The organism is Butyribacter sp., assembly GCF_056818865.1.
On sequence record NZ_DBLYGC010000013.1, the window covers coordinates 1 to 57,671 of the forward strand.

Below are 57,671 nucleotides of genomic sequence, written 5' to 3' on the forward strand. Positions count from 1 at the left end.
AGTTGTCAACTTTTCAGCTTAGAATTTGTGCTTTTCACAAATTCATCCCTATTTTCAGTTAAGATTGCAAACAAGCTTAGCGAGTTTCGCAATTACCTAGTATGTTGATAATGTGTCATCCATTGCATATATCAACATATCCCACCTTATATAAAGACTTTTTATAAAGCTAATACAACGTAAATTAAATCTTTGGTACATTGTACTAATCTCTTATGATATTTTAACATAGACACATTTTTGACACAATATATTTGAAAGAAATGTAAGTAATTCTTAAATATTTGTACCGGCAATATTTTCTATCTGCCAGTCTATAGGTTCTATTCCGTTCTTTTTAAGGAAATCATTTGTCTGACTGAAATGCCTGCATCCGAAAAATCCTCTGTATGCTGAAAGCGGACTCGGATGTGGTGCTTTCAATATAAGATGTTTCGGATTGGTTAACATTGGTATCTTGCTCTGTGCAGGTCTGCCCCACAACAAATATACTATCGGTCTGTCCTGCTCATTTACCGCATTTATCACGGCATCCGTAAAATGCTCCCATCCCTTATTCTGATGCGAATTTGCCTGATGCGCCCTCACGGTAAGAACTGTGTTTAACATAAGCACTCCCTGATCAGCCCACTTTTTAAGATAACCGTTATTTGGTATATAACATCCCAAATCATCATGAAGTTCTTTATAAATATTCTGAAGTGAAGGCGGTATTTCTTTTTGACTTGGTGGCACAGAAAAACTAAGTCCATGCGCCTGATTTACATTGTGGTAAGGATCCTGCCCGAGTACAACAACTTTAACTTTTGACAGCGGTGTAAAATGAAATGCGTTAAAAATTTCATCAGCCGGCGGATAAACAACGACTCTGCTGTATTCCGCCTTAACAAAATCAAATAAATCTTTATAATACGGTTTGGCAAACTCCGGTCTTAATGCCGGAAGCCAGTCATTATCAATCATTCCCATAATAATCCTCCACTAAAGTCTCACACTTATTCCTTCATCTCTGAGATATTGCTTAACTTCATTTATCTCCAGTTCTTTATAATGAAAAAGAGAAGCGGCAAGAACTGCATCTGCATTTCCCTCTGTAAATGCATCTTTGAAATGCTCAAGTTTACCTGCACCACCCGATGCAATGACAGGTATATTTACATTGTCAGAAACTGTTCTTGTCAGCTCTATATCATACCCGTCTTTTGTTCCGTCACAATCCATACTTGTAAGTAAAATCTCCCCGGCTCCGAGTTCATATGCTTTCATAGCCCATTCTACCGCATCTATTCCCATATCAACTCTTCCACCATTTTTGTAAATATTCCAGCCTTTTTTGTCTTCTCTTCTCTTAGCATCAATAGCAACAACAACGCACTGACTTCCAAATTTCATCGCAGCTTCTGATATAAGTTCCGGATTTAATATAGCAGCAGAATTTACGGCAACCTTATCTGCACCCTCTCTCAAAACAGCCTTAAAATCATCTACTGTTCTTATTCCGCCACCGACAGTAAATGGTATAAATACTGTTTCTGCAACTCTTCTAACCATATCTATTTTTGTTGCCCTTGCATCGGAAGATGCGGTTATGTCAAGAAATACTAATTCGTCCGCACCCGCTTTTCCATATGCAGCACCGACTGTAACAGGGTCTCCTGCGTCTTTCAGGTCAACAAAATTTACACCCTTTACTACTCTTCCGTTATTCACATCCAAACATGGAATTATTCTCTTTGTAAACATGTATCTACCAAGCCTTTCTTTTTCTGATTCTATTTGCACAATTCTCTGGATATAATGAACAAATACCTCACCGACAGTATTTTCACACTATAACTCACAAAAATTCTTTAATATCCGCAGGCCGACATCACCGCTTTTTTCTGGATGAAACTGACACGCAAATATATTGTCATGTTCAACAGATGCATGGACATGAGTTATATATTCAGTAGTTGCTGCTACATCATTTTCGTTTTCTGCCTGAAGATAATATGAATGCACAAAATATACATATGAATTATTAGAAACTCCCTTAAAAAGCCTGCTTCCTTCTTTTACATCAATAGAATTCCATCCCATATGCGGAATTTTAAAACCTTCTTTTTCCGGAAATTTTACTATCTTTCCCGGAAGAAGTCCAAGTCCTTTTACCCCCGGTCCCTCTTCACTGCTTTCAAACATAAGCTGAAGTCCAAGACATATTCCTAAAAATGGTTTATTTTCTTTAACAAGCTTATGTATAACATCTACAAGTTCAAACTTGTGAAGTTTTTCCATAGCATCACCAAAAGCACCGACTCCCGGCAAAATAATTTTATCTGCTTTAAGCAGTTTCTCTTTATCTCTGGTCACAATACATTCCTCACCCAGATACTGCAAAGCCTTCTCAACACTCTTAAGATTTCCTGCATCATAGTCTATAATAGCTATCATTGTTGTATATCACCTCTGTTGTCTTTTTTGTAAGTTTACCACATACAAGGCATATTGTCGATATGACAATATCTAAAAATCACCGATAGATGTCCATCCATCGGTGATTCTGCTATTTACTTATTTATTTGCTATTTCATTAACTTTTTTTGTATAATCACCGCCACTTAAACTAAGTATGTCGTATGCCTGTGATTTTGATAAATAAAATTCCTCTGACAATATATCAAGTATCTCCTGATATACACTTTCGAGTTTGTCTTCTATCTCGAGGTCATATGCTGTTTTCTTATTGGCGTCATATTTTTTCAGTCCCATAAGAAGTGCATCCAAAGCCTCCGGATACTTTTTAACATTTTCATAATTCTGATATGCGTCAATCGAATGCTGAACTTTCATAACAGTTACTATTTTCTGATACTGTTCAGGGTCTTTTTTCTTCATATTCGTTCCGACAGCATATTCATATGCCTGTGAATACTTACTCATATCAAAATAATTTTTGGCTTTTTTCTTATCAAGACTGCCACTAAAACTGTTTGTCAAAATAACTGTTCCCAAAAGCAGTACCATTCCTAATAAAACAACAATAGTAACTCCTGCTTTGTTGAGTTTTCCGACTACCTCCTGAGCTGCTGCAGCTTCCTCTTCTTCTTTTTTAGCAAGTTTTTCAGCTTTCTTTGCTGCCTTTTCCTCAGCTTTTTTAGCTTTCTTCGCTGCTTTTTCCTCGGCTTTCTCAGCCTTTAACTTTGCTTTTTCCTCTTTTTTCTGTGCCTTTTCAGCCGCCTTTTCCTCTTTTAGCTTTTCGGCTTCTTCAAGCTTTGCTTCCTCTTCTTCTTTAGCCTGTCTTTCAGCCTCAGCAATCTCATCCGTGACTACATTTCCAAATACTTTCTTAAAAAATCCCGGCTTCTCTGCTTCGCTGTCATCGCTATCTTCTGTCGGAAGAATATTTGCTATATCTTCCTCCCCTGACTCACCAATCGGTATGTCAGGTATATCGTTTATATCCGGTACTGCATCAGCAGAAGCATTATCAAGGCTAATAATATCCTCTGAACTCGAATCATCACTGAGCATTCCCAATAAATCTTCAATATCATCTGCCTGTTTGCTCTCTGTCTCTTCTGATGTATCTGTTATATCTCCTTCTGCCGCATCAATTGAACCGTTTGTGTCTAAATTATCCAACAAACCGCCAAGCATATCATCAATGTCTGCCGAATCTGCATCTTCACTATCTGCCCCGTCTTCGGATAATGACATCACATCCTCTTCAGGTTCTTCTCCTCCCTCGGGTATTGACATCACATCCTCTTCAGGTTCTTCTCCTCCCTCGGGTATTGACATCACATCCTCTTCAGGCTCTTCTCCTCCTTCGGGTATTGACATCACATCCTCTTCAGGCTCTTCTCCTCCTTCGGGTATTGACATCACATCCTCTTCAGGCTCTTCTCCTCCCTCGGGTATTGACATTATATTCTCTCCAGATTCTTTCTCTCCCTCAGATATTTCATCACTTTCATGCAATGACATTGCATCTTCCTCAGATATAGCAGTTTCATTGGATGTATCTTCTTCCGGCTCTAACTGTGGGAATGTAGTTTGTATATCTTTTCCATCTGAAAGTTCCGATGCAACACCGTCTTCCTCTGTTATTCCAACATCTGGAAGAGGTATATCTATTGTCATATCAACATTATCATTATTTCCAGCTTCGTTAAGTTCAGAATCATCCATCTTTATAGATGCAGCAACTTCCGGAAGTGCAGACAAATCATCCATACCATCAAGTTCATCTAACTGTGGCAATCCCTCAAGGCTTGCAAGATCATCATACTCTACAAAATCATCAAGTCCATCATAAACGTCATTGTCTGAATTTTCCTCTTGTAAACCATCCTTTTCAATATTGTCTTCTTCTCTCAATCCACTTTTCTCCTTGTCCACATTAAACTATTCAGCCTGCACATTTCCAACAAGCTTATCAATTTCAGAAACCAACTGACCGATTTCCGGCTTTGAAAGCTGTGCATCTGCTCCGAGCTGTTTTCCCTTAATCTTCATTTCCTCATTTACAAGAGATGAGAATATAATTACCGGTAAATGATTCATATCAGGATCATCTTTGACAAGTTTTGTGAGATGGTGTCCATCCATCTGAGGCATCTCAATATCGGTTATAATACATGCAACTTTTGAATCTAAATCTCCGCTTGCATTATACTCCTGAAGTTTTTCCCAACATTCCTGTCCATTTGCAGTTGTTGTAATGTTCGTATATCCTGCCTGCTCAAGACAATTTACAATCATCTTACTGAGCAATGCTGAATCTTCCGCTATCAAAATCGGAGTTTCATTTCTTGTTCTGTGAGTCATTCGCTCAACATCAGATATTTTAAGTCCTGTCTCAGGATTGATGTCTGAAACAATCTTTTCAAAATCAAGTATAATTATGAGTTTCCCATCAATCCTTACAATTCCTGTCGCCATCCCCTCTCCGGCTGTGTTTATTGTAGAATCAGGTTTTACAATATCTGACCATGACACTCTATGTATGCCCAATACCCCATTTACATGAAATGCAGTATTTAATTTATTGAAATTTGTCACTATGTACATATCACCAGCTGGTGTCTCCGGTTTAGGAAGATGTAAGCATTCTGCCAAATCTATAATAGAAATAATTTCATCTCTAGGCATAAATATCCCCTCTATACGCGAATCTGCATTCGGTATGGGAGTAGGTTTCTGAAATGAAATAATTTCTCTTATTTTCGCTACATTTATTCCATAATAATTGTCTGCAACACGAAATTCCAATATTTCCAATTCATTTGTTCCACTCTCTAATAAGATTCCTGTTTCCATATCCGTACCTCCACTGTATGTCTGGTCATTCCAAACTTTGTATATGATTATTTTATTTGAAGCTGAGCCACCATATCTTTATTTGTGACTTCAAGCACCACATTGTTCAACTTGATCTTTGCCGGGATTTCAAATACCACAATTGCATTCAGGCTTTTTTTAGCCGATATTTTCTTCTTGATAAAATGTATGTCCTCATCCGCGATAGTCAGAAGCGGTGAATCCATCTGTTTTCCATCTACAGATAACACATACTTGCTGTGATTCTTGGTCATATCAAGTTTCCTGGCTGAGCTTGTATTATTCTTAAATTTCAGCTTTGCGACAAAAAGTTTTTTACCCGCTTTAGAAGAAATATTTGAATCTTTCGTACTTATATTTGAATTAAATTTGTACCCGTCAAACTTAACCTTAAATCCCGGCACCTGTAACACATCACTCATCGAAACATATGTCTGCTTTGGCTCTTCTATTGTCTGTGCTGCATCAGATGGTGTTTTACTATTCTGAATTTCAGCCGGCGTAACTGATACCTTTGGTGTTGGTGCCACTGTCGGCTGTACACTCGGCTGTGGTGTTGCAGTCTCAGTTTCACTGTTTAATTTTATCGAATTTGAATAGCTTTTGTCATGCATAAGCAGATTGTCCGCAATATATTCTGCCATAGCATTATTTTGGTCTTCGGATAATGTCGGTACACTCGCACATCCTGTCAAACCAATAACTGTGACCGCTGCCACAATGAAAATCCTTTTTCTCATACTAACCCTCCGTGCTTTACTACACTTTTAATACAGGTATATATTTGCTGATTTAACCCATTTTTCGTCTTTTTATATAATATCACATATATTGCAATATCGTCAATGAATAAAGTAACCGCAATATTTAATTTATCTAATTTTCGGTATCAAGTTCAAACCAAAATTCAACACCGTCATCATGATTTATAACGCCGAATTTCTGATTCATTGAGTCCATTATAGCCTTAACTATTGATAATCCTATTCCGCTGCCGCCATACTCTCTTGTTCTTGCTTTATCAACTTTATAGAATTTTATCCATATCTTATCGAGTTCATCCTCAGGTATACACTTTCCTGTGTTAAATACGCTGACTCTCACAACATCGTCATGTTTTACCATACTCACGTTTATTTTTTTCTCTCCGTCAACATGATTTATTGCGTTGCTTATATAGTTTGTTACAACTTCCTCAATCATGTATTCGTCAGCCCAGACATACAAAGGCTCATAATCTTCCATCGTTATCACAGCCTCTTTTTGCCCGGCTAATAACAGTGCTGAATTTATAACTGATTTCAAAACCTGAACAATATCAAAATGTTCAAAAGAAACCTGATTATTTCCAAATTCAATCTGATTCAGAGTAAGCAGTTTCTTTACCATCTTATTCATTTTGTTTGCTTCGTCTATTATTACCTCACAGTAAAATTCCCTGCTCTCGACATCATCATTAATATTATCCTGCAACCCCTCAGCATATCCCTGTATGAGTGCAATAGGCGTTTTTAGTTCATGTGACACATTCGAGAGAAACTCTTTTCTCATCTCATCTATCTGAATTTTATTCTCGATATCCTTTTTTAACTCATTATTTGCGGCTTTCAGTTCTGATATTTTTTCTTCCAGATTTTCTGACAATGTATTTATACTACTTCCCAATGCGCCAATCTCATCATCACTCTTTACCGGATAACGCACCTCAAAATCAAAATCTGCCATTTTCTGAGCAATTCCCGTAAGCTGTCTTATCGGTTTTGTGAAATTGTTTCCTATGAATACCATTATCACAACACCAAACACGATTACTCCGATACCGACATAGAGCAAAAATGAATTGAAAATACCTATATTTTCCGTCATGCTTTGATAATTCGTGCTCACATAAATAAACGCACCTGAATCAAGTTTTCCGAACAATTCAATATAATATGAACCTATTCTCTCATCCAAAACCTTATAAACACTATAATTATCCGTAAGCATCATAAGGTGACGTTTTTTATCTTTGACCGCAAAACTTTGTGTATCTTCTATTCCTATGACATAATCTTTAGTCTTGTCAATCACATCTTCTTTCTGAAATTGTGTTATTACATTTTCGCTCGGATAATCATATTGATAATACACTTTTCCAAAAAAATTATTCAATCTAAAAACATACACATTTGATGTATTATTTTCGGATAATATTTCGAGATCCAATGTAGAATCATCAGACAATGTCGCACTCTCACCTGATTTATAATCACTGTCACTGTTTATGATAGAGTTTGCATTATCATAGCATCCCTCCAGCATCGACACTTTGCTGTGCTGATAATATGCAGGCAAAAATATCCTGTTCATAAACCAGATTGCCGCAAGCGTAAATCCAAGCATTCCTATCATTATTAATATAAGTTTGGTACGAATCGACTTTATCCCGAACATTTTTTCGTTATTTTTCATATTATCAAACCTCAAATTTGTATCCCATTCCCCATATTGTCTTTATATATTCACCTTTTTTCCCCAGTTTGCTGCGAAGTTTCTTTACATGGGTATCGATGGTTCTTGCATCACCAAAGTAATCATAATTCCATACATTATTTAAAATTCTCTCTCTCGACAACGCAACGCCCTGATTTGTGACAAAATATGTAAGAAGCTCAAACTCCTTAAAACTAAGCTCAATAGGCTCTCCATCAATCTTAACCTCATGTGCCGACTGATTTATATATATTCCACCGACTTCAATATCTCCGTCGTCAAGCTGATTTGTACGCCTTAGTATCGCTTCTACTCTGGCCACCAGTATCTTTGGACTAAATGGCTTTGAAATGTATTCATCCACGCCGAGTTCAAATCCAAGCAGCTCGTCTTTTTCATCACTCTTTGCAGTCAACATAATAATAGGAACCTGAGAGTATTTTCTTATCTCTCTTACTACCTCCCAGCCATCCATTTTAGGCATCATGACATCAAGTATAATCAAAGCGACATCTTTATTTTCATAAAATTGGTCAACTGCTTCCTCACCGTCTCCGGCCTCCAGCACATCAAACTTGCTCTTAATCAAAAAATCCTTTACAAGTTTTCGCATTCTCGCTTCATCATCAACCACCAAGATTTTTAATTTTTCCATAATCGACCCCCACTTTTATTATCATTTATTGTTTTCAGCATCTTTTTGTTTGTCCTTTAGTTCTTTCTCTTCCTTTTCAAGAGCCTTCTGCCTGTCATCAAGCGTCTGTTCCCATTTTTCATACTTGTCTATCAATTCATTTTCCATATTAGATTTGTAATCCGTAAAATATGTAAATACCGAATACTTTGATTTTACTGTTATTATGACAAGTGCAGCTAACAATACAATTAAAAATGCAATAGCCATATTTTTTATTTTTTTCCCGGTTATGGCCTCTTCATATGCTTTCTTATACCTCTCCGCATTTCGTGCTGCCTCATCCTTACTCATTGCAGGTACTTTCTGTACCACGGCGTTTTTTGATGTCACCGGTACATACGCAAGATTTTTTTCCATAACGGTTCCTGACGAAATAAGTTTCTTTCTCATATTATTGACAAATTCAAGACCTACGACTGTCTGAAAGGACTTCTTATCTATAGCCTTATTATAAACTTTCAAAACCGCTTTCATATCAGACATATTTGTATTAGCTACAATATATCCTATAGTTTCCTTTTCCTTCATTGCACGCTCAAATTCTTTTTTTGATGAAAATTTAAATCCATCCAAAACCATTTCTTTTTCGTTTACCATATTTTACCCCGACTTAAATATCATTTGAAATAATTTGAAACTTTTTACCATGTATAACGATTTCTTATATAATCGTTATACATGCTGTCTTTATTTACTTTTATCTTTTAGTTCTATACTTTTGAATAATCATACTTTAAATTATCCGCGAGCCATTTTTTTACTACATTTAAAGTAGTTTCGTTTATAATTGCCTCTTTGTTTTCCTTCTCATAATCGCTTTTAGTCGCATATTTTTCAGAATTATACTCGTATTCCTCATCAAGTACGCTCTTATAATCCTCATCGCTGTACTTAATATTTTCAAGCTTTGCGATTGCCATTGCCGCAAGGTTTTCTTTTACGGTATCCTTTGCAAGCTCCTTTAAATCGTATTTCTTAAAATCTTCAAGATTATTATATCCATACTGTTTCAAAACTTCATCAATACTGTAACCGTAAATTTCAGCCATATCATAATATCCCTGAAGATTTTCTTTTTCCGCAAGTGCCATCATATCCGAAGGGTATTTGATTACATTACATATCTCCATAACATCAGACCATGCATAATCTCCCCTGTCATTTTTATTTTCTTTTAACAGTTTTTCTTTGATATATTTTTTATATTCACTGACTGTTTTATATTTTCCGGAGGATATCTGATTTACAAATTTGTTGTTAAACTTTGGCACAATTTTCTTTCCACATATATAATCAACCGTAATCTCAAAATCAACATTATGCCCGTCCACTCTCTCATCATCATAAGTTCCTTTTGGCACTTTACAGGTAAATTTCACTTTTTTGCCTGTCTTTGCGCCCAACAATGCTTTCTCAAAGTCCTCAAGCCAGTCACCTGAACCTACATCTATATAGTCTTCGCCACATGTGACATCTATTTTCTTTCCTTTAATGGAGCCTGCATATTTTGCATAAACTTTGTCACCATCTTTGACTTTTCCCTGCTTCTTCTCATACTTTGTATTGTCCTCAAGCATTGAATCTATCTCTGATTTTATATCATCCTCTGACACACCTACATTTACGGTAATATTTTTATAATCGCCAATTTCTATATACTTTAAGGCATCAAAATCTTTGCTGTATGAACTTACCTGCTCAGACGATTTTTCTTCTTTCTTATTCTGATTAAGAAAATATCCGGCAGCAATTCCCGATACCAGTCCTACTATAAGAACACAAATAATTGCTGTTACAAACACAGTTTTACTCATGCCCTTGCTGTTATTTTTGTTTTTCATGCTAATCTCCAATTTCTGCATTGCTTTTTATTCTTCTCACAGCTTTACACTGTTTGAACAAATTATATCACAACTGCTTCTGTTTATTAAGTAATAATTTTAATTCTTCCAAATCTAATATACCTTTAACTTCATTTACAATATATTCGGCACCGGCCTCTTCTAGCTCGCCCTCTTTTGCAAAGCCATAATATACTCCAAGAGCCTTAATACCGCAGGCGTGCGCTCCTATTACATCGTGTCTTCTGTCCCCTGTCATAAGTACACTCTGCTTTTCTTCCCCGATTATATTTAATCTTTTCAAAACCTCTTCTATAACCGCCTGCTTCGTATTTCTGTTTTCTTCAACGCTGCTGCCGACAATTTCATCAAAATATTTTGCGAGTTCAAAATGTTCTAAAATTCTTTTTGCCGTTTCCTCCGGTTTGGAAGTTGCAACCGCCAAAACATATGGCTCATTTTCAAAAAGTCCTGTCACATTATATCTCTCCCTGAATTTTGTCGTCGCCCTTTCAGCCTCTTCTCTGTTCATTCCTAAAATTGTCATAAAACCGTCAGTAAGAGGCGGACCTATAAATTCAAACAAGTCGTCATCATTCTCAATAGTAACTCCAGCTGCATCCATTGCATACTTCACACAATTTATAATTCCCTTACTGGAATCTGTCAATGTTCCATCAAGGTCAAATAATATATATTTAAACATAATAATCCTCCTGCTGATTTTTTAACAGTGCAAAAGCCACACTTTGCCCTTTTTTTACTATGTTACAAGCATTTTCCTATATCATAGCATTCCTAATACCTAATATCGTAAAAAATAAAAAGAGCCCGGGAAGGCTCTTTTTATCGGATAACATACGTTATCCAGCGTATAATAGGGTGGGAGTAGAAAGTTTTCACTTTCTGAGATAAAAGTATAATGATAATATATGTCTAAAATATGTCAATTTTGTTAACATGTCGTTCATATTTTATTTTTTCTTAAATTATTTTTATATTTGATTAAAAATTGTCTATAAAAATGATTATTTATTTCTACACTTTTTCTACATTTTAATTTTATAGGTATTTTTCTACATTTTATAGGTAGAAAAAAAATTTATCTACAACTGATTTTAAAAATATTTTCATATATTATCACATATCTGATAATTTTTATATGATATATGACAATTTTTAATTGATTTTTGTAAAAAATTGTGCAATACTGTTTTAGGAATGTTTTACAATTTTTGTGTATATTAAACATATATATTTGGGATATATTTATATGAAAGATATACATATTGAATTGATTTTAAAAATGGGCATTTCAACAATAAAACATATTATTCAGGAGGTTTTTTAAAATGGCGTTAAAAAATCAATATCTTATTGACTTACTTGAAACAGTTAAAAAAAGAAATGCAGGGGAACCTGAATTTATTCAGGCAGTTATGGAAGTATTTACTTCTCTTGAGCCTGTTGTTGAAAAAAGACCTGACTTAGTAGAAGCAGGTGTATTTGAAAGAATCGTTGAGCCTGAAAGACAGATTATCTTCCGTGTACCTTGGGTAGATGATAACGGTAAAGTACAGGTAAACAGAGGTTTCCGTATCCAGTTTAACTCTGCTATCGGACCTTACAAGGGAGGTCTTAGACTTCACCCATCTGTATACAGCGGTATCATCAAATTCTTAGGTTTTGAGCAGATTTTCAAAAACTCACTTACTACACTTCCTATGGGCGGCGGTAAAGGTGGTTCTGATTTCGACCCTAAGGGTAAGAGCGACGGAGAAGTTATGCGTTTCTGCCAGAGCTTCATGACAGAACTTTGCAAACATATCGGACCTGACTGTGACGTTCCTGCAGGTGATATAGGAACAGGTGCAAGAGAAATCGGATATATGTTCGGACAGTATAAGAGAATCCGCAATGAATGGTCTGGTGTTCTTACAGGAAAAGGACTTACATATGGTGGTTCATTAGCACGTACAGAAGCTACAGGATTTGGTCTCTGCTACTTTACAGACGAAATGCTTAAAGCTAACGGAAAGAGCTTCAAAGACCAGACAGTTGTTATTTCAGGTTCAGGTAATGTTGCTATTTATGCTACAAAGAAAGCTACTGAGCTTGGTGCTAAGGTTGTTGCTTTATCTGATTCAAACGGATATATCTATGATCCTGACGGAATTGACCTTGATGTTGTTAAGCAGATTAAGGAAGTTGAAAGAGGACGTATCAAAGAATATGTTGACAGAACTTCTCATTCAAATGCTACATACACAGAGGGATGCAAGGGAATTTGGAGCATCAAGTGTGATATCGCTCTTCCATGTGCAACTCAGAACGAAATCGATGGTGAAAGTGCTGCACTCTTAGCTAAAAACGGATGCTACGCTGTATCTGAGGGAGCTAACATGCCTTCTACACCGGAAGCTATTGATGTTTACTTCGCAAACAACATGCTTTATGGTCCAGCTAAGGCTGCAAATGCCGGTGGTGTTGCAACATCAGGTCTTGAGATGAGCCAGAACTCTGAAAGACTTTCATGGACATTTGAAGAGGTTGACGGAAAACTTCACAACATCATGAAAGAAATCTTCAAGTCATGTGACGAAGCTTCTAAAGAATTTGGTATGCCTGGAAACTACATGGCAGGTGCTAATATCGCCGGATTCCTTAAAGTTGCTGAAGCAATGAAGGCTCAGGGATGCTGCTAATTTTTAGCTGATTTCTTATAATAAATTATATGAATTTAAAAGTAGTTTTAAACTATAAAAATTTATATAAAAAGGATGTCATATTTTGTATGGCATCCTTTTTTATATTCTATCTTTAATTACAATATTCCTTTCAATAGCTATAGAGTTTTTTATTTTAACTATTATTCTATTTCCTGTCCTCTCTTATATGATTTAAATAGTGCATCTTGTCTTTCTCATACTGTCTTTTAGTTTCATTGTCTCTGGTAAGTCTCGATTTTGCAAATTTTCTCCGCTGTGCCTCTTCATCTTTAAATATGTTCATAATTCCATTGCTGGTATTCTCAATACACTTTTGACAATACCTACCCACCGGAAAAAGTGCACCACATCTTTCACATCTTTTTACATCTTTAAATTCTTTAGGCATTTCAAGTCTTCCATCTTCTAATAACGCATCTATAATTTCCAAACTAATGCCTGTATTATTTGCTATTTCTACCGCCGGTGCCGGTCCATTTTCTTCAAGATATTTCTTTATAAGACCGAAATAATCGTAATATATTTTATGACATCTGGGACATGTATATTTTCCTGCTCCTTTAAAATATAATCTTTCAAAACAATCCGGGCACTCAGTTGGTATATTTTTCTCTATCTGTTCTAATATATTCTGTCTGTCAAACCCCATATCTCTTATCCTCCATTCCCCTGCTTCTCTATTCTTGATTTATTTATAAGGAATTTTTCATCAAGCAGTCTCTTTTTTATATATTCGACAGTATCATCAATAAATTTTATTATGCTCTTATAATCTAAAAATCTGCTTTCTTCAATCACATGTTCTTTCTCAAAGAAATGATTTAATATCCACATACGGCTTTTATCAAGGTCTATGCTGGTTATCATATCTTTTATATAATATCCGCTTGTCTCTTCCAATATATCCTTTGCCTCCAAAAGTTCAGGCATTTCTCTTACAAGTTTAAAATCAACCAAATCCGTATCCCTGTTAAAATAAACAAAAGTCTCTCTGTCATGGTCAGTCAGACCTATAACAGATATATTCTCAAAATATTTTGGTCGTTCATACAAAACAAACCGTTTGTCTGTCATCATATGAGTTATATATCCAAGATAAAGTCCTCTCACATACTTTTCATCTTCTAAATGTTTCTCCCAAAATTCTTTGAGCCTTTCTTCAAATATTTCAATAGTTCCATCTTTTCCAAAGTCACCATCAGGTATTCCATCCCTGAAATGTGTATGCAGTTTCATACTTCTTTCATAATTTTTATGGTTCATTATCCCATCAGGACAAATATTACCAACAACAAACATTTTTCTATTTAAATCCGTACCCTCTTCCTCTTCAATTGATGTTTTTATCAAATATCCATTCTTTTCAATAAAATCTGCCAGCCGTACAGCTATAACAAGGTGTATCATTGTCCCTGCCATTTTTCCCCTCTTTTCTTTTTTTATTCTCTCCTTATCCATTATCTTCATTAAAAAATTAATATAATGAAATTTCAAACTATCGAAAACTTATTTCATGCGCTCAATCAGCATATTCCCATTTCGGCTAAGCCATTGCCTGTAAACTTTATAATCAGGCATGACTTTCTCTACTTCTGCCCAAAACATTTTTGAATGATTCATCTGCTTTAAGTGGCAAAGTTCATGAATAACTACATAATCCCTTACTTTGTCCGGTGTCAGCATTAACAGACAGTTAAAGTTCAAATTTCCTTTGCTGCTGCAGCTGCCCCACCTGGTTTTTTGATTTTTAATAGTAATTTTTCCAAACGTAACTCCCATAATACCAGCATAATATTTTACTCTGTCAGGTATAACCCTTTTTGCCTCGTCTTTCATTTTTCTAATGTCATCATCTGTGAACTGTTTTTCTTTTACTCTACGGGTTTCCTCATATCTGATTTGCATATATGCAAGATGCTTCGCAATCCAATCCTGCTTTTGCTCAACGAACTTCATTATTTCTCTGTTAGACGCTCTTTTAGGTGCTCTTACTATAACCCTTAAGTCCTGTCTTACTTCAATGGCAATTGTTTTTCTGTTACTTTTAATTATCTCTATTTCAATTTTCTCTTTGTTTTCCATAATATTATTATATTATATGTATGTTATGTTATCAACTTCTATATGTACGTTGTTATATATACATCAGCATCAAAACCATAAACACTTTTGGTACATTTTTAAACAAAAAAAGTACCGAATTCCTTTATTTAAGGCTTTCCGGTACTTTTATGACTAAGCTGAAAATGGGACTCGAACCCACGACCCCTTCATTACGAGTGAAGTGCTCTACCAACTGAGCTATTTCAGCACTGCCTTATTATTTTACCCTATTTCTAATTAACGGTCAAGATATTTTAACTAAATATTTTTATTTGCATTTTATATTTCAAAATTATTTTTCATTATCTCTGTATAATTTACATTATCGTCTTATCAATCTTAGTTATTTTGTCAATCTCGGATTTTGTCAGTTCTCTGTATTCGCCTGTTTTCAAATTCTCGTCCAATACAAGACTTCCCATGCTTACTCTCTTAAGATATGTCACCGATTTTCCGAGTTTTTTCATCATTCTTTTAACCTGATGAAATTTGCCCTCATGTATTGTTAAAAAACAAGATGACACACCATTTTGCTCATCTGTGTTTATATTCGACATCTTTGCCGGAAGTGTCAGTTTTTCTTCTCCAATATCCAAACCTTCCTGTACAAGTTTTGCATCATTCTCATCAAGTATTCCCTGTACTTCAACATAATATTTCTTTTCAACATGTTTTTTGGGTGATAACAATTTATGCGCAAGTTCCCCGTTATTTGTGATTAACAAAAGTCCCTCTGTATCTATGTCAAGTCTGCCAACCGGAAATAAATCTTTTTTATTAGAAGATTTTATTATATCAATAACGGTTTTATGTTCTCTGTCATTTGTTGCTGATATGCAACCCTTCGGTTTGTTTAACATATAATATTCATATTTATTATAACAAATTTCACTGCCATCCACCATGACCTGTGATGCATTTTCATCAATCTTTGTTTCAGGCTTCACCACTTCTTTTCCATCTACATAAACTCTGCCGGATTTAATTATTTTTTTTACTGAACTTCTCGACCCTACAGACATTTCTGTAAGATATTTATCCAATCTCATCATTTTTATCCCCTTGTTTACTTTAAACGCCGTACTAAATATGATGCAAGAGTCAAAATTCCTCTTGAACTCAACTTCATAAAAAAATCTAATATCACGGCAAAATTTATCTAAAATGAGCTGAACCGTTTAAATATAAAATTATATCTAATAGTTCAGCTCTGACTATATGTTATAAATAAACTTAATTTTATAATCTGTCATATAATTCTGCATATTTGAGTGCTGACTGTCCCCATGAGAAATCTTTTGCCATTCCTCTGTCAATTATCTTGTTCCACTCACGCTTACGATTGAAATATACATCTTTTGCATAACGAATAGTATTCAGCATTTCATGTGCGTTATAATTGCAGAACGAAAATCCTGTTCCCTTGCTCTCATATTCATTGTATGGTTCTACGGTATCTTTAAGTCCTCCTGTTTCTCTTACAATAGGAACTGTTCCGTATCTGAGACTCATCAACTGGCTAAGTCCACATGGCTCAAAAAGCGATGGCATAAGAAATGCATCACATGCCGCATAAATCTTATGAGAACGTTCATTTGAATAATAAATATTGGCAGATACTCTGTCATGATACTTCCACTCATAATGTCTGAATAAATGCTCATATTTTTCTTCACCTGTACCAAGTACAACAAGCTGTGTATCTTCGGCACATATCTCTTCAATGACGTAGTCAACTAAATCAAGACCTTTCTGGTCAGTAAGTCTTGAAACAATACCTATCATAAATTTTTTATCGTTTTCCTCAAGCCCAAGCTCTTTCTGAAGTGCTCTTTTATTTTTAATTTTTTCTCTTCTGAATGTCTTTGCCGAGTAATTTTTATAGATAAGAGGATCCGTCTCAGGATTGTACTCATCATAATCTAATCCGTTTACTATTCCAAAAAGGGAATTGTCCCTTGCACGCATAAGACCGTCAAGTTTTTCTCCATAAAATGGCATCTTAATCTCTTCGGCATATGAATCACTAACTGTAGTAACTAAATCAGCATAAACTATACCACCCTTAAGGTAATTCGCATCACCATAAGCCTCAAGCTTATCTGAGGTAAAAAATGATGAGTTTATACCTGTAATATCTTTTACTTTCTGTAAATCCCACACACCTTGGAATTTAAGATTATGTATAGTCATGATTGTCTTAATATTTGTGTAGAATGGATTCTCCTGAAACATATCATGAAGATACACTGGAATAAGTCCCGTCTGCCAATCATGACAATGAATTACATCCGGGTGATAATCAAGACTCGGAAGTGATGACAATGCTGCTTTACAGAAAAATGCAAATTTCTCTATATCCTCATGTATATAACCATATGGCTTTGGTCCTGCAAAGTAAAACTCATTATCCACGAAATAAAAGGTTACACCTTCATACTGCATCTCCATGATACCTACATACTGTTTACGCCAAGCCAAATCTATATAAAAATGAGTTTTGTAAACCATCTTATTTTTCCATTCATCAGGAATACATGCATACTTTGGTATCATAACCCTTACATCATATTTCTTCTTGTCAAAACACTTTGGCAGTGACCCTACTACATCCGCTAATCCTCCTGTTTTAATAAAAGGAACACACTCTGATGCTACAAATAAAATATTTTTCAATAAAACCAACCTCCTTCGCCAATGTTTATATACATTATACCCTAATTTGCCGGCTCTGAAAAGTATTTTTCTGTCAAACTATCATTTTCCTATTCATTTTATATTCAAGTCTTATCTTATCAGATATAAGTGCAACAAATTCCGAATTGGTTGGTTTTCCTTTCCCTGAACTTACAGTATATCCAAAAAGTTCTTCTATTGTATCTACCTTGCCTCTGCTCCATGCAACCTCAATAGCATGTCTTATAGCCCTCTCAACTCTGCTCGATGTCGTTTTATGATTTTTTGCTATGGTAGGATATAATCTTTTCGTAATCGCTCCAAGCATCTCGTCATCATTAACCGACATGATTATCGCATCTCTAAGATACTGATATCCTTTTATATGTGCAGGCACTCCTATTTCGTGTATTATATCTGTTACATCTGCTTCAAGATTATATGATTTTTTCAGCATTTTGTTTCCGTTCTCATATATTGTATTTATTACATGATTTTCAGCATTTTCTTCATTGACTGCTGTTCTTATTCTTGAAAGTACCATCTGTGTGTCAAAAGGCTTGAGAATGTAATATGCCGCACCAAGCATAAATGCATTTTCTGTAACACTCTCCTGACTGACAGCCGAAATAACTATTATCTTTGGAACTGAAGTTATCTTTTTCTTCTCTTTCAACCTCTCCATAACACCCAAACCGTCAATTCTCGGCATTATAAGGTCAAGCAAGACCACATCAGGATTGTAGACTTCTATTTTTTTCAATGCCTCCTCGCCATCGTTAGCTGTTGCTACTACATCCATATCCGTTTCTTTTGTGATTGCATCCTTTAGTAAATTTACAATTCTTCCGTTGTCGTCAACTACTAAAACTTTGATGTTGTCCATGTTTACCTCCAAATTCGACTTTCTGTTTTACTACTTCTTGATAATATTACCTTACTCATCATATTTCAACGGTAAACACTCTCTACATTTCGACTTATAATACCCTGTTACATCATCGTTCACTATGTTTCTCTACTATTTTCTACTTTTTGACAACACCGTTCTACTTTATTATAAAAATCAATTTGCTATTTTAACATCTTTTCAATAAATATTGCATAGCCTTTAGTCGGTTCATCTACAAAAACATGCGTAACTGCCCCTACTATTCTGCCATCCTGTACTATAGGCGAACCACTCATTCCCTGGACAATCCCCCCTGTCTTTTTCAGAAGTTTCTTATCAGTAACTTTAATAACCATATCTTTATTTTCTTTTGCATTTTGAATTATATTGCAGATTTCAATTTCATATTTTTTAACATCATCGTCCAATTGACACAATATATATGCTTTGCCTTTCTTTATATCCTGCTTAAGTGCGACAGGAACAGCATATTTATTGTCACAGTTTACTGCCTCACTTTTTAGGATTTCGCCCTTGATTCCTGAATCATTGTTTGAAATAATACTGCCTATGCGACACCTGTCAGATAATTCCACACTGCCTGATATCTGCCCCGGTACACCCCTCTTGCTCGGTATAACCTTATTTACTGCAGCCTCATACAAACCTCCTGCTGATATGTCAACAAGCAGTCCTGTATCTGCATCAGCTATACCATGTCCAAGTGCGGCATAAGTATTATCAGGTGATATATATGTTATGGTTCCTATTCCTTCTGTATCCTCCCGAAGCCATGTACCTATTTTCACTTTTCCATCCTCATTCTCTATAGCTTTAACCTTTACATCTATCTTTTCTTTTCCCCTGCGGATTTTCATCTTGATATTTCCACTTCCAAGTGTCTGTAAAATTTTTTCGATATCATCGATTGAAGATACTTCTTCGCCTGCAACATTATAAATGTAGTCTCCAGCCTGAAGAATATTTTTAGACGGACTGTAACTGTTCCCTCCCTTTCCCACAACCGATGATGTTCCAAGAACCATAACACCTTTTGCATTGACATAAATTCCCGCTGCTCTCCCTGACGGAATAAGTTTTTGCTTTTTTACAACATTAAATTTTATATTTCTGTAATGAAAAATCCCAAACAATTTAAGTTCAGCCTTGCAGCTTCCTGTACTTTCTCCTGCAACCACCTTTACTTTTCCACCATGTTGAGAATTATTGAAAACTTTTATAGTATCACTTGCGACATCATTGCACTGAACCGGAAGACTAAAATCAAATGATTCCTCTGTATTTTCAATAATATTTATATTTGCAGGTATTTTTCTGTCAAGATACCATACATAATATAAGATTGAAACTACAATATCTAATAACAGTAAACCTATAAGTATAAACTGATAATATTTTTTTCTCTGCATAATCATATCCCCCGGAAAAGCATTTATTTTTATAAATGTACACATGCACATTTTCTTTTCTGATAAATATAATCTGCAAATACTTCAAAAGTATTCATAATACTTTATGCTGTCAGCCTTTTTATCGACTCCTCTTTTTCTTTTCCTGCTAACTGTTTCATCTCTCTTGCACTTTCCATGACTGCTTCTGTTATCCTTGCACCTCCTAATATTCTCGCAAGTTCGTCAACAGACTCATCATCAGACAATCTTCTTATAACCGTACTTGTGTGATTGTCAGTATTGTTTTTTTCTATAAGATAATGACAATCTGCCATTGCTGCAATCTGCGCAAGATGTGATATACATATAACCTGATGTGACTTACCTATAAATGCCATTTTTTCGGCAACTTTTTGTGCTGTCCTGCCGCTTATACCTACATCAATCTCATCAAAAATAAGTGTGCTTATAGAGTCATGCTCAGCTAATACAGCTTTTATGGCAAGCATAATTCGTGAAAGTTCACCGCCTGATGCTGCACTCCCTAAAGGCTTTAAATCTTCTCCCGGATTTGTCGATAACATAAATTCAATATCATCTTTTCCGTTTATATCAAATTCACTAAGTTCCGTAACAGCTATCTCAAATTTAACCTGTAAAAAATTCAAATCTATAAGTGCATCGGTAATTTTCTTTTCAAGTTCCTTAGAACAGATTTTTCTGATTTTTGATATCTGTTTTGCAAGTTCTGATAATTTTTCTTTGTATAAATTTATTTTTTTCTCTAAATTTGCCTTATATTCCCCATATGCCTCATATTTTTCTAATTTTTTCGTAAGATTTTTGGCATAACTTTCAACCTGTTCCGTAGTAGCTCCATATTTTGCCTTAATTCCTCTTACAAGGTCAAGTCTCTGTTCCACATTTTCAAATTCTTCACCCGTATTCTCAATATCCGAAGCATATGCCTGTAAATCTCTGTTAAAATCCATAATAAGTTCATCTATTTCTGATATTTGGCTGGCAAGATTTTTTAAACCGTCGTCGTACTCACTAATCTTACCTAATATACGTGAACTTCTTCCAAGCATCTGAGACACATTTTCCACTCCTGTATCCGAACTTCCCATCATGGAATATATCTCTCCTATCCCACTTTCAATCTCATTTAAATTTGAAAGATAACGATACCTCTCCTGTAACTTTGCTTCTTCCCCCTTTACAAGATGAGCATCCTCAATCTGTTCCAATTCATATTTAATAAATGAAATTTCTCTAAGACGCTCATCTTCAGAAATCTCTTTCCCATTGTACTTTTCTGACATGTCCTTATATTCTTTGTACATCTTACTAAATTTGACATCTTTTCCGCACATCTTTTCTCCGACATATCTGTCAACAATCTCCATATGCTTGTGTTTGTGAAGAAGCGACTGCTGTTCGTTCTGTCCGTGAATATCAATAAGTATATCAGCAACACTTTTAAGCATGGAAACATTCACTGTCTCTCCATTTACCCTGTTTATAGTACGGCTTTTCGTAACTTTTCTCGATATAACAAGCATATTTTCCTCAAGGGAAATCCCCAATTTCTCCAGTTCGCATATCTGCTCATCTGTCTCTGCAAGAAATGTCAATTCTATCAATGCAAATTCTGTTCCTTTTCTGATAATATCTCTTGATACTTTTCCACCAAGGGCAATATTTATAGAACCTATAATAATAGATTTTCCGGCACCTGTCTCTCCTGTAAGTACGTTAAGTCCGTCTGAAAATTCAACTTCAATTTCATCTATAACAGCTAAGTTTTTTACATGAAGATTTAATAACATATCAATACCCCCTCAACAGTCTGTTTTTGCTCATTTATTTAATATGAATACTAACACACTGAACAGTTGTTTGTCAAGAACATATTTTCTGAACACACTTTCTTTATTTTAACAACGGATAAAAAACAAATAAAAATACCGACCGCCAAAAGTCAGATTAAAAATCTAACAATTGACGGCCGGCTCATAAGACATTTATAGGCTGGATGTCAGGGTCAAGCCAACAGATAGCAATTTGTATGCAAACATACATTGCTATCTGCTTTTGACCCTTGCATCATAATTTACCGGTTCTTGTTATTTACCGATGTAACATTTATCTGGCATCCCAGCTTGCAGCCGTTTACATATGCATATATGTATGCGGTTCCTATTCCTTTGGCCACAACTTTTCCGTTCGTTACCACAGCTACTCTCGTATTAGATGAGTACCATGTTACGGCATTTGCAGTTCCATGAACTATCAATGTCTCCGAATCGTACTGTCTGAGATTAAGTTCAGATTTGTTAAGTGCAACAACATTTACATTAACTGTTGATGATACACCGCTTGTGGCAAGTATCGTAATAGTTGCATTACCTGTACCAACAGCCTTTACAACACCCTTTCTATTTACTGTTGCAACTCTCTTGTTGTCACTTGAGAACTCAATATCATCTGAATTGTCTGATGGCAGAACTGAGTATGACAATTTCAAACTGTCTCCACGTTTCATCGTCACATCCTGCTGCGCAATAACAATGCTTGTTATAGGAGTTGGCTCAACTACCTTGACAAAGCACCTTGCTCTCTTGTTGCTTCCGTCAGTAGTTGTCGCGGTGACATATGCATCACCCTCGGCAATGCCCCAGATTTTACCTGAACTGTTTACCTGAAGAATATTCTTATCTGAGCTTTGCCATTTAACTTTCTTAACAGATGCAGATTTTGGTTTAACAATTGCATGAAGCTGTTTACTTCTTCCTACATAACAAACTGTATAGTTAGTATTAAGCCTGATACTTGAAACACGTCTTATAACTCTTACCTTACAAGATGCCTTAGCATGTATTGCATCTTTTGTCATAACGGTAACTCTGGCAATACCAACTCGTTTAGCAGTAATCTTTCCTCCACTCGATACCTTTAATATTCGTGAGTTTGAACTCTTCCATTTAAGTTTAGGCGTCTTTGCTGCATTAGTTTTTACCGTTGCTTTCAGTCTGTATGACTGATTTAAACCAATCCTTATATTATGTTTATTAAGACTTACTTTTGAGTAAAGCTTTCCAACTTTTACTTTACATGTAGCTGACTGTCTATACTTTGTAAGAGTACATGTTATTGTACATGTTCCTTTCTTTTTAGCAGTAACCTTACCTGCTGAATTGACAGTTGCTATTTTTGTATTAGATGATTTCCATGTAGCTGTTTTTTTCGCATTAGCAGGTTTTATAACTTTCTTAGGAGTGAAACTCTGACCAATTGCGAGGTCTCTCTTCTGTGGTGAAAGTTTGAAATCAACCGCATTGTCAACATGAACTGCAACAGTTGCATTAAATCCTCCGTCTACAGAAGTACATTGTACAATTGCATCTCCAGGTCCAACACCTGTTACAACTCCATTTGAATTTACAGTAACAATCGTTTCATCAAGAGACTGATATATAACTGTTTGATTTGTAGTATCCTCAGGTGTATATTTAGGCGTTATTGTAAATTCGTCACCACATATAATATTCTGTGTTGTCGGAGAAACCTCAAAACCTGTTGCGTATATAGGTGCTTTCTCAACTGTCACGATACATGTACTTGTCCATACTTTATTATCGTTTGTCGTATCCTTGTAAGTAGCCGTAATTACTGTTGTTCCCTCTGCAATACCTGAAACAACACCGTCAGCATCAACCGTAGCCTTTGCTTCATCAGAAGATGTCCATGTTACATCTCTTATCGTAGTATCTTCAGGCGTAAATACAGGAGTGAGCTGTATTGTACTTCCTATATAGACGGTATCTTCACTCGGTGTAATACTGAAATCAGTAGCCGAAACTTCCTGCGGAGTTACATATACCATACATGTTATGGCTCCACTTTGTCCCAAATCTTCAGCCACACAGCTAAGAACTGCTATACCCTCTTTCACACCGGTAATAACACCTTCCTGTGTTACTGTAAATATTGACGTATCTGACGATGAATATGTAACATTCTTGTTTACATTATCACTCGGATTAAATCTCAAATCAACTGTTTTTGAACCACCAACAGCTATGTATTCGGCATTTGATCCAAAAGCGATAGATACAAGTCTTTCTCTTACAGTTACAAGTATAGTCGCTGTTGCAATAGTATGATTGTCATCTGACTGTGGCAGAACCGCTGACACTTTAATTGAAGTTGTACCTGCTCCTACAGCAGTAATAACACCACTTGAATTTACAGTAGCAACCTTAGCATCATCAGATTTCCATGTCATTCTCGTATCTGACGCATTCTCAGGAAGATATGTTGTTTTAACCGTATATGTATCACCTTTTATCATACTCAGATTTGTCACATCCGTAGTAATGCTTGTCATAGGTCTTGACTGAATAATAAGGTGACACGTTGCATACATATTTGCACTTTGCAGTTTGATATACACATCACCCTCTCGCTTCATCGTTACCTTACCTGATGAATCAATCTCAGCAATATCTGTCGGCTTTACGTCTGAAAGTGATGTTCCTTCTACACTCCACTTAAAGTCAGACTCATTCTCAGTTGTATCTGACGGACCATATATGGCTTTCATAAATACATATTTCATCGCCAATGTTGTTGTATATGTATCATACTGCGTAACCTGTTTTGTGTCCTGATCCTCAACACCTATTGCAAGTTCCGTTACAGGCTGCGTAACAGTAACTTCACAAGTTGCATATACATTGTTGTCAGGGTTCAATGCAGTAATAACTGTTTTTCCTGCTTTTAAAGCGGTAAACATTGCAGATGGATTTGTAGTTCCTGAAATCTGCTCTATTGTACCCACTTTTGGATCTGATGAAAGCCAGATAAGATTTCTGCTCTCAGTGAGATCTGTCGCTATAATCTGCTGCTGCCCAACCTCGACCGATACCTTATTCGGTACAATATTAAATTTGTCCACACTCTTTCTTACGGTAATCTTACAGGTGGTCGTCAGGGTCAAACCATCCGAGTTCGTCCACGAAAGTGTTACCGTAACCGGTCTGTTCGATGGTGTTTCTTTCTTTGCTGTAACCGTTGCATACTGTCCATTCGTTGAAATACTTATATATTCATTATTTGAATCGTCCGACGGATTCCACTTGAACTGGTCTGCTTCCGTAGGTGTATCCTCACCAAACATACCGTATAATAACTGGGTCGAACCAACCGACATGTCTGCCGTCGAAACATTCATTGAAAACGTCTGCATTACGGTGATATTTACATATACAATACCTGAGCCATCAGGCTGGTCACCAAGTTTATTAAACTCCGGTATATTTGTCTCAGAATTTTGATTGGGATGTCTCTCTACAATCAACTGAGCTTTACCTGTAGTTTTTGTATTGATATTCCATGTACCGTTGTTAAACTCAATTATGCTTGTACCATCATTTCCATCATAATTTGTATTAACATGTGCAGAAAAGTTCTTCTGCAATGCAGATAATGATATGTTAAAAGCATTAGTTAAATCATAATGTCCGCCGATATTGATGGTTACATTTTTTGTCTCATAATTTGTTTTAACCTGTACACCACCTGCGATATTTACCGGGTCACAATGATATTTCTTTCCTGCTGAGTTATCGAGATTATCAAATCCCGGATATGTCTCCGCAACGAAGAACTGAACTATATATGTTTCCGATTTAGCTTTTAACTGATATTTTCTCAAAGATGGAAGCCATACAAGTTCGGCATCGTCCTTGTACTCTGCTGTTGAATTTCCAAGAGAATCCTTTATAAGGACTTTTTTACTGCCTATTTCTTTTGAGATAACCCACACAAGCTTACTGCTGATAGATTCATTAGGATTACTCTCAAATTTTGCCTGACAATCAAGATAATCACCTGTTCTTACAACAAGAGACTGACTGTAAACATCTGAATTGACAATCTGTCCATTTGCCGTTCCTGAACCGTCAGCTGACTCATATTTAACTTCCGGTCTTACATATACCCAGATTTCATCCGTATATGATACCGTGTCCCCCGTTTCCTGATATGTAACAGTCAATTTAGCTCTACCGGGACCGATAGCAACAATTCCTTTCCCCTCAACTTTTACAACATCCTTGTTACTACTTACCCAGTCACCATTTTGGGCATTACCAAACATAAAATTAAGTTTTGTTTTCTGCGTTGAATCACTTGCACTTGTACCAAATTCAAGTCTTGTAGTAGTCGCACTATGATAATCCATAATAATCGCCTTACGATCATCAGTATCAAAGACTTTTGTCATTTCGACACCTGTAGTTGGATCAATAGACTCATTTATAGAGAACTGTACATTTATAGTAAATGTAAATGACTTTGTTGTCTCTACGCCATTTATATTTTCCGTAACAGTAAGTCTAAGACCTGCTGAACCTTGTATTAATGCTTTTGTAGCAATACTTCCTGTCGTTCCTGTAGTTGTAACCGGCGTTCCAACATAGTTGTTCGTTCCTGCCTGTCCTATAAGAAGAACATCGGGTTTCAAACTCTGCCACTCATATTTAGTCTGTGAATCCTGTGCACCTGTAACAGTGAAAAGATCATTAAGTCTACGCATAGTATATTCCTGACCTGATGTCAAAACTTTACCCGCACTATCGTAAATCGTGTATGTACGTGCATCCGCAGCTTTTGTCGTAAAATGAGCTTTCACCGCAAACCCTACTAAAAAGACGAGCATAAACATCGCTGTCAGCCCTGTCATAACTTTCCATTTTTTCTTTATCTTTTCCTTTAATCGATTCATAATTCCTCCCCTGGCTCACTCAATCCGTCTTTTTGGTACTACCCTTATAATATATTATCGGCACAATATATTATTTATATAATGATGCAAATTGATTATATACAGAAACGGAAACGATATACACTTTTAATTATTCATCCCAGTTGTGATAAACATCCTGTACATCGTCATCTTCGTCGAGAAGATCAAGTGTACGATTAAGCTGTCTTATATCATTTTCATCTGTAAGTTCTACATAATTCTGTGGAATCATAGTAACTTCAGCACTTGCCATTGGATAGTTTTCCTTTTCAAGAGCCTCTCTTACTGCTGAAAAATCAGCCGGTGCTGTGATTATCTCATATGCTTCTTCTTCGTCAGAGAAATCTTCTGCGCCCGCATCAAGTGCAAGCATCATAAGTTCATCCGGATCCACTTCTATATCATTATCCTCAAGTTCTTCTTTTGAAATAATAATCTGACCTTTTTCATCAAACATATATGACACACATCCCTGTGTTCCGACACTTCCGCTTCCTTTTGTAAAAGCGTTGCGCACGTTGCTTGCAGTTCTGTTTTTATTGTCTGTAAGAGCTTTTACTATGATGGCGATACCGTTTGGACCGTAACCTTCATATGTAACTTCTTCGTAGTTTACACCGTCACCATCGCCTGCTGCCTTTTTGATTCCTCTATCGATAGTATCATTTGGCATATTGTTTGCTTTTGCTTTTGCGATAACATCACGAAGTTTGCTGTTATTTTCAGGATCTGCACCGCCTTCTTTAACAGCTACGGCTATCTCACGTCCGATAATTGTAAAAATCTTACCCTTTTTTGCGTCGTTTTTCTCCTTTTTATGTTTAATGTTTGCAAATTTTGAATGTCCTGACATCTCTCTATTTTCCTTTCTTTAAATAACATAATATAATACTTTCCCACCATAACTAATTTATTTTAGCATTTTTCCTTCATTCTTGCAAATTTATTTTTCTTCTTTAAGCAGCCTGTCTATTCTTGTCATAACCCCGGGCACCTCGCCTACTGAATGAATTGCACACATCACCGTATCATCACCTGCTATAGTCCCAACTACTCCGGGAACTTCGAGATTGTCAAGTGCCGCAGCTATAGCCATAGCCATGCCCGATATTGTCTTTATTACAAGTATGTTTTCAGCCTGATCCATCCACAGAAATCCGTCCTGCAACACCCTCACATATTTGTGATAAAGATTTGTTTCTTTTTCCTGCAAAAGCGTATATTTCTGATGGATTCCGTCAACCGAAACTTTAGTCAGCTTCAGCTCTCTTATGTCCCTTGAAATTGTTGCCTGCGTTACCGCAAAGCCTTCCTGTTCAAGTCTTTCCCCAAGTTCCTCCTGAGTTTCTATCTGATATTTGCCTATAAGCTCAATGATTTTTGAACGTCTTTCAAGTTTCATATTTCCTCCATTTTCCCTAACAGCCTTTTACAATTCACCGTTCAACTTCTCTCTCATTCTCTCATAAAATCCTATTTCTGACAACTTTATAAGTCTTGTTGTCGCATGCGGCACTTCAAGAACAAGTTTATCTCCCGTTGACAATTCTCCTATCGTTCTTCCGTCAGCAGTCACCATCGCAAGATCTATGCCGACATCTTTCGTCTGACCTATCTCAAGGGTTATTTTTTCTTTTGCATCAACTACAAGACTTCTTTTGTTGAGCGAATGTGCACATATCGGCGTAACTACCATAGCTTTAAGATTTGGCACCATAACAGGTCCGCCTGCTGACAGGTTATAGCCGGTTGAACCGGTCGGTGTAGAGATAATAAGTCCGTCTGCTCTGTAGACATCTGCAAGCTCATTCTCAAGATATACTTTCACCGTTATAAGTCTTCCACTGCCTCTCTTGCTAATAACAATATCGTTTAATGCATAACATGATGAACGGCTGTCAGGCTGTTTAAAATATGATATTTCTTTTAACATCATTCTTGATTCTATCGTATAATCACCACTTAACAGCTTATCAAGCGCAGAATATACATTCTGATATTCGACTTCCGTAAGGAAACCCAGATTTCCCGTATTTACACCAATAATCGGCAATTCCGTATGTACAAGATCTATTGCTGCCTGTATCATGGTTCCGTCACCACCGAGCACAATCGCACATTCCGTATCTTTATCTATATGAGCTATATCAGTAAAATGCCTTATGCCTGCTGACTGCGTCATCCTGTTTTCAAGTATCTCACATCTGCATTTCTTCTCTTCAAGATATTTTTTTATATTTAATGCTTTATCGTAATTATCCTTTTTATCACTGTTGGTTATAATACAAAAAAATGTCATTTTTTTGCCCATGCCTTTATATTCTCCTTTATGGCAAGATTGTCATTATCTGTCACACTTAATATATGAACAGATTTAATTTATTATATATCCAGTTTCTGATGAGCTTTCTCTACGATTTCTTCAGAAAGTACGGCATATTTTTCTTCGTAAATATCTGCTGCCTCCGCTGTCTTTTCTTCCGAAACTTCACACTCTGTATCTGTCATTTCAGTGTTTTTTTCTATATAAAGAAGATACTCTATATTTCCCTCCGGTCCTTTTATAGGTGAAAAACTAAGACCAATCACTTCAAATCCTATGGCAACGGCATATGTGATTATATTTCTCACTACCTCAAGATGAACCTTTTTATCTCTTACAACACCTTTTTTGCCCACCTTATCTTTTCCTGCCTCAAACTGCGGTTTTATAAGACAGACTACCTGTCCGTGGCTCTCAAGCAGATTTCTAACCGGAACAAGCACCTTTGTAAGTGATATAAATGCCACATCGATTGATGAGAAGCCTATTTCATCCGGTACATTTTCATGTGTCACATATCTGATATTTGTTTTTTCCATTGAAACAACACGTTCATCCTGTCTCAATTTCCAGGCAAGCTGGTTTGTTCCAACATCTATCGCATATACCTTATGTGCACCGTTTTGAAGCATACAGTCCGTAAATCCTCCTGTAGACGAACCTACATCCATACAAACTTTATCCTCAAGAGGAACCTGCCAGAGTTCCATTGCTTTTTCAAGCTTATAACCGCCCCTGCTCACATACTTCATAGGAGCACCTTTTACCTCTATGACAACGTCCTCGTCAAATGTACTTCCGGCTTTATCCTCTCTCTGCTCTTTCACGAAAACATTTCCTGTCATGATTATTGCTTTAGCTTTTTCTCTTGACTCGGCTAACCCTCTTTTTACAAGAAGTACATCTAGTCTTTCTTTTTTCTTATGCTCTTTCATTCTGCCTCCATTCAGCAATCTTCTTTGCTATGCTCAAAGCATCTATCTCATACTTTTTCTTTAATAAGTCAACACTTCCGTGTTCTATGAATTTGTCAGGCAATGCTATATTTTTGATAACAGACATGTCCTTTGCATTCTCCTGACACCAGTGAGACACAGACTGCCCAAATCCTCCCGTCAAAATTCCCTCTTCCATAGTCACAATAAAATGATGCCTGCTTACCGTTTCAGAAAGCATTGCTTCATCTATAGGTTTTATAAATCTGGCATTCACAACACTGACATCAACACCTTTATCTTCAAGCAGTTTTTTTACTTCCCATGCTGTCTCAACCATACTTCCGACAGCTATAAGTGCAATATCTCCACCTTTAGCGATAACTTCACTTTTTCCGTATTCTATGTTGTCTGTAAATTCATCAAGGCCTGTATACGCCTTTCCTCTCGGATACCTGACAGCTATCGGACCGTCAAAATTCACGGCAAATTCAAGCATCTTGTCAAGTTCCCAGACATTTTTCGGTGCCATGACTGTCATGTTCGGCATACTGTTAAAATAAGAAATGTCAAATATTCCCTGGTGTGTCTCTCCATCACTTCCTACAAGACCTGCTCTGTCAACAGCAAATACTACCGGAAGTTTTCCTATACACACATCATGTATTATCTGGTCGTAAGCTCTCTGAAAAAATGTCGAATATATTGCTACTACCGGTTTCATTCCCATTGCTGCCAGACCTGCTGCAAATGTAACCGCATGTTCTTCTGCTATACCTACATCAAAAAATCTGTTGGGGTATTTAGCTGCCATTGCACTGAGTCCTGTTCCCGACGGCATTGCAGCCGAAATAGCTGCTATATTTTCATCTCTGTCTGCAAGTTCAACAATTTTTTTGCTGAAAACAGAAGTATATGTCAGCTGTTTTTCCTTATTTTTAAGCGAACCGTCACTTGGCTTAAAAGGTGCAACTCCGTGAAATGCCGATGGATCATTTTCTGCCGGCAGATATCCTTTTCCTTTTTTTGTGCATACATGGACTATAACCGCCTTCTGCAGCTTTGAAGCATTTTCAAATGCATTAACCATCTGTCTGACGTCATGTCCATCTATAGGTCCGATGTAAGTTATCCCCATATCCTCAAAAAGCATTCCCGGCACAAACAGTCTCTTCACAATATCTTTTGCACCTTTTATGTGGTCTGCAAGAACATTGCCTATATGCGACATGCTTCTCAATCTGTTCTCTACATCTTCTTTAAGTCCTGTATAATTTGTATTCGTTCTTATATTTCCAAGATAATTTGACATTCCGCCTACATTTTTTGATATGGACATCTGGTTATCATTTAAAACTATCACAAGATTTGATTTTAATCTCGCCGCATTATTCAACGCCTCAAACGCCATACCTCCCGACAGTGCGCCATCACCTATAACAGCAAAAACTCTGCTTTTTTCATTTTTGAGGTCTCTTGCCTTTGCCATACCGAGAGCAAGGCTTATCGAAGTTGAACTGTGTCCGGTATCAAACGCATCACAATCGCTTTCACTTCTTTTTGGAAATCCACTCATTCCTCCAAACTGTCTCAATGTATCAAAACCCGCTTTTCTGCCTGTAAGCAGTTTATGTGTATAGCTCTGATGTCCCACATCCCATACTAAATGATCATTAGGAAAATCAAGGCAAAGATGAAGTGCCATGGTAAGCTCGACTGCACCGAGATTTGATGAAAGATGTCCGCCGGTCATACTTATTTTGTGCACCAAAAACTGTCTTATCTCTTTTGCCAGAATTTTGTAATCCTTAGAATCTATTTTTTTTATATCATTTGGTTCATTTATCTTATCAAGTAATTTTCCCAATTTATTTGCTCCATTCCACTGTCTGCATATAATAAACAGCAACTTTCTATTTTCTTCTGTTTATCAGTTTTTCTATCAATGTGTATAAAAACTGATTTTCATACGGCAGTTCTTCCATTATTGAAAGTGCCTTTTTTGAATATTTTTCTACATCCTCATGAGACTTTTCCAGTCCATAAAGTGATACATATGTCGTTTTGTCGTTTTTTTCATCACTGTGCACCGGTTTTCCAAGTTCCTCTGTTGTACTTGTTACATCCAGTATATCATCCTGAATCTGAAATGCCATTCCAATATTTAAGCCTGCCTGCTCCATAAGTTCTATATATTTTTCATCTGCTCCTGCAAGTGCTGCCCCCACCATAAGAGACGCTTCCAAAAGTGCGCCTGTTTTCAATTTAAAAATAAAATCAAGTCTTTCTTCATCAAGTTTTTTTCCGGTAAGTTCAACGTCTACAACCTGTCCGCCGACCATTCCCATTATGCCGGCTTTTTTAGATAATATAGCAAGAGCATTTATGGCATTTTTTGCAGCTTTGGCCGCCAATGCTCCCTTTATTGCCGTCTCATACGCAAAATTTAACAATGCATCACCAGCAAGTATTCCCATATCCTCTCCGTACACTACATGTGTAGTCTTTCTTCCTCTTCTGTAAGTATCGTTATCCATAGCCGGGAGGTCATCATGCACTAAAGAATATGTATGAATCATCTCAATGGCAGCCATAAATGGTTCTATAAGTTCTTTATCTTCTCCGCCAAACATCTTATATGCCTGATACATCATCATAGGGCGAAGGCGTTTTCCGCCCGCCATAACACTGTATTCCATTGCATCATATATCGTTTTCTGAAAAGACGGATTTTTAGGAAGGTAGTTTTTAAGCACATCTTCTATATATGATATATTTTTTTCCTGTTCCTGTTTAAATACTGTATTTTCCATAAATTCCATATCCTTACCTTCCTTATTCCTGCTCATTTTCAACTACAATAAGCTTTTTCTCTACCTTGTCTATAGTTTCGGTACATTTTTTTATAAGTTTCATCCCCTCTTCATATTTTTTGAATGAATCTTCCAGCGAAAGTTCCCCACTTTGCAAGTCTACTATAATATCGTCCAAACCTTCAAAACATTCTTCCAATGACATCTTTTTTGCCGCCATTATCTGTCCTCCATATCTTTAAGCCTTTTTCTTTGATGATATAACTGCTTTCGCATATCCGTCTTTAAATGCGAGATTTATCTGCTCACCCTTTTTAAGTTCATCAACAGACTTTATATTTCTGCCTGACTCATCAGAGACATACGCATAACCTCCCTGAAGTTTATAAAGTGGTGAAAGTCCTTTCATCTCCTGAATATACAACTCCAATTGGTGCTTCGATGATACCAGTTTCTGTCTCATAAGATTTTCTATCTTTTCCTGCATGTCGGCTACAAACATTCTTCTGTCATTTATAAGATTTTTAGGGCTTTCATGCTGAATAACAGTTATATAACCTGCAAGTTTCAGCTTCTTAATTTTCAATATATTTTCCATCTGCCATCTTAAAGAATGCCCTGCCTCTCTCAATGCAATCACTGTTTCCCTGTATGAATATACCGCAAGTTCTGCTGCCGCCGACGGTGTCGGTGCTCTCAAATCAGCAGCATAGTCGGCAATAGTGGTATCTGTCTCATGTCCTACGGCACTTATTATCGGTTTTTTGCATCCTGCAATAACTCTCGCAAGTTTCTCGTCATTAAATGCCCACAAATCTTCAATAGAACCGCCGCCACGTCCTATTATTATCGTATCGACATCAGTTTTTTCAAAATACTTTATCCCTTTTATTATAGTCTCTGCTGCCCCTGTCCCCTGAACTTTTGCAGGATACAATATAATCTGTACATAAGGATTCCTTCTATTTGAAACATTGCATATATCCTGTATGACAGCTCCTGTTCTTGCGGTAACTACACCTATCTTTGCCGCATATGCAGGAATTTTTCTTTTTTTAGACTTATCAAAAAGCCCCTCCTCTAAGAGACGCTTTTTTAATTTCTCATATTCTTCATATAACTTTCCAAACCCCTCTTTTGTAATGTTTCTTGCATAAAGCTGATATTTTCCGTCACGCTCATACACGCTTATATTCCCATCAACAATAACGCTCTGCCCCTCTTCAAGTTTAAATTCCAGATTTTTTCTCATAGAGGCAAACATAACACACGAAAGCTGGGAGGTTTTATCTTTTATCGTAAAATAAATATGTCCTGACGAATGATACTTACAATTTGATATTTCTCCTTTTACGGAAATATCATTTAACTTGTAGTCTCTCATAAACATATTTTTTATATACATATTTACTTGAGATACCGAACTTATCTGTCCCATGCCAATCCCCATTCCTGTACAATATTCAAAATAGGCAAAAAGGCAAAACCACTGTTTTGCCTCTGCAAAATATTATTTAATTATTCTGATATTTCTTTGACAACAGATGCAAGTATTCCGTTGATAAAACCTGATGCCTTATCTGCACCATATGATTTTGCAAGTTCTACTGCCTCATTTATGGCAACTTTGTTTGGTACATCTTCCACATAAAGCAGCTCATAAATTCCAAGTCTTAAAATAGTAAGTTCAGACTTCGCTATTCTGTTTACCGTCCATCCGTCTGCCTTTTCCTCTATCTTTGCATCTATCTTTTCCAGGTTTTCTACGAGTTCGTTGAATTTATCCGTAAGCTCTTTTCTGTCTTTTTCATTTGCACCTTCTAAATCTTCAAGGTATATATTCATTTGATTCTTAAGTGAATCCTTGTCATGAAATTCCACCTGAAAAAGCATTTTATACAAATTTTCTCTTATCTGTCTTCTAGTCATATATAATAACTCCATCCTTATTTTTTACGCATCAAGATTCACGCCTGCAACTCTGACATTTACTCCTGATACTTTAAGCCCGGTCATAGTCTCTATCTGCTGACCTACTCTTGACTGCACCTGTTTTGAAATCTTAGGAATACTGTAACCGTATTTCACATTTATGACCATATCAACATGAACACGGCCTTCATTCATAATAACACGCACACCTTTTGTATTTTTTACACCAAATTTATTCATGCCTGCCATGGAACTTACTCCTTCTACTTCAGTAGCTGCCAAAGCAGCAATAACAGACACTACATCAGAAGCTATTTTTACTTCTCCAATATCCTTTTTTTCCATAACAATATCTTCTGCTCCCTGTTCTTTTGCCATAATGTTTACCTCCTTCGTCGCACAAAACAGCGCATTATGATATTATTATATCAAAATCACAGACTTTTGCAATATTATTTCATATTCACCGGCGTAATTACTATCTTATCTGCCGCAATCCCTGTCTTTCTCTTTACAATATCTTCTATCTGTGCTATCTGCTGGTTTGTAAGACCCTCAGAGCTTATTACCACATCCGCATTCCCGTCACTTATACTCACAATTGCATTTTCAAATCCCTTTGCCTGCAGCATAAGTTCAGCGGCATTTTCTTTTTCGGAAATTTTTGTCATGGCTGCAACCTGCTTTATCGCACTTTTCTTGTCGGCAGAAGCAATTTTGTCATCATTGATTATGTTCATGAGTGTTTCTTTGTTTTTGGCTCTTGTCTGCTCACGGTTTAACTTTGAAGAAGCAAAATAATCTGAGCCTATATTGTTTGATACCATAACTGCCTCACCCGGATTTTCTTCGGATGCAACAACCTCACCGCTGTCGGTAATTGTGTATTCGGAACCGTCATCCGAATCAATGTCTTTTTTTCCGTCGGAGTCTGCTTCTGAACTCACATCTGTATCCGAATCATTTCCTATATCCTCCGCCGAAATATCTGCCGTGTCCTCACTCACAACATCAGGTGATGCTGTCTGTCTTGCAGTTATTCCGTTTGTACTTATCTTCTGTCCCGTAAAATTAAGATACCCTGCTGCTATTATCATCAATGCAAGTGCAGTGATAACTATTCCGTTTTTGTGACTTGATTTTTTCATTTCAATAATACCTCCTTGTCAAAATAAGCATTAATCCATCTTCGTTACTTTGATTTTATGTGACTCTATGCCAAATAATGCCCCTACCATGTCAATTATTTCACTATCTTTTTTTCCACCGTCTGCTCCCTCACATACAATTGCCACCCCCGCTATCTTAGGAGATGTCACGCTCACAACATACGGCTTCTCATCACCGCCGTCTGTAACTATCACACTCTCGCTTTTTTCACTTATATCCGACGAATCTTTTCCTTTATTTTCACCGCGTTCCGTATCTTTAAGTGCAACTTTTTCCTCCGATTCCGCCAGCGTCACCATAACTTTCGCCTGCCCTACGCCATCCATGCTTTCAAGAAGTTTTGTAAGCTTTTTTTCCTGTCTTTTTGCATATATATTCATCACATTTAAAGCCTCATCTTCGCCAAGTTCATTGCCTGATGTACTGCTCACGTCATCTGATGATGAATTTTTACTTCCACTGCCGTCAAAAAAACTTCCGGCCAGAATAATTATCCCGCACACTATTATGATAATAATCCTACCCATACCGATTTCATGCATAAGACTGCCTTTTGTTTTTTCTTTTGAAACATTCTTTAACATATCTTTTATGTTTATTTCCAAATCTGTACTTCCTCCTTTTTTAACATGTAATTGCTGCATATATCCGTCCTAAGTTTCTTTTCATTTTTATTAAGCACGCTTACCTCCTCACCTGTATTTGAATAGGCAGCAACTGCCCCTGCTTTTGTATTTACTACAACACTGACTATCTCAAGTTCGGCACCTTTAGTTTTTGTTTTCACCTCAACACCTCTGCACGTCACATTATTTTTTTCTGCCATATCCATAACTTGTTTTTCTATCTTTTTTTCACACTGTGATATAACACTCTTTTTTAAGTTTCCCTCCGCATTTTCGAGCTCACTTACAGAATTTTTTAATTCGCTGCTGTAAATATGTTTATTCAGAATATTGTAAAAGTTAGTATCTGCCTCAAAAAATTTTATCACAGGGGTAATAACTATCAATACCATTATCAATCCGCAGAAAAATTGAAAATACTGCTTATATTCCTCCTTAATAATAAGACACTTCAATACCGATGTTACGATTGTAAATATAAGAATATTAAAAATCAGTTCCCTCATATATCTCTCCAAACACTAAATCACAATTGATGTTAATTGGTCATTGCACTTATAATCGCAATGGATACCGCAAAAAACATTCCTGCAAGTCCTACAGCATAGGCAAGCAGTTTTATCGCATCAGCAGTTATTGAAAGACAGTTTACTATCCTTTTGTCAGATACCGGCTGCAAAACTGCTGCCAGACCTTTATACGCAAATTCAGATACCCACAATTTTAACAGTGGTGCTGCACAAAGTATTACAAGCACGACTATTCCCGTTACACCCACCGCATTTTTTACAAGCCTTCCCGCAAGAAGAACCGAACTTGTGACATTGCTTATCGCATTTCCTATACCCGGAATCGAGCTCCCGATTTTCACCAGAAAAGAATTTTTTGCTTCAGCGGCAAGCGGTGCAACCATACCTTGTACAACATTTATTCCCATGAGAATTATTGACATTGTCTTCATTACAAAGCTGATAATATCTTTAACAAAATCTGCCATTTTAGAAAACAAATCCTCCTCAGACAAATGATTTGCTATCTGCAGCCAGAAATAAACCTTAATGCCCGGAATCACAAAATTTAAAAGAATACCGTCTGCAACTGTTATCATTACAAGTGCAAGCTGATAATAACCTGTACCAAGTCCTGCGCCTTTTGTAAAGGAAATACATATAAAATATGCCGGTGACAATACTTTCATGAAATCAAATATTTTTGACAGTGTATCTATTGCGATACTGCTTGTCTGAATAAATGCATTGGATAATATTGCAAAAAATAATATGTATATTGTATAAAATCCCATCTGTGCTACTTTTTTTCCCTGAAGAAGTTTTGAAAAATTTGTTATCAGGGCACCTGAGACAGCAATAAATATTATATTGATATACATTGCTTTTTCATTATTGAAATTTGAAACTATTCCATCAGTTATCCCTTTACAAAAATCATCCGTAAATAATCCGTGTCCGGAATTTATTATCTTTCCTATGTACCCCTCAAAGTCAAACGTTTCACTGCCCAGTATATTATCAATTGTATTCTGTATATCATCTGATGATATTTCATCCATCAATTCACTGTAGATATCATCGTTTCCCGACACCTCACCTGACATATCCTTCCTCTACTTTCTCATAATACTGCTGATAGTCTCCAACAATGTTGTAATTATCGGCATACTTACCGCAAGAATCATTATTTTTCCAAAAAACTCTACCTGATTGCCTATCGCACTGTATCCCGAATCTCTGCATATAGCTGCCCCGAATTCTGCAATATATGTAATAGCTATTATTTTCATAAGTATACCCAGATAAACAGCTTCATCACCCATGTATTTTTTTACGCCTGCCACAACATCAATAATTCCGCCAATTTTAGTCACGGCACATCCAAGTATCAAAAGACAGCCGCAAATTATTATAATCGTACCAAATTCGGGTCTACTGTTTTTTAATGGCAAAGCGAGAAATACAGCCATTACCGCTATAATTGCTATTTTTAACATTCTTCTACCACACTTTCAAATTTATATACTTTTATCTACCCAATAGTAAACAGCTTTTCGATAGTTTCAAACAACTGCTCTATATACGGAACTATCCATAAAAAAACAAGTATCAGACCTGCAAGGCTCACCAAAAATGCCTGTTCATCTCTTCCCGAATGTTTTAAAACAGTCCCCAGTACCGAAACAAGTATTCCAACCGCTGCAATCCTGAAAATTAAATTTATTGTCATCTATTTCTCCATTCCTATATCTCTAAATTCACATTCTCCTAAACATACTTTCGATTCCGCCGTTATCACCTTAAAATTATAAAAGACATATCCCGGTCATCATCCCTGAAATAACACCCATAACAATACATATTTTTTTCTGTTCAACCATTTTTTGTCTGGCATCAGACAAATTTTTTTCAAGTCTTTTTTCAAATAATTCTATTTCATTTATCTGCGAACAGATATCCAGCGTTCCAAAACTCTCGCCAAACTGACATATTATTTCTCTATCTTCATTACTCAAAAGTTCTATGTACCTGTATTCCCTCAGATGTTCTCTCCAAAATTCACCCGGAAGTCCTGCATTTCTTTCCTCTGTCTTTTTTGCTATGCCGTCCCAGAATTTTTTTCCGTAAACACTTGTTTTTGACATCTGCCTGCATATCTGTGACATGCTTTGAGCCGAATAATTTATCTCACCGTTTATCTCAATAAGCATCCTCTGCCATTCTTCCAGCACTTTTACACGAAGCATATAACGCTCCCAAATATACCTTCCAAACATTGAGCCTCCCACCGTAACAAATAAAAAACCTATTAATTTTACTGTTAATATATAACATTCCCCCTGTCATCAAATACAGCACTTATCTTTCTCATCATGCCTTTTTTCAATAAAATATATCTTTTAAACATTCTCTTTCTGACCAATTCACCTATAACCGGTTTGTTAATCACTTCCTCCATATCAAGTCCGTGAACTGTCGCTATAATGTTAATCCCGCAGTTCATTACATAATCTATGGCAGCAGCATCCTCCCTTGAACCAATTTCATCAACTGCAACTATTTCAGGCGACATTGAGCGTACAAGCATCATCATCCCCTCTGATTTTGGGCATCCGTCAAGCACGTCTGTACGACAGCCTATATTATTCTGCGGACATCCTAAATGACAGGCACTTATCTCCGACCTCTCATCAACAATTCCAACTGTCCTTCCCCTGCTCCCCGCATTCCCGTTTGCAATGCTTCTCACTATATCTCTCAAAAGCGTTGTCTTTCCGCATCTTGGCGGAGATATTATCAATGTATTATAAAAGCTGTCATCATTGTACAGATAACCTATAACACTGTCTGAGCAGCCTATTACCTCATGTGAAATTCTTATATTTATAAAAGAAATATATGTTATGCTTTTTATTTTTCCGCCATCCCATATTATCCTGCCTGCAACTCCGACTCTGTGTCCTCCCTCAACAGTAATAAATCCCTGCCTTATCTCGTCCTCAAATGCATATCTTGAATAACTGCTTATATAAACCATCGCTTCTTTTATCTGTTGACACGTCACCCTGTATGCCTCTTTTATTTCACTGACCGGCTTACCGGTACATGAAATAAAATATTCTTTTGCACCATAAACTACAATAAGAGGCATATTCACACGCAGTCTTATCTCCTGCAGCCTTGAAAAATCAATCTCCGACATCATAAATAACTTTCGTATCTCTTTCGGAAGAAGTTTTATGATTTCTTCTCTTTTCTTGTCCATCAAATCACCTCCCATTTCATTTATATGTATGCACATTTTAAATATGTTAAGTTTATTGCTTATATCAATTAAATGAGTTATTATTAAAAAGCAGAAACACATTTATGATGTTGGAAACAAAAGATATTGTTTTTCCAACTGATACCACGGATTGTTTTGTAAATAATACTTTTTACACACAGGATTTGCGTATCCGCACACTTGACACAAACCTGATATCCGCAAAAAGTGTGCAGAAATGGAGATTAAAATGGAATACGGTTTAATAGGAGAAAAACTCGGACACAGCTACTCAAAAGAAATACATGAGAGTCTTGCAGACTATACATATGAAATACATCCTGTCAGCAAAGAAGATTTTGATGATTTTATGAGCAGACGTGAATTTAAATCAATAAATGTTACAATCCCTTACAAAAAGGATGTAATCCCTTATCTTGATGAACTTGACGAAAATGCACAGGCAATCGGTGCCGTAAACACTATTGTTAATAAAGACGGCAAACTCTACGGTCATAATACAGACTTCTCAGGATTTATGTATATGCTTAAAAAACATAATATTTCTATAGAAGGAAAAAAATGCGTTGTGCTCGGTGACGGCGGTGCTTCAAAAGCTGTTGTTGCAGTTTTAAAGAAAATGGGGGCAAAAGAAGTTATCATTGTAGATATTATCAAAACAGACTCAGCCATCACTTATGATGAATGTTTTGAAAAACACACAGATGCAGAATTTATTGCAAATACAAGTCCTGTCGGCATGTTTCCTAAATGCGACGCTTCACCTGTCGATTTGACTAAATTTCCTAAATGTGAAGCAGTTGCAGATGTAATTTACAACCCACTTGAGACGAAACTTGTCGCTCAGGCAAAAGAACTTGGAATGACAGGTGTAAACGGACTTGAAATGCTCGTAGCACAGGCACTTTACGCAGTTGAATTTTTCCTTGAAACAAATCTTGATGAAGCAGAAATCGATAAAGTTTATAAAAAGATTTATGCAGATAAACTTGCAGAACAGAATAAATAAACAAATTTACACTGTTTAAATTCACTTAGCACAACAGCACATAATTAACAAAACTGCAAACCATGCAAAAAGCAGTAATGAACATTTACTTCATTACTGCTTTTTTAAGATTTTTATTTATTGTAGTTAAACATATTCTCTGTATTTTTATATTTCCCGTATTTAATTATTTTGCGTATCCATGCGGATGATTTTTATGCCACTTCCACGCCGTTGCAATTATCTCCTCAAGTTCTGCATGTTCAGGTTTCCATCCGAGTATACTCTTTGCCTTTTCACTTGATGCGATAAGTTTTGCAGGGTCTCCGCCACGGCGTGGTGATACAACTGCCGGAATAGGATGACCTGTTACTTTTCTTGCTGTCTCTATTACCTCTTTTACAGTAAATCCTACACCGTTTCCGAGATTAAATACATCACTCTTTCCACCGTCCATAAGATACTTAACTGCAAGTATATGTGCCTGTGCAAGATCTGTTACATGAATGTAATCTCTTACGCATGTACCATCTTTTGTATCATAATCATCACCAAAAATACTTATTGACTCTCTCTGTCCGTTTGGAACCTGAAGTATAAGAGGAATAAGATGTGTCTCAGGATTGTGTGCCTCTCCTATCTCTCCGCTTACATGAGCTCCGCAGGCATTGAAATATCTGAGCGCAACATAGTGAACACCATGTGCAACATCTGTCCATTTCATCATCTTTTCCATTGAAAGTTTTGTTTCTCCATATGGATTTGTAGGTTCTGTCCTGTCTGATTCGAGAATCGGAATACTCTCAGGCTCCCCATAAGTTGCTGCTGTTGATGAAAATACAATCTTTTTTACATCATGTTCAACCATGCTCTGAAGAAGAACTTTTGTGCCATATAGATTGTTGTCATAATATTTCAATGGGTTTGTCATACTCTCACCCACAAGTGAGTTTGCAGCGAAATGAATAACTGCATCTATTTTTTCATTATCAAATACACTATCTATAAATTTTTTATCTCTGATATCTCCCTGATAAAACTTTGCTTTTGGATTTACAGCTTCAATATGTCCTGTTTCAAGACTGTCTGCTATAACTACATCTTCCCCCGCATCTACAAGTTCACTAACTGTATGTGAACCGATATAGCCGGCTCCGCCTAATACCAATATTTTCATGAAAACCTCCCTTTCTACGGCATAAACCGCAATGCAACTTTTTTTTGATAATTCCTTAAGTCATAATTATATTCCAACAGCTTTATTATGTAAAGCCGTTACTATGTTTTATATTAACAAAATAATCTGCACCAGATATTATTGATACTGCCTTTTTTAAACGTCTCCATACCTTCGTTTTAAAATAGTAACTGACATTTTTAAAATTTATCAAGTTCATCCAAAAGAACCTGTTCAGATAAAATTCTTACCGCCTTTATTCCAAATTTCATTGCTCCATCAACATTTTCTTCCCTGTCATCAAAGAAAATACTCTCACTTTTGTCAAGATTATACTTGTCACACAGAGCTTTATATATGGCTTCATCAGGCTTAGCTTTATGTATCATATATGAAACCATCAATCCGTCAATATCATCCATAAAATCCGCATATTCTGTATGCTTTTTGAACAAAGACTCAGGATAATTTGACAATATATAAATTTTATATCCTTTCTCTTTCAATTCATGAATTCTTTTCCATACCTTTGGTCTCGCTACATGCATATACTCGCCATGTCTGATAAACCACCTTATCACTTCCTCATCATCAGTATATTTTTTACAAAATGTATCCGCAATTTCTTCATCAGTTTTTGTCCCGAGGTCAAAGATACTCCATGTTCTATCAGGATCATCAAACATCTGTGTTCCGACTCTTACAGCATCTGCTTCATCAAGACCATAATCCATAAGCATTTCTTTCCATCTGTAATCAAGAAGTACACCACCAACATCAAATATAAGATTTTTTATCATATTTTTAATATTCCTTTCATTATAATTCTATCTTTTCAATCTCAACATGGCTGTTTCTAATACCATTCTTCCATATCATTATATAGACATTAAATTCCACACCGTCACAATCATAAACAAACGGTTCTTCTCTATAAACTACTGCTTCTCTTTTATTATCTTCTAATTCCTTTTTTCTCTCAAATGCTTTTTTCATCAGCAGACTTTTATTTTCTTCAACATATATGTTAAATTTTCTGTCCGGATAAACAGACGCTGCTTTTTTTATGTACTCCATAAGCATCATCACAACTTTTCTGTGCTTTTTTAATCTGAAAATCTTTGCCAATCTCTTTGCATTCCTTACAGTTGGATTTTTTCCATAATCTAAAAGCATTCGTTTTAAATCATCATCCCCGGCATTTTCCGCCAGTTCTATCATAAATTCATTGGCATCCTCAGAAAGATGCCACTTATCTTCAAGCGGTACCTGATAAATGTCTGAAACACATGGATAACTGCAATAATTCAACGGTGGAAACTGTTTTAACGATGCTATTTTAAGCTCCTCAGCAGTACATGCCCCCTCCCCTAAATAACACATCTTATCCCATACAATCGCAGTCTGATACTCTAAAACACGCAGATGTTCATATCTTTTTATCCAGAAATGACCTATACTTCCATAGTTATAATAATGATTTTCAATTTCAATGTCATCAAAAAAAATAAGAAAATACGTCTGCTCCTGCTTCACTATAAGCACATACCCATCATCTCTCTTTTCCAGCTCAATATCCGTAAATCCCTCAAACTTTTCGATATATTCACCTGTACATTTCGCATTTTTAAATACAAGGAAACTTTCAACTGTGTCATTCATAAGATAAATAATTTTGTAATCGCTTCTTTCATTTTCATCACTATTTTGATTTACACTTATCGGCTCAAACATCCCTTGCTCAATAATAATGTTTAATTTATCTATGTTTGTCAGATTCAAAATTTTATGCTCCTCATACTATAAAGTAGTATTGTTTATAGACCCTCTCCAAGGTCTTTTTATTATATTTCAAAAATTTCAGGAAATGTAACCCCCGAAAGTATGCGACACTTTTTGGGTTTTTATTCCTATTTCTACAGATTTTCAATACAACAACATATCATAAAGCAACTTGCACAAAGGGCGCAATCCCTGAAAACACACGGTTTTCATAGAATTACGCCCTTTTTTAAATTTGTTTGGATTATACTCTCTTTAATTATATATTACCTAAAACAACGTAATTCTAACACTTTGTTACCTATATGTTACTTTTAAATATTTATTGATATTGTATATTATTTCATTTTCATATGCAATATTGATACTTTTACCTTTTTGTTTAAGTAAACATATCAATGTTTCTTATTATAATTTAATATTGCCTGTACGATAGCTTTCGCAACATTGTCTCTGTTAGCTTTATAAAGCTTTGCATCATCAGGGTCAGATACAAAACACACCTCAATAAGAAGTGCCGGCTTTGATGTCTTATTTAAAACCCATAATCCTGATGTTGTTTTCACACCTCTATTTCGGAAACCAAGCTTAGAAATCTGATTGCAAATTCTCCTTGACAAATCCCCTTTAATCCCTGTTGTATCTCTTACCCACACTTCAGTTCCCATTGTTTTCCCATCCTGTACTTTCTGATGGTCTGCGGAATTGAAATGTATGGAAATATCTATATCTCTAACCTTTGAATTACATTTTGCACAAATTTTTCTGAGCACATCCAGCTGGCTTGTTCCGTTATTTACCGTACAATCATATGCTTTAATCCCATTCTTTTTCAGCAAATGTACTACCTTCTTAGTGACAATTCTGTCCTCTCTGCTCTCGTCAATATAGTCACTTGCACCACAGGCTATCTTACCGGCAGGATTGTGTCCTCCATGTACTGTTACTGATTTTATCTTACTCATAGTCTTTGTCCTCACTTTCCGTGTACTTTACACTCTTATTTATGCTATTCTTCGCATTTTACTTCTGGAAGTCCGGCAACTGATGTCAGAATACTTACAACTCCGGCTACTACCGCCGAAGATACTGCAAGTTTCCAGTCAACACCTGCCACGGTACTTCCAACTGCTATCACTGAAACTGCCGTCTGAGCCATTGTTTTAATCGCTCTAACCGTAGCAGATTTTACCCATTTCTGAGTATTAACACTTACCTTAAACACACAATTCTTAAACATAAATAAAAACCTCCTTATTTCTTCTCTAAATCCTCTATTCTGTGATTTGCTACTTTTATATCTTCCGAATTTAAAGCTACGGATTTTTCCAGCTTATAAACCCGGTCGATTACCTGATTATGTACATCCTGCTTTTTCTCCAACTGTTCCAAGCGGTATGCTACAAGAGCTGTTGATTTTTTATTTGCAAAATATGCTCCGCTCGCTGTGCCGAGCATTGAAATAACTGCTATTATTATTTCTATTGCGTATGCTGCCATTTGTGTCTCCTTTCTTGCCTTTTTAGGCATTAAAAAAGAAGCCTTTAAGCTTCTACATGCTGTTCGATATATTTTTTTACTTTTACTCTTAATTTCGCCGGAACTTCGTCAATACGATTTAAATCGTATGAAATTCTCTCAGACCAAAATTTCGCCATCTCGCCCACCCCCTTTCTATTCACTATAAATAACCTCTGACATCTCGGCAATGGCATCATTCTGAGTAGTCTGTCCCTCTTCAATCGCATTCAATCTGACCTCAATATCTGAATACTGATGCAAGTGATATGTAGCAATAAATTTATTATCCTTTTCAGCGTATGTCACATTATCAAAGGTATAATTTTCATAATTACCTACGATATTTCCATCATCATTAACAAACTTAAATTCTGACAAATTTTTGTCCGTTAATTTCTGTCTGTTGTCTTCAATCTCTACTACTGTATCAAATTCTGCAGTAATTGTTGTTGCTATACTGTTGTCTGTAACTTCTAATTCTGTGTTGTCTTTTAATTTGATTTTCATAATGTTTTTATTCCTTTCTTAAAAATAAATTTATATATGTGTTAAATGACAGTTTAGCGCATATGGCTTGGCAAAATGTAGGTTCAAACTTATTTGTCGAAACGGATACAACTTATGTTTCATATAACACCTTGCAAGCTTATATCCTTACAGGTTGCCGTTTGGTAGATTTTGCAATTGTTTTTACAACAAAACAAGCTTTAACAAAAGGTACTGACTATTATTTTTGTAAACTAACCTATACACCTGATGATGTGCCATATAATTATCTTGTTTATTATGATAATAACGCTGCCGTATTAACTGTAAAAACAAATGGCAATGTATTTTTACGCCCACTTACAGCGGATATACCAGTGAATTATACGTTAAATGCACGTGGAATTTTTAAAAACTAAAGTGTATTTTTTACAAAAAATGCTATAAAACCCTTGAAGTCCACTTTCCGTCAGCAAGAGTATATAGTTTTATTTCACCTCCATAATTCATTTTTAAAGCGTTTCCGTACAAAGCGGTATGTTTTGCTATTAAATAACAACTATTTGTATCTTGCGGTCGGGTTATTATTCCTGCAATTGTGCGAATAGGCATTTCCGAGTAATAATCTTGCATTAAAGTGTCGGAAGTAACTGATAAATTTTCAAGATAATCAAATTGAATATTTTTCGCTAAACTGTCATTTATCGCAGTTATCTTATCATTTAGTGCTTTCCCCTGTATAGCATCTAAAGCGTACCCTGTTGTGGTGGCGGCAAGTGAATTTAAAATTGTTGTTTTGTTTGCACCTGCTGCAATACCATTTAATTTAGATTTATCACTGGTACTCATCAATCCATGAGCCGAGGTTGTTGCATCTGAATATGTAGTATCAGTAAACTTTGCATTTGCCGGCACATCACTGCTTACTGTATGATTATTTACTTTTCCAGAATTGTCACTATAACCTGAATAACCTACTCTCATAGGTAAAACATCATCCCCATGCTTATAGTTTGTTTGAAAATAAGTTCCATCCCATTGAGAATTTTGATACCACTCTCCTTGATGTGATGTTGCATATACTAAATTTGAAGAATTTGCAATTCCTCCAGCGGTATTTGAACCTGCATATAGATGTGTATGATTGCTATCAGATTTGCCTTTCAAACTTTTTTTAATATTATTTCCATCTTCGTCTGCAACTGCTTTAGCTACTGCTAAGTTAGCATCCAATACAGCTACACCGCCTGCAATTCCCTTTTCAGACTCAGGTATGAAGTTACCGCCTGCAATATCCTCCGCTTGCTTTGCATATTTCTCAGCCTGTTGTGCATACCATTTTGAGTTATCAGTATCTTCATTTTCCCTTAATCCACTATTACCTATCGCATATGACTGTGACAGCTTTTGAGCTTTTTCTGCATTTGTAACGCTCTCTGATGCACTTTTTGCATTCTCAGACGCCTCTAGCCCTAACTGTCTCGCCTCTTCTGCTTTCTGACCTGCCAGTTCCGCTGCCTTATCGGCTGCCTGCTTACTTTCCGCTGACTTTTCACTATAATACTTTGAATTATCTTTTTTCTCTCCTTCTCTTATTCCACTATCTCCTAATGCATATGACTGCGACAGTTTTTCTGCTTTTTCTGCATTTATAACACTCTCTGATGCACTTTTCGCATTCTCGGACGCTTCTAGCCCTGACTGTTTCGCTTCTTCTGCTTTCTGACCTGCCAGCTCTGCCGCCTTATCTGCTGCTTGCTTACTTTCCGCTGACTTTTCACTATAATACTTTGAATTATCTTTTTCTTCATTTTCTCTTAATCCACTATTACCTATCGCATATGACTGGGACAGCTTTTGAGCTTTTTCTGCATTTATAACACTCTCTGATGCACTTTTCGCATTCTCGGACGCTTCTAGCCCTAACTGTCTCGCCTCTTCTGCTTTCTGACCTGCCAGCTCCGCCGCCTTATCTGCTGCTTGTTTGCTTTCCGCTGATTTTTCACTATAATACTTTGAATTATCTTTTTCCTCTCCTTCTCTTACTCCACTATCTCCTATCGCATATGACTGGGACAGCTTTTTGGATTTTTCTGCATTTATAACACTTTCTGATGCACTTTCTGCATACTTTTTCACATTTTCCACAGATTCAGCTACATTTGTTTCTAAATTTTTTGCAGCATCTGCATATTTCTTTGCTTCCGCTATATAATCTGTTAAAGCTTTTATATTTTCCTTCTGTCCTACAGCCGAATAAGCAGGATTTTCAGTAGCCTTTAAAATAAATGGAAATGTACTCACCACTAACTCCTGAGCCGTATTTGAAAAACTTATACATAGTTTCAAATCCCCCGCCTCATCTGTTTCATTTTTAGTTAAATGTACTGTAACAATATTGCTATTAACTGCACATTTAATTGATATTGCCTTATGTTTGGCCGTTTCGCCTTCACATACACACAGGTCAAATTCTCCAGGGTCTGCAATAAAAGTATCATCCCCATTCATGATAGTACATATAATTGTCGGAGTATCTCCCTGCATACAGTTTATTACCGGTATTACATTGGCAGATTTAACATTTAATGTAACTGGTATTTCCATAATTCACCTCCATCTTTAATTTTCCGATCCACTTTGCTCTATTGGAAACAAAGAATAAATATACTCATCAAATGCAGCAAAATCTTTTAAAATCTCATCTTTATTTGCATTGAACAATTCTACATTCTGAATAACTTTACTCGTATTCGGTGCATCATTGACCGGAATAGTTGCACTCATATAAGCCACCTGTTCTTCTTTTCCATCAACCTCTAATACACTCACTCCTGTCACTGACGTCTGTTTATTCAATTTAACCATCCTAATTACCTCCTTATATTTGTTTTAATTTAGCAATTTCCTGTTTTAATTTCTGAAAATCTTTTACTAATTTCTGAATCATACAAACACTCATTCCATTTAGATTTTCCCAGTTAATGTAATGTAAATCATCACCTGTCGGAATATGTTTGTATTCTCCATTAAAAACGCTTGGTGTACGCTTACCAACTATGTTGTAATCATCTATGTTTAAATCATGTTTAGCAAAAGCTCTTTCTATCGCCTGCGCAGTTGTTCCAAAGCATATACCATTTCTTTCAGCAATTCCGTCATATTCAAAACTGTAAATTGGTATATCCATATAAATATCCTGAATATCGGGAATCTCAACAATATTTTTCTTGATACGTTCATCTGATGATACTTTAGACTTCACATATCCTACTGTGGCCAAGTTACCATATCCTGAACTACCCTCAGATATAAAACCTCTGCAGTTTTCAATCTTAACATTTCCCGCAGAAGAATATAATACATTTATTTTTGATGAATTTAAGTCAATTGCATCCCTTGGATTAAAATAAGCATTGTTTATCCAAACACCGCCATCTGAACTATTTATATCAACTTTTCCTCGATTCGTACTTGATTCAGCACCAATTACCAGACGCTTGCTTGCCCCTTGCGCTTCAATAAAATCTGTAAAAATAACATTTGACCAGACTTTTGTTCCACCACTCGCCCACTCAAGTCCATTGTTTGTTATATTAAACGGACCCACTGAACCTGAAGTAGCTTCGACTTTTCCTTTCATTCTGACATTACCATTTCTATCTAAACTAAAGTTAGAACTATTTACAACAAGCCTGTTAGAATTAAGTGTAATCTGCTCTGATGACTGGTTTATCTCACTACATACCCCACCCACAGAAACTTTACTGTCTATCTGATTTTTTGCCCATGTTGTTGTCGCATAACTGCTCATACCCGCAATCGTTTGATAATTCCCTAGTGTAGCTTTATCGGCTTTCAAACTAAGTTCTGAAGATTTAGCATAATTGTTCATTCCATCCTTGGTTTGATATATTTCTGACACTTTAGCATTTATCTCTTTTGCTGTCTGTTTTAATTCTGAACCTGTTATATAATCGCCATCAATAACTCCGACTTTTGTTTTTATTTCATCAACCGTCTGACTAATCAAAGAAAATTTCTTTTTGTTCTCTTTGTCTTTTTCATAAAATTCTGATTTCAAATTAGTGCTGCTTACATGAAATGCCGACATTTGTACCTTTTCTTCTCTTCCTTCTTCATCCGCTGTTAGACAATATGCCGTCATTGCTCCACCATATTCAAGCTTTATCGCATATATTTCAATACTTCCCAAATCATCTGCCGGAGTAAATACAGGCTTTCCTTTTTTGCTGTCATATGTAAAATCATATTTCACTCTCGTTGCTTCTGAAAACTCATACACATCCCCAACTTCAAGGCCAACAGGATAATAAACCATTGCTCTGCCTTTTATATATGCTGATAACGTATATACTTTCCCATCTTCCGGCATAAATGAACTGTCTATGTATGAATAACTGTCAGATAGTCTGAATATTTTACATTCATAATGTTTATATTCTCTGTCCCATTGTTTTTCACCGGCTTCTAAATAATTTCCAACAAATGACCATCCATCCTTCATTGTTTGACTGTCATAATAAAGGTTATATCCAAGATCATCTAAAAGCTGTGATTCAATCCGGTTAAAAGTAACATCTAATGTCTGTCCCGTAGGATCATAATTTATTGCGCTGGACTTTATCGTTTCTGTTCCATCGTTTATTTCCTTTATCAAAGACGGAAGATTTATTTTTTTCGCATTTATATTTGCGTTATCATCTACCATCTTGTCATTGATAAGACCATCCCTTATTGCATTTTCAGTAATTCCACCTTCGCCCCAGAGAACATTTCCATTTTCATCATATATTATGATTGTATAGTTGTCGTTTGCATCCTTGCCAATCTGAACTCTTACCTGATTTCCATCAGATATCTGCATCGTTGAATCTTTCAACACCATACAGCCATCTTTAGACTGTATCTGTACATCATCCGTATAGATTTTGCCTGCAGCTATCTTATCAGCAGACAACGATTCAATAAGCGCACTTTTAATAACACCGTTGCTCATCCTCGCTACAACAGAATCTGAAAAGTCCGATGTAATTATTGTATTCCTGATTGTGTCAATAATGGCCGAATCCGATGTAAGATTCTTTATATTTCCCACAGCAGCTGTTATATTATCTGTTGTTATCGTTTGAGCAACAATATTTTTTATAATTGCGTCTGTAGCTGTAAGACTGTCTATCTGTGCCACTTTAGCAACCAGGTTATCTGTCGTTATACTTGACGCCCTTAAGTCTTTTATCCATGCCTCTTGTGCAGCCAACTGCTTAGTTACAACAACATTCTGTGTATTGCTTTGGTCTACAATAAGACTTAATTTTTCACCGGTTACTGCACCAGCTATAGAACCTGATGCTGTAGCCGCCGTCGTATTTCCCACACTGAAGCTGTCATTTGCAGGATTGTCAAGACTTATCGTCTGTTTATTTACCCTTAACATGACACCATCAATACCAAGCAACTTAGCATTAACTTTGTACCAGTTTCCAACCTTGATTTTTTCTTTTGTACTATCAAGAAGATGTGGGTCTATTGCCGATATTGTATAGCTACTGTATGGCTCAGAATAAGCTTCAATATATTTTTCCGCTTCTTTCAAGAGTTCCTTTGGCTCTTTGATATCCTCATACAATATTGTACGCTGAATTACTCCATACAAATTTTCATTCTTTGAAAGATACTTCTTTCCACTATTTACAGAGGCTATGCTAACCCTTTCAAGATTATCCTCATCAGTATAAACTTTTGTACCAAGTGGAATTATTCTCGTACAAAGATTACTCATGTCCTGCTCACATGAATAAGATAAAAGATTGTTTCCAATTTCTATTACACTATCACCGCATATCTTTCCAATCTTTTTTGAAACTGTCAGCTTGTCCGGTACTGCTTTTCCATCAACAACCTTATAAGAAAGTAAAATCTCCCAGTTGTATTTTGAAATCAATGCTGAAAATTCATCAAATGTCGTTCCTCCGCTTGTTGATAACTCTGCTTTTTCTGTATCTGTAACAGTCTGGTCAAACTCTATTTGAAATGTATGCTGCGGTACACTGCTGTTATGTCTTTTAATCAGTTCCTTTGCCATATCAACAGGTGACATATTAAACGGCTCAATATCTGTACTACTGTCCTGAAGATAGGCAAGATATCCCTCACAGGTTACCTGCTTGTATATCACTCCATTGTTATCCATCAGTGGAACAGCTTTGAGAACTCGACCTAAAAACTCTACATCATTATCATCAATACACTGAATTTCAGTAAGACATGGTACCAACATTTCATATCCGGGATTATCCGGATAAATATCACACGACAATGAATCAATACAGTTTAATTCTCTTGATATACTTCCCGACAATTTTCTCTGCATATCATCCGGCTGCATATTATGAATAATTTCATTTTTAACTGTTCTGTTTTCAGTTTTTTTAAAAATTGTAATAGTCCTCATATAGTCTTTTCACCGCCCTCTTTTACTGAGTACATATACGGATCTGCCTTAAATGTAGCAGTAATAATACAAGCTTTTCTCGTTGATGCAGACGCATCAAAGGAACTGATTTTTGCTTTAAAAAACTTCTCAGGCAATGCACTGTCAACAAATCTCACCTTACCAGCCTGAGCATACAGCCAATTTGCGACCTCATTTTTAGACTTCTCAACCTCTAATCTATCTATACACTTTTTCCACATCTTTACTGTGATAGTTCTGTCATCGTAAACTTTCAATCCAATTAGGTCATATACATCAATTGTCGAGTCACGAAACGGAACCGTAGTCTCAGAGCTTCTAAAAGAAGGATATCCTATATCTATACTCTCCACTGTCATTCCCTTGTTAGATGCCCTTATGTCATTAAACGAAAAATCACGCATTTGCTATCCCCCTTCTCGTAAGATTAACCTTTGCCCCCTGTAACATATCCACAGTGTTTAATGCAGCTTTTCCAACCACATTTCCATCCATTTGAATCGTAAGATTTAATTGCTGATTTGATTTTTGTAAACCTGATGCTCCTGAACTTACATCTTGTACCGTTGTTGGAAGGTTTCCGGTAATAATGTCTGCAAGTCCCTGTGTTTCCCTTTGCAATCCCTGTGCAAAACCAAGACCTGTATATGCTCCAAGTTCAGCCATTACTTTTGACGGTGAATGTATTCCAAGGTTTTTCTTAACCTGCTTTACCGTCTGTCCGGTAAGCTTCGCTATAGCCTTATATACATCATTACTTCCTTTTTCTATACCATTCGCAAATCCTTTTGTAACATAAGCACCTATTGATTTCATCTCTTTATTGTAAGTTTTCTTAAGTTTTGCAATCTTAGTCTTATATTTTTTCTCAAGATCTTTCATCTGCTTTTCCGTTGATTTTTTCAAATCTTGATTTTGCGTTACAGCTTCCTTTTGTGCTACAACATTTTTTTGACTATATAACTGCTTATACTCTGCCCATTGCTGGTCATTCATCTTTGTAAGAGTTTCAACATCACCTGCAGAAGTCACACCAAGACCTTCTATTTCTTTCATCATCTCATCTGATGCTCCTCTATTGCGAAGTATCTGCAAATTTGTACGCCATTTTTGAAGTGCATCAACCTGACGTTGTAAATTCACTACAAGACCGTTTTCATCATCCGTTTTTGACAGACTAACATCACTAAAAATACTAAAACTTGATGTGATAGATTCCTTAGTTGACTTCACCTCTTCGTTATATGTATTTTTAAGTTCTTTCAACTCTGATTTAAGAGTTGACATATACTCTTTATAACTTTTTTTATAATTACTTAAATACTCTTTTTTACTATTAACAAAATTATTTCTTGCTTCATAATACTGTTTCAAAGCCTCGGTATGTGCAGATGTCCCTTTTTTCGTTGCCTTAACAACCTTATCCCAATACGTTTTAATAGTCTTTTCATTGTAACCATTGCCATTAGTCTTCAAATCTCTCATTTCAATTTTATTTTGAAGATTTGTAACAAGAGCCTGCTGTTTTTTCTCAAAAGCCTTTCTCTGTGCCTCAAGCTTTTTCTGACGCTCTTTCTGCTCTTTTTCCAGCTTTTTTTGATATGCTGCTCTCTGCTTTTCAAGACTTTTCCTCTGTTTTTCACCATTGTTAGTCACCTTATTTCTTGCAGCATAATATTTCTGCAATGCTCTTGTATGCGCAGTAGTCCCGGCATATGTAGCATTAACTACAGCTTTCCACCACTTTGCAATCGTAACATCACTATAACCTTTTCCATTTGTTTTCAGGTCTTTATTCTTTATTTTATCTGACAATTCTTTTACAAGAATATTTCCAAGTTGTTCAGCAGATTTTCCAACATTTTTGGAACTTGATTCAATACCCTGTATCAAACCATCAACTGTATATTCACCAGACTTTTTAAAGACTCTTGAAGGTGAATGAATATCAAGTTTCTTTTTAAAAGCCTTATCAGCAGCATCACCTAAATTCTCATAAGCTTTAACAACCTCAGCTTTCTTTTTCTCCACTCCGGCAAGCAGACCATCAACACTATTCACTCCGGCATCTTTCATAAGTTTTGTTATCTTATTATTAGCCCTCTGTATAGCATCTAATGAATTTTGTCCACCCTTTTCAAAACTTCTCTTCATCCCAGAAGAAATATTTATACCAACCTTATTAAGCTTTTTCTGCATATTGTCGGCACGCTTCTGAATCTGCTTGTTTATCACCTCATATGCCACTGTAGGATCATCTGAACTTCCATTTATTCCTTTAGTTATTTCCTCCGGAATATATGCACCCTGCTTTCTTGCATTGACAGCAATTACCGTCAACTGCTTATTTATCGCTGTTCTCAAAGCAACCACCGCTGTCTCAGGCGACTTGCTTCCATCCTTTAATCCAGCCGCCAACCCTTTAGGTATTTTTGTACCTGTTTTTTTTGCAATACTTACAGAATTATTGAAAGCTCTCTTTGTGGCATCATCAACTTTTAATCCTGAGCCACTCATCTGAGCAACGGCAGTATCAAATGCTTTTCCAAGATTTTTATACTGTTTTGCAGCTTTCTTTGCGGCATTGGCTGAAGCATTTGTTTTGTTTTTCTGCTTATCTGTTACTTTTCCATAATCATCTATCTCTTTTTGTAACTTTTTAATATTTTCTTCACAATCACCTACTATTTTTTTCTGTTCTTCGATTGTTTTATTTAACTTAGAAGATGTCTTATCATTTCTCTCCTGCTCTGCCGCATATTTGCTTTGTGCCTCTATCCATTTTTTATGCTGTTCATTATTATTTACATCGAAATATGCATCATTCTGATGCTTTTTAGCTTCCTTATTCCACTCCTTTTCTGCTTCAATTGCGGCGTTCTCCGCTTTTGTTACTCTATCTTCTGATTCTTTAAGTTCTTTGTTAGCCTCGGTAAGTAAATTTTTCGCTTTACGCTTCTGTTTATACTGTTCTTTTATGTCATCCCATGCTGCCTGCGTCATATACAACTGCTCATAATTTGCAACTAATTTTTTTACTTCAGTATTAGATAACTTAAGCTTGCCAGTTTCTTCATCATAAGCTTTCGCCAGTTCAGGTATCTGTCCTGACAACGAATTTACTATTGCTTTCATTTCATTTTTTTGAGAAGTATTCTTTTTCTCAATTGAATTAAGTTTCATCAATTTTTCAGCCTGCATCTCCACTGCTGCCACTTCTTCCTCAGCAGATGAAAAACTATCCTTTGCAGCTTGTACACTTTCTTTTATAGCCTTAGTCTTTTCGTTCAGCTTATCAATTTCTTTCTGGTCCGCCTGTGCTGCCTTTTCAGTTGCAGTAACATTTTTCTTAGTTTGCGCTTCTGCTGCTACAAACCCTGCTACAAGTGTTGCCAAAGCTGTTGCCGCAAGTCCTATAGGATGTGCCATAAGAGCTACTTTAAAAGCTGTAATAAGTGGAGTAACTGTTTTTACGACTGTAAGCCCAACAAAAATTGTCGTCAATGTAGCAAGCGATGCTGTAAGCGATACAACCGCCTTTACAACATCTGGATTTTCCTCAACAAATTCCTTAGCCCATGAAATCGCTTTCTGACCATGCTGATACATACCGTCAAGAGACTCATTAAGCTGTGTTCCGATAGCAATCTTTAAATTCTCAATACCATTTAACATCTTCTGTTTAGCTGTCTCTGATGTATCAGTCATCTTTTTATAAGCCTCATCAGCCGCACCGGTACTATTCGTCACCTTTTTCAGAGTATTGTTATAATCCTCTGTTCCTGTCTTTAAAAGAACTGTTGCTGCAGTTGCAGCTTCCTGACGGCTGAAAAGATTTGAAAATGCTGTTGCATCACCGCCAACGCTGTCACTTAATATCTGAATAACATCACCAAGCGATTTTCCCTCTGACATTAACTCTGCAAATGATTTGCCGGTTTCTGTCTGTAATGTCAATGCGACCTTTTGTCCCTGTTTTGATAGTTCTTTCATAAGAGACTTAATATACGTCGTAGACTCACTTGTTTCAATACCTCTTTTAGTAAGCTGTATATATGCCGTTCCCAAGTCCTGCAATGAAACACCATAATTCGCCGCATTGGTAGCAACTTTACCAATACTTGATGCCAGCTCATTAACCGATGTTTTACCTAAGTTCTGTACTGTCAGGAATACATCTGATACCTCAGACGCATCTTTAACCTTATTTCCATAAGAATTAAGAACCGTTGTAAGACCATCAATTGCCGTTGTACTGTCTGTAAATCCACCTTTTGCAAGTTTAGTGGCTTCACCTACTGTTTCCACCGCCTTTGATGTATCAACACTCGCTGATATAGCCTGATATGTTGACTCAGCTATATCCGTCACCGCCGTTCCTGTCTGTGTAGACAGGTCAAGCATCTCCTTATTAAGTGTTCCCATCGACTTTTTCGATGTATCAGCAATCGTACTAACCTTTGCTGAAGCTGTTTCAAACTTCTCAGCACTCTCAGAACACTCATACAATGATTTTGCTATGTCCTCGACCTTTTCTTTTATTCCTGACGCAACAATCTGGTCTGCAAGATTATTAAAAGCCTGTCTGTTACTTTCTCCAAGCTGTTCAACACTAACCCTTACTTCCCTGACTGATTTTCCATACTGGTCTATTGAT

54 protein-coding genes and 1 tRNA gene (1 of these 55 running past the window's edge) are annotated in these 57,671 nt (G+C 36.2%); 3 read left to right on the forward strand and 52 right to left on the reverse strand.

Annotated features, from left to right (window positions below):
* Window positions 1–276: 276 nt before the first annotated feature.
* The 11 genes from ACZLXV_RS07330 to ACZLXV_RS07380 form a co-directional block, all read right to left on the reverse strand.
* Complete coding sequence (locus ACZLXV_RS07330) at window positions 277–969, reverse strand: uracil-DNA glycosylase (RefSeq protein WP_022224356.1); 693 nt, start codon at window positions 967–969, stop codon at window positions 277–279.
* A gap of 12 nt (window positions 970–981) precedes the next feature.
* Window positions 982–1,743 (reverse strand): imidazole glycerol phosphate synthase subunit HisF, encoded by a 762-nt coding sequence (gene hisF / locus ACZLXV_RS07335; RefSeq protein ID WP_022224355.1) that lies wholly within the window; start codon window positions 1,741–1,743, stop codon window positions 982–984.
* A gap of 87 nt (window positions 1,744–1,830) precedes the next feature.
* Window positions 1,831–2,436 (reverse strand): imidazole glycerol phosphate synthase subunit HisH, encoded by a 606-nt coding sequence (gene hisH, locus ACZLXV_RS07340; protein WP_482382964.1) that lies wholly within the window; start codon window positions 2,434–2,436, stop codon window positions 1,831–1,833.
* A gap of 120 nt (window positions 2,437–2,556) precedes the next feature.
* Window positions 2,557–4,365 (reverse strand): hypothetical protein, encoded by a 1,809-nt coding sequence (locus ACZLXV_RS07345; RefSeq protein ID WP_482382965.1) that lies wholly within the window; start codon window positions 4,363–4,365, stop codon window positions 2,557–2,559.
* Between the two features lie 27 nt (window positions 4,366–4,392).
* Window positions 4,393–5,307, reverse strand: coding sequence for a chemotaxis protein (locus tag ACZLXV_RS07350; protein ID WP_482382966.1), 915 nt, complete (start codon window positions 5,305–5,307; stop codon window positions 4,393–4,395).
* A 47-nt stretch (window positions 5,308–5,354) separates the two neighbouring features.
* Entirely contained in the window at window positions 5,355–6,068 is a 714-nt protein-coding gene (locus tag ACZLXV_RS07355; protein ID WP_482382967.1) for a hypothetical protein, read from the reverse strand.
* 136 nt (window positions 6,069–6,204) lie between these two features.
* On the reverse strand, window positions 6,205–7,782 hold the full coding sequence (locus ACZLXV_RS07360) for a HAMP domain-containing sensor histidine kinase (protein ID WP_022224350.1): 1,578 nt from the start codon (window positions 7,780–7,782) through the stop codon (window positions 6,205–6,207).
* Between the two features lie 4 nt (window positions 7,783–7,786).
* Window positions 7,787–8,458, reverse strand: coding sequence for a response regulator transcription factor (locus ACZLXV_RS07365; RefSeq protein ID WP_367335701.1), 672 nt, complete (start codon window positions 8,456–8,458; stop codon window positions 7,787–7,789).
* 21 nt (window positions 8,459–8,479) lie between these two features.
* Entirely contained in the window at window positions 8,480–9,097 is a 618-nt protein-coding gene (locus tag ACZLXV_RS07370) for a hypothetical protein (RefSeq protein ID WP_022224348.1), read from the reverse strand.
* A gap of 113 nt (window positions 9,098–9,210) precedes the next feature.
* A complete protein-coding gene (locus ACZLXV_RS07375; protein ID WP_482382968.1) occupies window positions 9,211–10,341 on the reverse strand; it encodes an FKBP-type peptidyl-prolyl cis-trans isomerase in 1,131 nt (376 codons plus the stop codon).
* A gap of 67 nt (window positions 10,342–10,408) precedes the next feature.
* Entirely contained in the window at window positions 10,409–11,047 is a 639-nt protein-coding gene (locus ACZLXV_RS07380; RefSeq protein WP_482382969.1) for an HAD hydrolase-like protein, read from the reverse strand.
* Window positions 11,048–11,693: 646 nt separating this feature from the next.
* Between ACZLXV_RS07380 and gdhA the strand changes: the two genes are divergently transcribed.
* Complete coding sequence (gdhA, locus tag ACZLXV_RS07385; RefSeq protein WP_022224345.1) at window positions 11,694–13,046, forward strand: NADP-specific glutamate dehydrogenase; 1,353 nt, start codon at window positions 11,694–11,696, stop codon at window positions 13,044–13,046.
* Between the two features lie 169 nt (window positions 13,047–13,215).
* On the opposite strand, the gene ACZLXV_RS07390 is transcribed toward gdhA, so the two are convergent.
* The 28 genes from ACZLXV_RS07390 to spoIIIAA all read right to left on the reverse strand — a co-directional run bounded on the left by ACZLXV_RS07390 (window position 13,216) and on the right by spoIIIAA (window position 40,543).
* Complete coding sequence (locus tag ACZLXV_RS07390; protein WP_482382970.1) at window positions 13,216–13,719, reverse strand: hypothetical protein; 504 nt, start codon at window positions 13,717–13,719, stop codon at window positions 13,216–13,218.
* Window positions 13,720–13,724: 5 nt separating this feature from the next.
* Window positions 13,725–14,489, reverse strand: coding sequence for a hypothetical protein (locus ACZLXV_RS07395; protein WP_482382971.1), 765 nt, complete (start codon window positions 14,487–14,489; stop codon window positions 13,725–13,727).
* An 87-nt stretch (window positions 14,490–14,576) separates the two neighbouring features.
* Complete coding sequence (locus ACZLXV_RS07400; protein ID WP_482382972.1) at window positions 14,577–15,152, reverse strand: M48 family metallopeptidase; 576 nt, start codon at window positions 15,150–15,152, stop codon at window positions 14,577–14,579.
* Between the two features lie 156 nt (window positions 15,153–15,308).
* Window positions 15,309–15,381: transfer RNA gene (locus tag ACZLXV_RS07405), tRNA-Thr, on the reverse strand.
* Window positions 15,382–15,490: 109 nt separating this feature from the next.
* Window positions 15,491–16,225 carry a pseudouridine synthase gene (locus tag ACZLXV_RS07410; RefSeq protein WP_482382973.1) on the reverse strand — a complete coding sequence of 245 codons (735 nt, stop codon included), beginning with the start codon at window positions 16,223–16,225 and terminating at the stop codon, window positions 15,491–15,493.
* 187 nt (window positions 16,226–16,412) lie between these two features.
* Window positions 16,413–17,849, reverse strand: coding sequence for a glycogen synthase GlgA (glgA, locus tag ACZLXV_RS07415; RefSeq protein ID WP_482382974.1), 1,437 nt, complete (start codon window positions 17,847–17,849; stop codon window positions 16,413–16,415).
* A 73-nt stretch (window positions 17,850–17,922) separates the two neighbouring features.
* Window positions 17,923–18,735, reverse strand: coding sequence for a sporulation transcription factor Spo0A (spo0A, locus tag ACZLXV_RS07420; protein WP_022224339.1), 813 nt, complete (start codon window positions 18,733–18,735; stop codon window positions 17,923–17,925).
* A gap of 188 nt (window positions 18,736–18,923) precedes the next feature.
* Window positions 18,924–20,171 (reverse strand): SpoIVB peptidase, encoded by a 1,248-nt coding sequence (spoIVB, locus tag ACZLXV_RS07425; RefSeq protein ID WP_482382975.1) that lies wholly within the window; start codon window positions 20,169–20,171, stop codon window positions 18,924–18,926.
* Window positions 20,172–20,275: 104 nt separating this feature from the next.
* The gene (gene recN, locus ACZLXV_RS07430; RefSeq protein WP_482382976.1) at window positions 20,276–21,985 is read right to left on the reverse strand and encodes a DNA repair protein RecN; all 1,710 of its coding nucleotides are present in this window, start codon (window positions 21,983–21,985) and stop codon (window positions 20,276–20,278) included.
* Window positions 21,986–22,269: 284 nt separating this feature from the next.
* Window positions 22,270–26,946, reverse strand: a complete 4,677-nt coding sequence (locus ACZLXV_RS07435; protein ID WP_482382977.1) for an Ig-like domain-containing protein — start codon at window positions 26,944–26,946, stop codon at window positions 22,270–22,272.
* A gap of 130 nt (window positions 26,947–27,076) precedes the next feature.
* Complete coding sequence (locus ACZLXV_RS07440; protein WP_022224335.1) at window positions 27,077–27,820, reverse strand: YebC/PmpR family DNA-binding transcriptional regulator; 744 nt, start codon at window positions 27,818–27,820, stop codon at window positions 27,077–27,079.
* 90 nt (window positions 27,821–27,910) lie between these two features.
* Window positions 27,911–28,369, reverse strand: a complete 459-nt coding sequence (gene argR / locus ACZLXV_RS07445) for an arginine repressor (protein WP_482382978.1) — start codon at window positions 28,367–28,369, stop codon at window positions 27,911–27,913.
* 27 nt (window positions 28,370–28,396) lie between these two features.
* Complete coding sequence (locus tag ACZLXV_RS07450; RefSeq protein WP_022224333.1) at window positions 28,397–29,278, reverse strand: NAD(+)/NADH kinase; 882 nt, start codon at window positions 29,276–29,278, stop codon at window positions 28,397–28,399.
* 71 nt (window positions 29,279–29,349) lie between these two features.
* Window positions 29,350–30,225: a TlyA family RNA methyltransferase gene (locus ACZLXV_RS07455; protein WP_022224332.1), complete on the reverse strand. Its 876-nt coding sequence runs from the start codon at window positions 30,223–30,225 to the stop codon at window positions 29,350–29,352.
* On the reverse strand, window positions 30,212–32,092 hold the full coding sequence (gene dxs, locus ACZLXV_RS07460; protein WP_482382979.1) for a 1-deoxy-D-xylulose-5-phosphate synthase: 1,881 nt from the start codon (window positions 32,090–32,092) through the stop codon (window positions 30,212–30,214). Before dxs ends, ACZLXV_RS07455 begins: the two co-directional genes overlap by 14 nt.
* A 46-nt stretch (window positions 32,093–32,138) precedes the next feature.
* Window positions 32,139–33,047, reverse strand: a complete 909-nt coding sequence (locus ACZLXV_RS07465; protein WP_482382980.1) for a polyprenyl synthetase family protein — start codon at window positions 33,045–33,047, stop codon at window positions 32,139–32,141.
* Window positions 33,048–33,060: 13 nt separating this feature from the next.
* Complete coding sequence (xseB, locus tag ACZLXV_RS07470) at window positions 33,061–33,258, reverse strand: exodeoxyribonuclease VII small subunit (protein WP_022224329.1); 198 nt, start codon at window positions 33,256–33,258, stop codon at window positions 33,061–33,063.
* Between the two features lie 18 nt (window positions 33,259–33,276).
* Window positions 33,277–34,476 (reverse strand): exodeoxyribonuclease VII large subunit, encoded by a 1,200-nt coding sequence (gene xseA, locus ACZLXV_RS07475; RefSeq protein WP_482382981.1) that lies wholly within the window; start codon window positions 34,474–34,476, stop codon window positions 33,277–33,279.
* 80 nt (window positions 34,477–34,556) lie between these two features.
* Window positions 34,557–34,967, reverse strand: coding sequence for a transcription antitermination factor NusB (nusB, locus tag ACZLXV_RS07480; protein WP_022224327.1), 411 nt, complete (start codon window positions 34,965–34,967; stop codon window positions 34,557–34,559).
* 24 nt (window positions 34,968–34,991) lie between these two features.
* Window positions 34,992–35,348, reverse strand: a complete 357-nt coding sequence (locus ACZLXV_RS07485; RefSeq protein WP_022224326.1) for an Asp23/Gls24 family envelope stress response protein — start codon at window positions 35,346–35,348, stop codon at window positions 34,992–34,994.
* A gap of 74 nt (window positions 35,349–35,422) precedes the next feature.
* Window positions 35,423–36,118 carry a SpoIIIAH-like family protein gene (locus ACZLXV_RS07490; protein WP_482382982.1) on the reverse strand — a complete coding sequence of 232 codons (696 nt, stop codon included), beginning with the start codon at window positions 36,116–36,118 and terminating at the stop codon, window positions 35,423–35,425.
* A 30-nt stretch (window positions 36,119–36,148) separates the two neighbouring features.
* Window positions 36,149–36,745, reverse strand: coding sequence for a hypothetical protein (locus ACZLXV_RS07495; protein WP_482382983.1), 597 nt, complete (start codon window positions 36,743–36,745; stop codon window positions 36,149–36,151).
* Entirely contained in the window at window positions 36,736–37,272 is a 537-nt protein-coding gene (locus tag ACZLXV_RS07500; RefSeq protein ID WP_367335165.1) for a stage III sporulation protein AF, read from the reverse strand. The genes ACZLXV_RS07495 and ACZLXV_RS07500 overlap by 10 nt, the downstream gene beginning before the upstream one ends.
* A 32-nt stretch (window positions 37,273–37,304) precedes the next feature.
* Entirely contained in the window at window positions 37,305–38,381 is a 1,077-nt protein-coding gene (locus ACZLXV_RS07505; RefSeq protein WP_482382984.1) for a stage III sporulation protein AE, read from the reverse strand.
* 9 nt (window positions 38,382–38,390) lie between these two features.
* Window positions 38,391–38,774, reverse strand: coding sequence for a SpoIIIAC/SpoIIIAD family protein (locus ACZLXV_RS07510; protein WP_482382985.1), 384 nt, complete (start codon window positions 38,772–38,774; stop codon window positions 38,391–38,393).
* Between the two features lie 35 nt (window positions 38,775–38,809).
* On the reverse strand, window positions 38,810–39,007 hold the full coding sequence (gene spoIIIAC, locus ACZLXV_RS07515) for a stage III sporulation protein AC (RefSeq protein ID WP_022224320.1): 198 nt from the start codon (window positions 39,005–39,007) through the stop codon (window positions 38,810–38,812).
* 76 nt (window positions 39,008–39,083) lie between these two features.
* A complete protein-coding gene (locus ACZLXV_RS07520; protein WP_482383039.1) occupies window positions 39,084–39,605 on the reverse strand; it encodes a stage III sporulation protein AB in 522 nt (173 codons plus the stop codon).
* Window positions 39,599–40,543 carry a stage III sporulation protein AA gene (spoIIIAA, locus tag ACZLXV_RS07525; RefSeq protein WP_482382986.1) on the reverse strand — a complete coding sequence of 315 codons (945 nt, stop codon included), beginning with the start codon at window positions 40,541–40,543 and terminating at the stop codon, window positions 39,599–39,601. The genes ACZLXV_RS07520 and spoIIIAA overlap by 7 nt, the downstream gene beginning before the upstream one ends.
* Before the next feature lie 250 nt (window positions 40,544–40,793).
* Between spoIIIAA and ACZLXV_RS07530 the strand changes: the two genes are divergently transcribed.
* Window positions 40,794–41,573 carry a shikimate dehydrogenase family protein gene (locus ACZLXV_RS07530; protein WP_482382987.1) on the forward strand — a complete coding sequence of 260 codons (780 nt, stop codon included), beginning with the start codon at window positions 40,794–40,796 and terminating at the stop codon, window positions 41,571–41,573.
* A gap of 166 nt (window positions 41,574–41,739) precedes the next feature.
* Here ACZLXV_RS07530 and galE read toward each other — a convergent pair whose 3' ends face one another.
* The 8 genes from galE to ACZLXV_RS07570 all read right to left on the reverse strand — a co-directional run bounded on the left by galE (window position 41,740) and on the right by ACZLXV_RS07570 (window position 46,539).
* A complete protein-coding gene (galE, locus tag ACZLXV_RS07535; RefSeq protein ID WP_482382988.1) occupies window positions 41,740–42,729 on the reverse strand; it encodes a UDP-glucose 4-epimerase GalE in 990 nt (329 codons plus the stop codon).
* A gap of 200 nt (window positions 42,730–42,929) precedes the next feature.
* Entirely contained in the window at window positions 42,930–43,529 is a 600-nt protein-coding gene (locus tag ACZLXV_RS07540; protein WP_022224315.1) for an HAD family hydrolase, read from the reverse strand.
* 19 nt (window positions 43,530–43,548) lie between these two features.
* The gene (locus tag ACZLXV_RS07545; protein WP_482382989.1) at window positions 43,549–44,511 is read right to left on the reverse strand and encodes a DUF3878 family protein; all 963 of its coding nucleotides are present in this window, start codon (window positions 44,509–44,511) and stop codon (window positions 43,549–43,551) included.
* Window positions 44,512–44,906: 395 nt separating this feature from the next.
* Window positions 44,907–45,476: an N-acetylmuramoyl-L-alanine amidase gene (locus ACZLXV_RS07550; protein ID WP_482382990.1), complete on the reverse strand. Its 570-nt coding sequence runs from the start codon at window positions 45,474–45,476 to the stop codon at window positions 44,907–44,909.
* A gap of 44 nt (window positions 45,477–45,520) precedes the next feature.
* Window positions 45,521–45,751, reverse strand: coding sequence for a holin (locus ACZLXV_RS07555; protein WP_482382991.1), 231 nt, complete (start codon window positions 45,749–45,751; stop codon window positions 45,521–45,523).
* A gap of 14 nt (window positions 45,752–45,765) precedes the next feature.
* Window positions 45,766–46,011, reverse strand: coding sequence for a hypothetical protein (locus ACZLXV_RS07560; protein ID WP_482382992.1), 246 nt, complete (start codon window positions 46,009–46,011; stop codon window positions 45,766–45,768).
* 44 nt (window positions 46,012–46,055) lie between these two features.
* A complete protein-coding gene (locus ACZLXV_RS07565; RefSeq protein WP_482382993.1) occupies window positions 46,056–46,193 on the reverse strand; it encodes a hypothetical protein in 138 nt (45 codons plus the stop codon).
* Window positions 46,186–46,539: a hypothetical protein gene (locus ACZLXV_RS07570; protein ID WP_482382994.1), complete on the reverse strand. Its 354-nt coding sequence runs from the start codon at window positions 46,537–46,539 to the stop codon at window positions 46,186–46,188. Before ACZLXV_RS07570 ends, ACZLXV_RS07565 begins: the two co-directional genes overlap by 8 nt.
* A gap of 62 nt (window positions 46,540–46,601) precedes the next feature.
* On the opposite strand from ACZLXV_RS07570, the gene ACZLXV_RS07575 reads away from it, so the two are divergent.
* Entirely contained in the window at window positions 46,602–46,937 is a 336-nt protein-coding gene (locus ACZLXV_RS07575; protein WP_482382995.1) for a hypothetical protein, read from the forward strand.
* Window positions 46,938–46,959: 22 nt separating this feature from the next.
* Here ACZLXV_RS07575 and ACZLXV_RS07580 read toward each other — a convergent pair whose 3' ends face one another.
* The 5 genes in view from ACZLXV_RS07580 to ACZLXV_RS07600 are tightly spaced (at most 15 nt apart) and all read right to left on the reverse strand, a layout consistent with a single transcriptional unit that may run on beyond the window.
* Window positions 46,960–49,125 (reverse strand): hypothetical protein, encoded by a 2,166-nt coding sequence (locus tag ACZLXV_RS07580; protein WP_482382996.1) that lies wholly within the window; start codon window positions 49,123–49,125, stop codon window positions 46,960–46,962.
* 15 nt (window positions 49,126–49,140) lie between these two features.
* Window positions 49,141–49,386, reverse strand: coding sequence for a hypothetical protein (locus ACZLXV_RS07585; RefSeq protein WP_482382997.1), 246 nt, complete (start codon window positions 49,384–49,386; stop codon window positions 49,141–49,143).
* Between the two features lie 13 nt (window positions 49,387–49,399).
* Entirely contained in the window at window positions 49,400–52,993 is a 3,594-nt protein-coding gene (locus tag ACZLXV_RS07590) for a phage tail spike protein (protein ID WP_482382998.1), read from the reverse strand.
* The gene (locus ACZLXV_RS07595) at window positions 52,990–53,418 is read right to left on the reverse strand and encodes a hypothetical protein (protein WP_482382999.1); all 429 of its coding nucleotides are present in this window, start codon (window positions 53,416–53,418) and stop codon (window positions 52,990–52,992) included. Before ACZLXV_RS07595 ends, ACZLXV_RS07590 begins: the two co-directional genes overlap by 4 nt.
* Window positions 53,411–57,671: the 3' portion of a phage tail tape measure protein gene (locus tag ACZLXV_RS07600; RefSeq protein WP_482383000.1), read on the reverse strand. 566 nt of this gene lie beyond the right edge of the window; 4,261 of the gene's 4,827 nt are visible here — the last part of the coding sequence; the start codon falls outside the window, past its right edge; its stop codon occupies window positions 53,411–53,413. The genes ACZLXV_RS07595 and ACZLXV_RS07600 overlap by 8 nt, the downstream gene beginning before the upstream one ends.

Coding starts and splice junctions, on each gene's coding strand:
- ACZLXV_RS07500 (WP_367335165.1), bottom strand. CDS start 37,272: ATGAGGGAACTGATTTTTAATATTCTTATATTTACAATCGTAACATCG.
- argR (WP_482382978.1), bottom strand. CDS start 28,369: ATGAAACTTGAAAGACGTTCAAAAATCATTGAGCTTATAGGCAAATAT.
- ACZLXV_RS07505 (WP_482382984.1), bottom strand. CDS start 38,381: ATGTCAGGTGAGGTGTCGGGAAACGATGATATCTACAGTGAATTGATG.
- ACZLXV_RS07435 (WP_482382977.1), bottom strand. CDS start 26,946: ATGAATCGATTAAAGGAAAAGATAAAGAAAAAATGGAAAGTTATGACA.
- ACZLXV_RS07365 (WP_367335701.1), bottom strand. CDS start 8,458: ATGGAAAAATTAAAAATCTTGGTGGTTGATGATGAAGCGAGAATGCGA.
- spoIIIAA (WP_482382986.1), bottom strand. CDS start 40,543: ATGGACAAGAAAAGAGAAGAAATCATAAAACTTCTTCCGAAAGAGATA.
- spoIIIAC (WP_022224320.1), bottom strand. CDS start 39,007: ATGACAATAAATTTAATTTTCAGGATTGCAGCGGTTGGAATACTTGTT.
- ACZLXV_RS07585 (WP_482382997.1), bottom strand. CDS start 49,386: ATGGTTAAATTGAATAAACAGACGTCAGTGACAGGAGTGAGTGTATTA.
- recN (WP_482382976.1), bottom strand. CDS start 21,985: ATGTTATTAAATCTTCATGTAAAAAACTTAGCTGTTATAGATGAAATT.
- ACZLXV_RS07540 (WP_022224315.1), bottom strand. CDS start 43,529: ATGATAAAAAATCTTATATTTGATGTTGGTGGTGTACTTCTTGATTAC.
- ACZLXV_RS07410 (WP_482382973.1), bottom strand. CDS start 16,225: ATGATGAGATTGGATAAATATCTTACAGAAATGTCTGTAGGGTCGAGA.
- nusB (WP_022224327.1), bottom strand. CDS start 34,967: ATGACTAGAAGACAGATAAGAGAAAATTTGTATAAAATGCTTTTTCAG.
- ACZLXV_RS07355 (WP_482382967.1), bottom strand. CDS start 6,068: ATGAGAAAAAGGATTTTCATTGTGGCAGCGGTCACAGTTATTGGTTTG.
- ACZLXV_RS07350 (WP_482382966.1), bottom strand. CDS start 5,307: ATGGAAACAGGAATCTTATTAGAGAGTGGAACAAATGAATTGGAAATA.
- hisF (WP_022224355.1), bottom strand. CDS start 1,743: ATGTTTACAAAGAGAATAATTCCATGTTTGGATGTGAATAACGGAAGA.
- gdhA (WP_022224345.1), top strand. CDS start 11,694: ATGGCGTTAAAAAATCAATATCTTATTGACTTACTTGAAACAGTTAAA.
- ACZLXV_RS07570 (WP_482382994.1), bottom strand. CDS start 46,539: ATGAAAATCAAATTAAAAGACAACACAGAATTAGAAGTTACAGACAAC.
- galE (WP_482382988.1), bottom strand. CDS start 42,729: ATGAAAATATTGGTATTAGGCGGAGCCGGCTATATCGGTTCACATACA.
- ACZLXV_RS07485 (WP_022224326.1), bottom strand. CDS start 35,348: ATGGCAAAAGAACAGGGAGCAGAAGATATTGTTATGGAAAAAAAGGAT.
- ACZLXV_RS07360 (WP_022224350.1), bottom strand. CDS start 7,782: ATGAAAAATAACGAAAAAATGTTCGGGATAAAGTCGATTCGTACCAAA.
- xseB (WP_022224329.1), bottom strand. CDS start 33,258: ATGGCGGCAAAAAAGATGTCATTGGAAGAATGTTTTGAAGGTTTGGAC.
- ACZLXV_RS07530 (WP_482382987.1), top strand. CDS start 40,794: ATGGAATACGGTTTAATAGGAGAAAAACTCGGACACAGCTACTCAAAA.
- ACZLXV_RS07580 (WP_482382996.1), bottom strand. CDS start 49,125: ATGGAAATACCAGTTACATTAAATGTTAAATCTGCCAATGTAATACCG.
- ACZLXV_RS07380 (WP_482382969.1), bottom strand. CDS start 11,047: ATGTTTAAATATATATTATTTGACCTTGATGGAACATTGACAGATTCC.
- ACZLXV_RS07560 (WP_482382992.1), bottom strand. CDS start 46,011: ATGGCAGCATACGCAATAGAAATAATAATAGCAGTTATTTCAATGCTC.
- ACZLXV_RS07440 (WP_022224335.1), bottom strand. CDS start 27,820: ATGTCAGGACATTCAAAATTTGCAAACATTAAACATAAAAAGGAGAAA.
- ACZLXV_RS07465 (WP_482382980.1), bottom strand. CDS start 33,047: ATGGAATTTATGGAAAATACAGTATTTAAACAGGAACAGGAAAAAAAT.
- ACZLXV_RS07330 (WP_022224356.1), bottom strand. CDS start 969: ATGGGAATGATTGATAATGACTGGCTTCCGGCATTAAGACCGGAGTTT.
- ACZLXV_RS07375 (WP_482382968.1), bottom strand. CDS start 10,341: ATGAAAAACAAAAATAACAGCAAGGGCATGAGTAAAACTGTGTTTGTA.
- ACZLXV_RS07595 (WP_482382999.1), bottom strand. CDS start 53,418: ATGCGTGATTTTTCGTTTAATGACATAAGGGCATCTAACAAGGGAATG.
- ACZLXV_RS07400 (WP_482382972.1), bottom strand. CDS start 15,152: ATGGAAAACAAAGAGAAAATTGAAATAGAGATAATTAAAAGTAACAGA.
- ACZLXV_RS07390 (WP_482382970.1), bottom strand. CDS start 13,719: ATGGGGTTTGACAGACAGAATATATTAGAACAGATAGAGAAAAATATA.
- ACZLXV_RS07550 (WP_482382990.1), bottom strand. CDS start 45,476: ATGAGTAAGATAAAATCAGTAACAGTACATGGAGGACACAATCCTGCC.
- ACZLXV_RS07370 (WP_022224348.1), bottom strand. CDS start 9,097: ATGGTAAACGAAAAAGAAATGGTTTTGGATGGATTTAAATTTTCATCA.
- ACZLXV_RS07575 (WP_482382995.1), top strand. CDS start 46,602: ATGGCTTGGCAAAATGTAGGTTCAAACTTATTTGTCGAAACGGATACA.
- ACZLXV_RS07555 (WP_482382991.1), bottom strand. CDS start 45,751: ATGTTTAAGAATTGTGTGTTTAAGGTAAGTGTTAATACTCAGAAATGG.
- ACZLXV_RS07450 (WP_022224333.1), bottom strand. CDS start 29,278: ATGGGCAAAAAAATGACATTTTTTTGTATTATAACCAACAGTGATAAA.
- xseA (WP_482382981.1), bottom strand. CDS start 34,476: ATGGGACAGATAAGTTCGGTATCTCAAGTAAATATGTATATAAAAAAT.
- ACZLXV_RS07510 (WP_482382985.1), bottom strand. CDS start 38,774: ATGTTAAAAATAGCAATTATAGCGGTAATGGCTGTATTTCTCGCTTTG.
- spoIVB (WP_482382975.1), bottom strand. CDS start 20,171: ATGCAGAGAAAAAAATATTATCAGTTTATACTTATAGGTTTACTGTTA.
- ACZLXV_RS07490 (WP_482382982.1), bottom strand. CDS start 36,118: ATGAAAAAATCAAGTCACAAAAACGGAATAGTTATCACTGCACTTGCA.
- ACZLXV_RS07395 (WP_482382971.1), bottom strand. CDS start 14,489: ATGGCAGGGACAATGATACACCTTGTTATAGCTGTACGGCTGGCAGAT.
- ACZLXV_RS07590 (WP_482382998.1), bottom strand. CDS start 52,993: ATGAGGACTATTACAATTTTTAAAAAAACTGAAAACAGAACAGTTAAA.
- ACZLXV_RS07455 (WP_022224332.1), bottom strand. CDS start 30,225: ATGAAAGAGCATAAGAAAAAAGAAAGACTAGATGTACTTCTTGTAAAA.
- spo0A (WP_022224339.1), bottom strand. CDS start 18,735: ATGGACAACATCAAAGTTTTAGTAGTTGACGACAACGGAAGAATTGTA.
- hisH (WP_482382964.1), bottom strand. CDS start 2,436: ATGATAGCTATTATAGACTATGATGCAGGAAATCTTAAGAGTGTTGAG.